This window comes from Marinobacterium sp. LSUCC0821, assembly GCF_012848475.1.
Lineage (GTDB): Bacteria > Pseudomonadota > Gammaproteobacteria > Pseudomonadales > Balneatricaceae > Marinobacterium_E.
Window position 1 is genome coordinate 1,692,245 of the sequence record NZ_CP051666.1, and the last position, 57,671, is coordinate 1,749,915.

The 57,671-nt window shown below is 47.9% G+C and carries 53 protein-coding genes and 1 pseudogene (1 of these 54 cut by a window edge); 30 read left to right on the top strand and 24 right to left on the bottom strand.

The genetic code is table 11. The features are described 5' to 3' along the window. The 5 genes from dalD to HH196_RS08200 form a co-directional block, all read right to left on the bottom strand. Positions 1 to 1,324, bottom strand: partial view of a D-arabinitol 4-dehydrogenase gene (gene dalD / locus HH196_RS08180; RefSeq protein WP_169451641.1) — the 5' portion only. It extends 65 nt beyond the left edge of the window; only the first 1,324 of its 1,389 coding nucleotides appear in the window; the start codon lies at positions 1,322 to 1,324; its stop codon lies off the left edge, out of view. Positions 1,325 to 1,333: 9 nt separating this feature from the next. Then, on the bottom strand, positions 1,334 to 2,347 hold the full coding sequence (locus HH196_RS08185; RefSeq protein ID WP_169451642.1) for an ABC transporter ATP-binding protein: 1,014 nt from the start codon (positions 2,345 to 2,347) through the stop codon (positions 1,334 to 1,336). A gap of 19 nt (positions 2,348 to 2,366) precedes the next feature. Next, a complete protein-coding gene (locus tag HH196_RS08190; RefSeq protein ID WP_169451643.1) occupies positions 2,367 to 3,197 on the bottom strand; it encodes a carbohydrate ABC transporter permease in 831 nt (276 codons plus the stop codon). A gap of 4 nt (positions 3,198 to 3,201) precedes the next feature. Next, on the bottom strand, positions 3,202 to 4,050 hold the full coding sequence (locus HH196_RS08195; RefSeq protein ID WP_211160768.1) for a carbohydrate ABC transporter permease: 849 nt from the start codon (positions 4,048 to 4,050) through the stop codon (positions 3,202 to 3,204). 132 nt (positions 4,051 to 4,182) lie between these two features. After that, positions 4,183 to 5,499: a sugar ABC transporter substrate-binding protein gene (locus HH196_RS08200; protein ID WP_169451645.1), complete on the bottom strand. Its 1,317-nt coding sequence runs from the start codon at positions 5,497 to 5,499 to the stop codon at positions 4,183 to 4,185. 270 nt (positions 5,500 to 5,769) lie between these two features. Between HH196_RS08200 and xylB the strand changes: the two genes are divergently transcribed. The 3 genes from xylB to HH196_RS08215 all read left to right on the top strand — a co-directional run bounded on the left by xylB (position 5,770) and on the right by HH196_RS08215 (position 9,113). Continuing rightward, positions 5,770 to 7,218: a xylulokinase gene (gene xylB / locus HH196_RS08205; protein WP_169451646.1), complete on the top strand. Its 1,449-nt coding sequence runs from the start codon at positions 5,770 to 5,772 to the stop codon at positions 7,216 to 7,218. Positions 7,219 to 7,241: 23 nt separating this feature from the next. After that, positions 7,242 to 7,967: an SDR family oxidoreductase gene (locus HH196_RS08210; RefSeq protein WP_169451647.1), complete on the top strand. Its 726-nt coding sequence runs from the start codon at positions 7,242 to 7,244 to the stop codon at positions 7,965 to 7,967. 93 nt (positions 7,968 to 8,060) lie between these two features. Further along, positions 8,061 to 9,113, top strand: a complete 1,053-nt coding sequence (locus tag HH196_RS08215; RefSeq protein ID WP_169451648.1) for an aldo/keto reductase — start codon at positions 8,061 to 8,063, stop codon at positions 9,111 to 9,113. 81 nt (positions 9,114 to 9,194) lie between these two features. Here HH196_RS08215 and HH196_RS08220 read toward each other — a convergent pair whose 3' ends face one another. The 8 genes from HH196_RS08220 to HH196_RS08255 all read right to left on the bottom strand — a co-directional run bounded on the left by HH196_RS08220 (position 9,195) and on the right by HH196_RS08255 (position 21,187). After that, positions 9,195 to 12,275 carry an efflux RND transporter permease subunit gene (locus HH196_RS08220; RefSeq protein WP_169451649.1) on the bottom strand — a complete coding sequence of 1,027 codons (3,081 nt, stop codon included), beginning with the start codon at positions 12,273 to 12,275 and terminating at the stop codon, positions 9,195 to 9,197. A 1-nt stretch (position 12,276) separates the two neighbouring features. Beyond that, entirely contained in the window at positions 12,277 to 13,272 is a 996-nt protein-coding gene (locus HH196_RS08225; RefSeq protein WP_169451650.1) for an efflux RND transporter periplasmic adaptor subunit, read from the bottom strand. 121 nt (positions 13,273 to 13,393) lie between these two features. Continuing rightward, on the bottom strand, positions 13,394 to 15,022 hold the full coding sequence (locus HH196_RS08230) for an electron transfer flavoprotein-ubiquinone oxidoreductase (protein WP_169451651.1): 1,629 nt from the start codon (positions 15,020 to 15,022) through the stop codon (positions 13,394 to 13,396). Positions 15,023 to 15,043: 21 nt separating this feature from the next. Continuing rightward, positions 15,044 to 16,813, bottom strand: a complete 1,770-nt coding sequence (locus tag HH196_RS08235) for an acyl-CoA dehydrogenase (RefSeq protein ID WP_169451652.1) — start codon at positions 16,811 to 16,813, stop codon at positions 15,044 to 15,046. Between the two features lie 73 nt (positions 16,814 to 16,886). After that, positions 16,887 to 17,813, bottom strand: a complete 927-nt coding sequence (locus HH196_RS08240) for an electron transfer flavoprotein subunit alpha/FixB family protein (protein WP_169452356.1) — start codon at positions 17,811 to 17,813, stop codon at positions 16,887 to 16,889. 13 nt (positions 17,814 to 17,826) lie between these two features. After that, positions 17,827 to 18,576 carry an electron transfer flavoprotein subunit beta/FixA family protein gene (locus HH196_RS08245; protein ID WP_169451653.1) on the bottom strand — a complete coding sequence of 250 codons (750 nt, stop codon included), beginning with the start codon at positions 18,574 to 18,576 and terminating at the stop codon, positions 17,827 to 17,829. Positions 18,577 to 18,627: 51 nt separating this feature from the next. Continuing rightward, a complete protein-coding gene (locus HH196_RS08250) occupies positions 18,628 to 20,256 on the bottom strand; it encodes an acyl-CoA synthetase (RefSeq protein ID WP_169451654.1) in 1,629 nt (542 codons plus the stop codon). An 88-nt stretch (positions 20,257 to 20,344) separates the two neighbouring features. Beyond that, positions 20,345 to 21,187, bottom strand: a complete 843-nt coding sequence (locus tag HH196_RS08255) for a 3-hydroxyacyl-CoA dehydrogenase family protein (protein WP_169451655.1) — start codon at positions 21,185 to 21,187, stop codon at positions 20,345 to 20,347. Between the two features lie 166 nt (positions 21,188 to 21,353). Here HH196_RS08255 and HH196_RS08260 point away from each other — a divergent pair, with 166 nt between their 5' ends. From HH196_RS08260 to HH196_RS08270, 3 genes are all read left to right on the top strand, one after another. Beyond that, the gene (locus tag HH196_RS08260; protein ID WP_169451656.1) at positions 21,354 to 22,364 is read left to right on the top strand and encodes an AraC family transcriptional regulator; all 1,011 of its coding nucleotides are present in this window, start codon (positions 21,354 to 21,356) and stop codon (positions 22,362 to 22,364) included. A gap of 102 nt (positions 22,365 to 22,466) precedes the next feature. Further along, positions 22,467 to 23,474, top strand: coding sequence for an MBL fold metallo-hydrolase (locus HH196_RS08265; RefSeq protein WP_169451657.1), 1,008 nt, complete (start codon positions 22,467 to 22,469; stop codon positions 23,472 to 23,474). Positions 23,475 to 23,496: 22 nt separating this feature from the next. Beyond that, entirely contained in the window at positions 23,497 to 23,964 is a 468-nt protein-coding gene (locus HH196_RS08270; protein ID WP_211160769.1) for a MaoC family dehydratase, read from the top strand. Here HH196_RS08270 and HH196_RS08275 read toward each other — a convergent pair. From HH196_RS08275 to HH196_RS08290, 4 genes are all read right to left on the bottom strand, one after another. Continuing rightward, positions 23,957 to 24,352, bottom strand: a complete 396-nt coding sequence (locus HH196_RS08275; RefSeq protein ID WP_169451658.1) for a DUF3429 domain-containing protein — start codon at positions 24,350 to 24,352, stop codon at positions 23,957 to 23,959. The two genes, HH196_RS08270 and HH196_RS08275, sit on opposite strands and share 8 nt — an antisense overlap. A 167-nt stretch (positions 24,353 to 24,519) precedes the next feature. After that, positions 24,520 to 25,176 carry a peroxiredoxin gene (locus tag HH196_RS08280; protein ID WP_169451659.1) on the bottom strand — a complete coding sequence of 219 codons (657 nt, stop codon included), beginning with the start codon at positions 25,174 to 25,176 and terminating at the stop codon, positions 24,520 to 24,522. Between the two features lie 135 nt (positions 25,177 to 25,311). Continuing rightward, positions 25,312 to 25,431: a heme-binding protein gene (locus tag HH196_RS08285; RefSeq protein WP_248276839.1), complete on the bottom strand. Its 120-nt coding sequence runs from the start codon at positions 25,429 to 25,431 to the stop codon at positions 25,312 to 25,314. A 179-nt stretch (positions 25,432 to 25,610) separates the two neighbouring features. Further along, positions 25,611 to 26,474, bottom strand: a complete 864-nt coding sequence (locus tag HH196_RS08290) for a YicC/YloC family endoribonuclease (RefSeq protein ID WP_169451660.1) — start codon at positions 26,472 to 26,474, stop codon at positions 25,611 to 25,613. 98 nt (positions 26,475 to 26,572) lie between these two features. Between HH196_RS08290 and rph the strand changes: the two genes are divergently transcribed. After that, the gene (gene rph, locus HH196_RS08295; protein WP_305791996.1) at positions 26,573 to 27,343 is read left to right on the top strand and encodes a ribonuclease PH; all 771 of its coding nucleotides are present in this window, start codon (positions 26,573 to 26,575) and stop codon (positions 27,341 to 27,343) included. A 53-nt stretch (positions 27,344 to 27,396) separates the two neighbouring features. Here the strand turns inward: rph and HH196_RS08300 are convergent, their stop codons facing one another. Continuing rightward, positions 27,397 to 28,170 (bottom strand): exodeoxyribonuclease III, encoded by a 774-nt coding sequence (locus HH196_RS08300; protein WP_169451661.1) that lies wholly within the window; start codon positions 28,168 to 28,170, stop codon positions 27,397 to 27,399. A gap of 183 nt (positions 28,171 to 28,353) precedes the next feature. Here HH196_RS08300 and pyrE point away from each other — a divergent pair, with 183 nt between their 5' ends. The 12 genes from pyrE to HH196_RS08360 all read left to right on the top strand — a co-directional run bounded on the left by pyrE (position 28,354) and on the right by HH196_RS08360 (position 41,467). After that, entirely contained in the window at positions 28,354 to 29,001 is a 648-nt protein-coding gene (gene pyrE, locus HH196_RS08305) for an orotate phosphoribosyltransferase (RefSeq protein ID WP_169451662.1), read from the top strand. A 10-nt stretch (positions 29,002 to 29,011) separates the two neighbouring features. Next, complete coding sequence (gene modA, locus HH196_RS08310) at positions 29,012 to 29,782, top strand: molybdate ABC transporter substrate-binding protein (protein ID WP_211160770.1); 771 nt, start codon at positions 29,012 to 29,014, stop codon at positions 29,780 to 29,782. Then, positions 29,779 to 30,471 carry a molybdate ABC transporter permease subunit gene (gene modB, locus HH196_RS08315; RefSeq protein ID WP_169451664.1) on the top strand — a complete coding sequence of 231 codons (693 nt, stop codon included), beginning with the start codon at positions 29,779 to 29,781 and terminating at the stop codon, positions 30,469 to 30,471. Before modA ends, modB begins: the two co-directional genes overlap by 4 nt. Continuing rightward, positions 30,468 to 31,550, top strand: a complete 1,083-nt coding sequence (gene modC, locus HH196_RS08320; RefSeq protein WP_211160771.1) for a molybdenum ABC transporter ATP-binding protein — start codon at positions 30,468 to 30,470, stop codon at positions 31,548 to 31,550. The genes modB and modC overlap by 4 nt, the downstream gene beginning before the upstream one ends. Before the next feature lie 153 nt (positions 31,551 to 31,703). Next, positions 31,704 to 33,272 carry a cytochrome ubiquinol oxidase subunit I gene (locus tag HH196_RS08325; RefSeq protein WP_169451665.1) on the top strand — a complete coding sequence of 523 codons (1,569 nt, stop codon included), beginning with the start codon at positions 31,704 to 31,706 and terminating at the stop codon, positions 33,270 to 33,272. A gap of 2 nt (positions 33,273 to 33,274) precedes the next feature. Further along, positions 33,275 to 34,411: a cytochrome d ubiquinol oxidase subunit II gene (cydB, locus tag HH196_RS08330; RefSeq protein ID WP_169451666.1), complete on the top strand. Its 1,137-nt coding sequence runs from the start codon at positions 33,275 to 33,277 to the stop codon at positions 34,409 to 34,411. Positions 34,412 to 34,423: 12 nt separating this feature from the next. Beyond that, on the top strand, positions 34,424 to 34,528 hold the full coding sequence (gene cydX / locus HH196_RS08335; protein WP_169451667.1) for a cytochrome bd-I oxidase subunit CydX: 105 nt from the start codon (positions 34,424 to 34,426) through the stop codon (positions 34,526 to 34,528). A 74-nt stretch (positions 34,529 to 34,602) separates the two neighbouring features. Further along, positions 34,603 to 36,288 carry a thiol reductant ABC exporter subunit CydD gene (cydD, locus tag HH196_RS08340; protein WP_169451668.1) on the top strand — a complete coding sequence of 562 codons (1,686 nt, stop codon included), beginning with the start codon at positions 34,603 to 34,605 and terminating at the stop codon, positions 36,286 to 36,288. After that, positions 36,281 to 37,870, top strand: coding sequence for an amino acid ABC transporter ATP-binding/permease protein (locus HH196_RS08345; protein WP_169451669.1), 1,590 nt, complete (start codon positions 36,281 to 36,283; stop codon positions 37,868 to 37,870). Before cydD ends, HH196_RS08345 begins: the two co-directional genes overlap by 8 nt. Positions 37,871 to 38,077: 207 nt before the next feature. Further along, positions 38,078 to 39,067 (top strand): DctP family TRAP transporter solute-binding subunit, encoded by a 990-nt coding sequence (locus HH196_RS08350; protein ID WP_169451670.1) that lies wholly within the window; start codon positions 38,078 to 38,080, stop codon positions 39,065 to 39,067. A gap of 93 nt (positions 39,068 to 39,160) precedes the next feature. Continuing rightward, positions 39,161 to 39,835, top strand: coding sequence for a TRAP transporter small permease (locus HH196_RS08355; protein WP_248276840.1), 675 nt, complete (start codon positions 39,161 to 39,163; stop codon positions 39,833 to 39,835). Between the two features lie 12 nt (positions 39,836 to 39,847). Continuing rightward, the gene (locus HH196_RS08360; RefSeq protein ID WP_169451671.1) at positions 39,848 to 41,467 is read left to right on the top strand and encodes a TRAP transporter large permease; all 1,620 of its coding nucleotides are present in this window, start codon (positions 39,848 to 39,850) and stop codon (positions 41,465 to 41,467) included. A gap of 64 nt (positions 41,468 to 41,531) precedes the next feature. Here HH196_RS08360 and HH196_RS08365 read toward each other — a convergent pair whose 3' ends face one another. Beyond that, positions 41,532 to 42,740: a hypothetical protein gene (locus HH196_RS08365; protein WP_169451672.1), complete on the bottom strand. Its 1,209-nt coding sequence runs from the start codon at positions 42,738 to 42,740 to the stop codon at positions 41,532 to 41,534. Between the two features lie 464 nt (positions 42,741 to 43,204). Here HH196_RS08365 and HH196_RS08370 point away from each other — a divergent pair, with 464 nt between their 5' ends. From HH196_RS08370 to HH196_RS08395, 6 genes are read left to right on the top strand one after another with little or no spacing between them, the layout of a single operon-like run. Further along, positions 43,205 to 44,602, top strand: coding sequence for a cytochrome ubiquinol oxidase subunit I (locus tag HH196_RS08370; RefSeq protein ID WP_169451673.1), 1,398 nt, complete (start codon positions 43,205 to 43,207; stop codon positions 44,600 to 44,602). Positions 44,603 to 44,613: 11 nt separating this feature from the next. Further along, positions 44,614 to 45,837 carry a hypothetical protein gene (locus tag HH196_RS08375; protein ID WP_169451674.1) on the top strand — a complete coding sequence of 408 codons (1,224 nt, stop codon included), beginning with the start codon at positions 44,614 to 44,616 and terminating at the stop codon, positions 45,835 to 45,837. 10 nt (positions 45,838 to 45,847) lie between these two features. After that, a complete protein-coding gene (locus tag HH196_RS08380; RefSeq protein WP_211160772.1) occupies positions 45,848 to 46,150 on the top strand; it encodes a hypothetical protein in 303 nt (100 codons plus the stop codon). Beyond that, positions 46,147 to 47,472, top strand: a complete 1,326-nt coding sequence (locus HH196_RS08385) for an FAD/NAD(P)-binding oxidoreductase (protein WP_211160773.1) — start codon at positions 46,147 to 46,149, stop codon at positions 47,470 to 47,472. Before HH196_RS08380 ends, HH196_RS08385 begins: the two co-directional genes overlap by 4 nt. Continuing rightward, positions 47,469 to 48,131, top strand: a complete 663-nt coding sequence (locus HH196_RS08390) for a cytochrome c (RefSeq protein ID WP_169451676.1) — start codon at positions 47,469 to 47,471, stop codon at positions 48,129 to 48,131. The genes HH196_RS08385 and HH196_RS08390 overlap by 4 nt, the downstream gene beginning before the upstream one ends. 21 nt (positions 48,132 to 48,152) lie before the next feature. After that, entirely contained in the window at positions 48,153 to 48,848 is a 696-nt protein-coding gene (locus HH196_RS08395; RefSeq protein WP_169451677.1) for a Crp/Fnr family transcriptional regulator, read from the top strand. On the opposite strand, the gene HH196_RS08400 is transcribed toward HH196_RS08395, so the two are convergent. The 4 genes and pseudogenes from HH196_RS08400 to HH196_RS11585 form a co-directional block, all read right to left on the bottom strand. After that, positions 48,835 to 49,461, bottom strand: coding sequence for an SAM-dependent methyltransferase (locus tag HH196_RS08400; RefSeq protein WP_169451678.1), 627 nt, complete (start codon positions 49,459 to 49,461; stop codon positions 48,835 to 48,837). The two genes, HH196_RS08395 and HH196_RS08400, sit on opposite strands and share 14 nt — an antisense overlap. Then, a complete protein-coding gene (locus HH196_RS08405; protein ID WP_169451679.1) occupies positions 49,462 to 49,884 on the bottom strand; it encodes a rhodanese-like domain-containing protein in 423 nt (140 codons plus the stop codon). 173 nt (positions 49,885 to 50,057) lie between these two features. Next, a complete protein-coding gene (gene rimK / locus HH196_RS08410; protein ID WP_371807853.1) occupies positions 50,058 to 51,050 on the bottom strand; it encodes a 30S ribosomal protein S6--L-glutamate ligase in 993 nt (330 codons plus the stop codon). 33 nt (positions 51,051 to 51,083) lie between these two features. Next, positions 51,084 to 51,437 (bottom strand): annotated as a pseudogene (locus tag HH196_RS11585) (ATP-dependent zinc protease); the annotation flags it as partial. 194 nt (positions 51,438 to 51,631) lie between these two features. Here HH196_RS11585 and HH196_RS08415 point away from each other — a divergent pair. The 4 genes from HH196_RS08415 (at position 51,632) to HH196_RS08430 (ending at position 55,993) form a co-directional block, all read left to right on the top strand. Then, on the top strand, positions 51,632 to 52,891 hold the full coding sequence (locus HH196_RS08415) for a PotD/PotF family extracellular solute-binding protein (RefSeq protein WP_169451681.1): 1,260 nt from the start codon (positions 51,632 to 51,634) through the stop codon (positions 52,889 to 52,891). A gap of 9 nt (positions 52,892 to 52,900) precedes the next feature. Beyond that, positions 52,901 to 54,622 carry a GGDEF domain-containing protein gene (locus HH196_RS08420; RefSeq protein ID WP_169451682.1) on the top strand — a complete coding sequence of 574 codons (1,722 nt, stop codon included), beginning with the start codon at positions 52,901 to 52,903 and terminating at the stop codon, positions 54,620 to 54,622. Positions 54,623 to 54,710: 88 nt separating this feature from the next. Then, positions 54,711 to 55,085, top strand: a complete 375-nt coding sequence (locus tag HH196_RS08425; protein ID WP_169451683.1) for a nucleoside-diphosphate sugar epimerase/dehydratase — start codon at positions 54,711 to 54,713, stop codon at positions 55,083 to 55,085. Further along, the gene (locus tag HH196_RS08430; RefSeq protein ID WP_169451684.1) at positions 55,085 to 55,993 is read left to right on the top strand and encodes a DMT family transporter; all 909 of its coding nucleotides are present in this window, start codon (positions 55,085 to 55,087) and stop codon (positions 55,991 to 55,993) included. Before HH196_RS08425 ends, HH196_RS08430 begins: the two co-directional genes overlap by 1 nt. 62 nt (positions 55,994 to 56,055) lie before the next feature. Here the strand turns inward: HH196_RS08430 and HH196_RS08435 are convergent, their stop codons facing one another. Continuing rightward, positions 56,056 to 56,271: a DUF2892 domain-containing protein gene (locus tag HH196_RS08435; protein ID WP_169451685.1), complete on the bottom strand. Its 216-nt coding sequence runs from the start codon at positions 56,269 to 56,271 to the stop codon at positions 56,056 to 56,058. 170 nt (positions 56,272 to 56,441) lie between these two features. On the opposite strand from HH196_RS08435, the gene pyrC reads away from it, so the two are divergent. Next, the gene (gene pyrC / locus HH196_RS08440) at positions 56,442 to 57,485 is read left to right on the top strand and encodes a dihydroorotase (protein WP_169451686.1); all 1,044 of its coding nucleotides are present in this window, start codon (positions 56,442 to 56,444) and stop codon (positions 57,483 to 57,485) included. Positions 57,486 to 57,671: the final 186 nt, after the last annotated feature.

Sequence of the window (57,671 nt, forward strand, 5' to 3'; positions counted from 1 at the left end):
GCTGATCATTACCGGCCAACTCATTAAAGAGCAAACGTTCTGCAACAAACGCTGCCACAGGGTCAGCTGCAGAAACAATCGCTTTTGCAGAGGCGGGATCCATCAACTGATCTTCATATGGGAATGGAATCTCACCACGCTGTTCACGCTGTAAAAAAGCGAGAAACAGAGCAGGCAGCATAGCCACTGAATCAAGCGACAATCCACGGGCTATACCATCACGAATGGTTGGCAGTATGAAGCCCGGAATTTTAGAGTAGCCATCCATCGCCACACGGCCATTGGTGTCTTGAATGTTAGGGTTCGAAAAACGATCCAACACCACGTCACGGTATTTCGCCAAATCAAGAGGACAGTCTGGCAGCGCCGGTATCACATTGTCTGTGACATAGTCGTAGCCCAACTTGCAGATCTCAGTATCCTGAGTACCCTCATGAATGTAGCTCATGCCTGCAAGTGTTCCAGCCCAAGCAATACAGCTATGAGTTGCATTGAGACAGCGAATTTTCGCCTCTTCATATGCGCTAACGTCTTGAACCATTTCAGCACCGACCTTCTCCCATGCAGGACGCCCAGCAATAAAATGATCTTCAATTACCCACTGTATGAACGACTCGCCCATCAATGCTGCAGGATCGTCTACTCCGGTTGCCGCTTTCACACGTGTCGCAACTTCTGCTGTCGGACGCGGCGTAATGCGATCAACCATCGCATTCGGTGCAGAGGTATTCTCTTTCACCCAATCGAGAAGGTCAGATTGATTACGTAACTCAAGGAACTGAACAAAACCTTTGAAGAAACGCTCACCGTTTGATCTAAGATTGTCACAGTTCATAAGGGTAAGAGGGCCTGCACCCGCCAGTCGACGTGCATCAAGCAATTTAGCTAGCGCACCGTACAAGGTTGCAACCGTCTTCCCTTTAAGATCGGTAACGAGGTCTGCATAGCTCTGATCCAATTGATCATGAGCATCAAGGTAATAACCTGCCTCAGTTACTGTAAACGAAATAATACGAGTATTAGGGTTTACAGCTACCGCAGTTAAACCGGCAAGATCAGCATCCCATGAGATAACGTTCTTGATCGCTTCAATTCGCTTGTATTCACGCTCTCCTTGAGGAGTGACAGTTTCCAAAGTGTAGGCGCCACCCTGGGCTTGAAGCGCAGCGATGAGCTCCAACATGTCTGGTCGGATATTACCGCCAGCCAGCTCCCAGCTAGTATCACCTTCATCGTGCAACCACTGCATATAGAGCGCTTGGTGGGCACGATGAAACGAGCCCAAACCAAGATGCAGATTAACCAACGCGCTATTCTGACTCATACACTTTCCTTAGCGAATAGCTTCGCCCTTCACATCAAATTGATGCAGAAGAGAGGCGTCATAATTAATAGAAACTGTTTCACGAACTTTGATAGTCGGCTGCTGATACTGACGAACAATCACCTTCTCTCCAGTACCAGTTAGGCACACGTGAATAAGTGTTTCGTTACCTAAAGCTTCGATCAATTCAACCTGTCCATTAATAGAACCTGTACCTGACTCGACAATAGAGAGGTGCTCTGGACGCACACCTATATCAACGGCATCAGCTGAGATACCGCTAAAGTAACTTGCTGGCAGAAGGTTCATCTGTGGCTGACCAATAAACTGAGCAACAAATTTGTTGGCAGGTGCTTCATATAACTCCATTGGAGTTCCAACCTGTTCAATTACACCAGCTTGAAGCACGACAACTCGATCTGCTAGCGTCATCGCCTCAACCTGATCGTGAGTTACGTAGATACTTGTCGCATTCAAGTCACGGTGCAATTCAGCAATTTCCACACGCGTTTGGCCACGTAGCGCCGCATCTAGGTTTGAGAGCGGCTCATCGAATAGGAATACCTTAGGTGAGCGAACAATCGCACGACCTATAGCAACACGCTGGCGTTGACCACCCGACAACTCCTTAGGGGTGCGCTTGAGGTAAGGGGTTAGGTTCAATGTCTCTGCTGCCTTAGCCACTTTTTGATCAATCACGGACTGTTCTTCGCCTTTGATTCGAAGTGCGAAAGACATGTTCTCCTCCACGGTCATGTGTGGGTAGAGCGCGTAAGACTGGAAAACCATCGCCAAATCACGTTTTGAAGGAGCAAGATCTGTGATCTCATTTCCATCTAAAACTAGGTCGCCATCATTGATCTCTTCAAGACCAGCAATCATGCGAAGCAGCGTTGACTTACCACAGCCAGATGGTCCCACGAAGACAATGAACTCGCCTTTATTGATCGTCAGGTTTACACCCTTAATTGCGTGAACGTCGCCGTAGTACTTATCGACGTTTTTTAATTCTAAATATGACATGTTTAAAAACTCCAAATACTTACTTAACGGCGCCGAATGTGAGGCCTTGAACGAGCTGTTTCTGAGAGAACCAACCAATCACAACAATTGGTGCAATAGCCATTAGCGATGCAGCAGAAAGCTTCGCCCAGAACAAGCCTTCAGGGCTTGAGTAACTCACCATCATGGTTGCCAATGTACCTGCATCGGCTGCACCTAAGTTCAGCGCCCAAAAAGCTTCATTCCAAGCAAGTACCAAACAAAGAAGACCTGTAGAGGCAAGACCACCAATACCTAGCGGAAGTAATACATGGCGGAACTCCTGCCAAACCGATGCACCATCCATTCGAGCAGCTTCTAAGATCTCATGTGGAATATCTTTGAAGTAGGTGTAGAGCATCCAAACCATGATCGGCAGGTTCATCATTGTAAAGATGACAACCAAAATGGTTTTTGTGTCCAACAAACCTAAGGTCTGTGCAATGACATAGATTGGAAGTAACGCACCTACCGCCGGCATAAACTTAGTTGAAAGCATCCAAAGCAGTAGACCGTTGGTCCCCTTCGTTGGTGCAAATGCCATGCTGTAAGCTGCCGGTGCTGCAATAAGAAGACCCAATGCCGTTGATAAAACTGAGGTCACGACCGAGTTCCAAGCAAAACTCACATAATCGGAGCGCTCATTAACGATATGAAAGTTCTCAAGCGTTGGCTCGAAAGCCCACAAACTAGGAACGGCTATCGCCTGTAGTTCAGTTTTAAATGCTGTAAAACCCATAAAGATCAGTGGGAAGAACAGAAGTAACGCAATACCCCAAGCCGCTGAAGTTCGGACCATCAAAGCTGGAGTGAATTTAGATTTCTTAGCCATCGTCTTACTTCTCCAGGTTTTTGCCGATAATACGGATCAAGAATATCGCCACAATATTTGCAAGGATGATTGCAAACACCGCACCTGCCGAAGCCACACCAATATCAAAAGATTGCAACGCTTCGTTAAATATCAAATAAGCAAGGTTGGTACTTTGAGTACCTGGGCCACCGTTCGTTGTTGTAAAGATCTCTGCAAAGACTGATAGAAGGAAAATAACTTCAATCATGATGACTACAGAAATTGGACGCGCTAGATGTGGTAGGTACATGTAACGAAACTTCTGCCAGTAGTTGGCACCATCCATTTCAGCAGCTTCAAGCTGCTCGCGGTCCATAGACTGAAGCGACGTCATCAAAATCAGACATGCAAATGGCAACCACTGCCAACTGATCATCAGGATCACAGAGAATAGTGGTAGATCCTGAAGCCAGTTGATTGGCGTTAGTCCAAAGAAGGTCCACACCTGTGCCAAAACACCATAAATTGGGTTCATCATCATGTGTTTCCACAACAGTGCATTCACTGTTGGCATGACAAAGAACGGGGAAATTAGTAGCAGACGCACAACGCCGCGGCCTGGGAATGACTCGTTTATTAGTAGCGCGATCGCAAGTCCACCAATCACCGTGATAGCCACAGTTGAGGCAAGTAGGACTAATGTATTCCAGATAGCATCTGTGAAAGCAGGATTGGTCACCATGAACTCATAGTTCATCCAACCAGCAAAACCACCTACATCGGGCTGCATCAAATTATAGAAAATCGACGAAAAGTATATCGTCAACCCAAGCGGCACGATCATCCAAATAAAGAGTGTGATCACAGCTGGGCTAAGCAACAGGCGTGGCATAAAACGACTGCTTCGGGATTGCGCTGACATAACCAAATACCGAAATTAATTCAGAGGGAGAACACCCCCGCCAAACATAGCTGACGGGGGTGATATTTCTAAGTGAGGCGTACCTCACTCACGTACTACAGATTAGTAGTAACGTGCTTTACGCATTTCGCGATCAGCAGCTTTCTGTGCTGCATCAAGCGCTTCTTCTACGCTCTTATCACCTGCAAGAGCAGCTGCCATCTGCTGGCCAAACGCTGTACCGATAGCCTGGAACTCAGGAATCGCTGCGAACTGTACGCCAGTGTATGGAGTTTTCTCGAAGGTAGAGTCGTATGGGTTAGCACTCTTGATAGCGTCCATCTCAGCGCTTGCGAAGTTAGCAGCTGCCTGGAACTTCTCGTTAGCGTAAGTAGATGAACGAGTACCTGTTGGTACGCGACCCCAACCATTAGTTTCACCAACTAGGTTGATGTAGTCCTTAGAAGTTGACCACTCTAGGAACTTCATCGCAGCTTCTTTCTTCTCAGATGAAGCTGGGATACCTAGTGCCCAAGCCCATAGCCAGTTTGCACCGCGCTTGGTTTTCTGAACTGGAGCCTGTGCGTAAGCGATCTTGTCAGCAACTTTAGACTGCGCTGGGTCAGATACGAACGATGCAGCGATAGTTGCATCAATCCATGCACCACACTTGCCTTCGTTGATAAGAGCTAAGATTTCGTTGAAGCTGTTTGCAGACGACCCTGGAGGCGCGTACTTAGTCATTAGATCGATGTAGAAGTTCATTGCAGCATTCCACTCAGCAGAGTCTAGCTGAGGCTTCCAGTTTTCATCGAACCAACGAGCACCGAAGGTGTTTGCCATAGTGGTTAGGAAAGCAGCGTTATCACCCCAACCTGGTTTACCACGTAGACATACGCCATAAACACCATTTTCTGGATCATGCATTGCTGCAATCGCTTGTTCCATATCAGCCCAAGTTGGGTTGTATGGAAGAGTAATACCCGCTTTATCAGTTAGGTCTTTACGGTACATAACCATTGAAGACTCACCGTAGAAAGGTGCAGCGTATAGGTTTCCGTTGTGAGATAGACCACCACGCATTGCAGGTAGGATATCGTTCACATCGTAAGAAGCGCTGAAGTTAAGAGGAGCCAACCAGCCCTTCTCACCCCAAATTGGAGCTTCGTACATACCGATAGTCATGATGTCGAACTGACCGCCTTTAGTCGCGATATCAGTAGTAACACGCTGACGTAGAACACCCTCTTCTAGGGTAACCCACTTAACTTTGATGCCAGTCTCTTCTTCAAACTTAGGAGAGAGCTTCTGCATCTCGATCATGTGACCGTTGTTTACTGTTGCGATAACAAGTTCAGTACCGCCGTGTGAACCAGCGAATGCTTGGCTTGATAGCATTACGGCACCAGCAACGGCAGCCGAGAGCATTTTAACTTTCATGTTGGACTCCTGTCGGATTTATTTTTATCTGACACCACCGGTACTTTAATTCATAGATGAATCGATACTGGTGAGCATCTGTGCAACAGAGTAGCATTAGATTTTCTATACATCTTATACAGAAAAATTCATTGATGGTACTTTCTTGCATATTTATTACGCACATGCAGTAATAATTGCATTAAAGTGTTAACTTGATCGTAATATTAGAAACAAATCATCAATATTCTGTTTCACTTAAGAAAAACAATAAGATAGCGGAGACTCACCGTGTTCCTAGGACTCGATCTTGGCACCTCAGGTGTTAAAGCACTTCTAATTAATCGCCAACAGGGCATTATCGACAGCAAAAATTCAGCAATTACTGTTTCTCGCCCTCACCCAGGCTGGTCTGAACAGGACCCTGCAGATTGGATAAGTGCCTGTGAGTCAGCCATGGACCAACTCAAGGCGGCACAACCCGAAGCCTTCTCTCAGATAAAAGCGATCTCATTTTCTGGTCAGATGCACGGTGCTACGCTGCTTGATGAGAATGGCCAGCCACTTAGACCTGCAATCCTTTGGAATGACACCCGCAGCTACCAAGAGGCTGCTGAACTCGATGCAATGCCAGCGTTTCGCGAGCTGTCTGGCAATATTGTTTTTCCTGGTTTTACTGCACCTAAACTGGTGTGGGTCGCACGACATGAACCTGAGGTCTTTGCTAAAACAGCGAAGGTAGTACTGCCTAAGGACTACATCGCGTTTTGGCTAAGCGGTGAATATATATCTGAAATGTCTGATGCAGCTGGCACAAGCTGGCTCAATGTCGCTGATCGCTGCTGGTCTGAAGAGCTTCTTGCACTCTCTGGTATGCGGTTAGATCAAATGCCTCGTCTAGTTGAAGGATCAGATGCTGCTGGCACTATTAGGGCTGAACTAGCCAATCGCTGGGGGCTCAGCAAGGATGTCATTATTGGTGGCGGCGCAGGTGATAATGCAGCATCTGCAATCGGCATGGGGGTTGTATCTGAAGGTCAAGCCTTCCTGTCACTGGGAACATCGGGGGTTATATTCGCTGCAACCGATGGATTCAAACCACTGCCAGCCAGTGCAGTACATGCATTTTGCCACGCCATTCCAAATACCTGGCACCAGATGGGAGTCATACTATCGGCCACCGACGCACTCAACTGGTATGCCAATCTCACAGGGTGTTCTGCAGCTGAGTTAGATGCTGAGTTGCCAACCGCTGCAAATGAACCGGCATCGGTGCGTTTTCTCCCCTATCTATCTGGGGAAAGAACACCCCATAACGATGCGCAAATACGCGGCGTTTTTGTAGGACTAGAACATGAGTCTGATAGAGCAACGCTTACCCAAGCCATTATGGAAGGTGTTGCTTTCGCTATTCGTGACAATCTAGAAGCGCTCAATCAAGCGGGCGCACAAGTGGATGAAATTATCGCCGTGGGCGGTGGTTCACGTTCCAACTTTTGGATTCAAACCCTCTCTAACGTCCTGAACAAGAGTATCTTAATTCCCGCCGATGGTGATTTTGGTGCTGCATTTGGTGCAGCACGACTAGCTCTTTTAGCTGCTGAAGATGTTGATCCTATCTCTGTACTTACAACACCACATATTGAAAGACGAATAGAGCCTAATCAGGCTACAGTATCGCTCTACGAACAGGCGTATCAGCACTACCGCAAAATCTACCCTGCGCTTAAAGATCTCTAATAACTCATAAAAAGGAGCCATCTATGGGACAACTCGATGGAAAGTTTGCTGCAGTAACAGGCTCAGCGTCTGGCATTGGTTATGCCAGCGCAAGTGCCATGCATGATGAGGGTGCGACCGTCATCTTTATAGATCGGGACGAAGCTCGACTGACTGAGATCTGTCATGAGTTTGGCGAACGCGCCATTCCATTGGTCACTGATCTTTTAGATCGTGCTACCTGTGCTCAGCTAATGCATAGAATCCTGGATCTCGTACCTAACCTAGATATCTTCCACGCAAATGCGGGCCTTTATGTCGGTGGCGACCTTGTTGATGCAGAGCTTGATGCAATCGATCGCGTGATGGAGTTGAACGTCAACGTGGTGATGAAAAACGTGCGCTCTATTCTCCCACATATGATTGAGCGCGGTACTGGCGACATCATCGTGACGAGCTCACTTGCCGCGCACTACCCTACACCTTGGGAGCCCGTCTACGCCTCGTCTAAATGGGCGATCGACTGTTTTGTGCAAACCACCCGACGTCAGGTGTTTAAGCACGGACTACGAGTAGGTTCAATCTCACCCGGTCCAGTCATCACTGGACTGCTGAAAGACTGGCCGCAGGATAAGCTGGAAGAGGCGAAAGCTAATGGCAGCTTGGTTGAAGCGGAAGAGATCGCAAATGTGATCATATTCATGCTAACTCGTCCAAGGCACATGACTATTCGTGATGTTGTGATGATGCCAACCAACTTTGATCTTTAACCAAATGAATATTGCCCGCCCTAAACTAGAGCGCTTGTGTTAACGTAAGTCACTGATTAGAAGCATGACATTAGGTTGAATTGAGAAGTTAATATGCAATACACGACGTTAGGAACAAACGGGTTATCTGTCTCAAGAATCTGTCTAGGCACCATGACTTGGGGCAAGCAGAATTCTCAAGCTGAGGCTGATGAACAGATAGAACATGCGCTATCGGTTGGCATCAATTTTTTTGATACAGCAGAGATGTATGCGGTACCGCCAACGGCAGAGACCTACGGCAAAACTGAAGAGATTATTGGCAACTGGCTTGCGCGCAATCCATCACGCCGCGGCGAGATGATTATCGCTACCAAAATCGCGGGCGTTGGCCTCCCTTGGGTACGAGACGGTGGACCTATTACAGGTCAGGCAGTTATTGATGCAGTCGATAACTCATTGAAGCGACTTCAGACGGACTACATAGATTTGTACCAGTTACACTGGCCGAACCGCACCTCACCTCACTTCGGAAAGCACACTCCCAACTTCTATAAGTTCAGTGATATTAACGCGGCTGAGCATGAAGCACAGATGCTGGATATCTTGCAGGGTATAGATAGCTGCATTAAAGCTGGCAAGATTCGCCACTTTGGTTTGTCAGACGATACTCCATGGGGCATTAACACCTACCTAAAATTGAGTCGCCAACACAATCTTCCAAGGCCCGTCTCTATTCAAAATGAGTTCAGCCTTTTGCATGCAAAAGATTGGCCCTACCTGATAGAGAACTGCCTACATGAGGATATCGCCTACCTGCCTTGGTCGCCATTGGCATCAGGTATGCTGTCGGGTAAATATGCGAACGGTGAAATGCCGGAAGGTAGCCGCTGGAGTATTTCAAATCTAGCAACCCTTCATCGCAATACGCCTCAAGCGCATGAAGCAGTAGCAGAGTATGTAAAGCTTGCTGAGCGCTTTGGCTATACGCCATCGCAACTAGCACTTGCATGGTGTGATCAGGTGGATGGTGTCACTTCCACCATTATTGGTGCGACCTCTATGGCGCAGCTTCTTGAGAACATCGCTGCGTTTGATATGCCTCTATCTGAGGAGTTACAAACAGAGGTTGCTGCATTATTCAAACGCTACCCGCAGCCGTTTTAATTTAATGATCACTTCGCCTTTCAGGCTAGCTCTACAAAACCACTGCGTAGATCTAGCCAAAAAGGCGAAGCGATTCATATCCTAGCTTTCAGCCAATCGTTTAGCCGCTCGACGCATCGATAGACGATAAATCAGCGGTATTACAAACAACGTCAGCACTGAAGAGAAGCCTAAGCCCCAAACAATCGAGGTCGCCACTGGTCCCCAGATCAGCGACTTACCGCCAAGACCCGCCGCTAGCGAGAAGAGACCCGCCATCGTAGTTAACGTAGTGATAAGAACTGGGATCACTCGACGACGTGACGCATAGAGTGTCGCGTGCATCAGACTCATACCATTACCGATGCGGTCATTCGCGGCTGAGATAAGGACTATTGCAGCGTTAACAGCAATGCCCGCGAGGGCTACAACACCATACATGGTGTATAGGCTCAATGGGTTCTGCGTCACAATTAAGCCCAATACAACACCCGTAAAGGCTAGAGGAACTGTCGCTAGAATCATCAATGGCTGCCAGTAGCTGCGGAATTGCGTTCCCAGAATCAGGTACATCAAACCAACACCCACTAGGAACAGGATTGCAATTGAATCCATACTCTCTTTGATATCATCCAGTTCGCCTGAGAAGTCGAGATCAATTGCCGGATACTGCTCTTCATACTCTTTCCAACGTTCCAGCAAGAAAGCATTCGCCTGCACTGTATCCATACCGCCAGAGCGAAGATCAGCTTCAAGCGTGATAGCTCGGCGGAAGTTGTAGTGGCGTATATTACCCAGCGACTGCTTACGCTCTTCGATCACCAGCTCAGACAGCGGAATCGCACCACCAGCAGGGACTGGGATACGGTAACTCAGCAGCCGTTCCAGTGAAGGTAGCGAGTCTGGATTAGCCCTGACACGAACATCCAAACGCTCACCAGAATCACGCATGCTAGCAACAACTTCACCATCAACCAGGAGTCGAAGAGTTCGACGAACATCCGCTGGATTCAGCCCACTTCGATTGATGGCATCACTGTCGAGTTCGAGACTCAATTCATAGCGGCCACGAGCGGCATCATCTTCGACATCAACAAAGTCTTCATGGCTGTTGAGGATCTCAATCAGAATGTTAGTGGCGTCACGGATCTCTTGGTAATCATCGCCACGCACTTTCACCGATATAGGCTTAGAGGCAGGCGGGCCACCCGATAGGCGAAGGAAAGAGATACGTATTGGACCTGCAACATCACCTATATCCTCGCGAACTGCATCCGTCATCTCTTCGACGGTTCTTAGGTCCGGAGTTTTAGGATTTAACCCAACCAGTATTTGACCATACTGCTCACCAATACGTGGTTCGGTTTCAGTAAACATTTGACCGGCATAGCTGGCAATTGCTCGCACCTCGCCCTCGCGTACATTCTGACGTACACGTGCTTCAACCCGCGAGACCGCCTCCATCGTTTTCTCAACAGGGGTCGCTGCCGGCATTTCAACGTTTACATAAAAGAGGCGCACAGGATCCGCTGCGAAGAAGTCCATCTTGATGTAGCCATTACCCAGAGCACCAATGGCGCCAATTAAAGGCAATACAGCAATAATTAGAGACAATACTGGGCGGCGAAAAGCTTTGATTAGTAACCGAACGTAGGTAATTTGCATTCGATGCGTTAGAGATTCCCTAATGCGCTGAATACGACTGGGCTTTTCAAAACCTACCTTCGCCGCCAAGATGTGTGCTGGCAGCATCCAAAAAGCTTCAATCAAGCTGATCGCCAATGCGATCGATACGACCATTGGAATCACTTTCATAAACTTGCCCAAGATTCCCGGCAAAAGCATCAAGGGTAAGAAAGCAGCAATGGTGGTTAATACTGCCGCCGTAACCGGAGCGGCCACCTCTTTAATCGATCCCTGTACGGCAGCGATGCCTGAAAAGCCCCGCTGCAGTCGATAGTAGATCGATTCAACGACAACAACAGCATCATCCACCAGCATCCCCAACACAATCACGACACCAAGAAGTACGGTCACATTGAGTGTTTCGCCCAGGCCTGCCAATACCCAAAAGGTCGCCGCCAAAATAAATGGAATACCGATAGCCGTAAGCATTGAGATGCGTGTACCGAGGAAAAACCAAGCAACGACCAACACGAGAATAAGACCGATCAGAGCATTATTCTCCATGATCTCAATCGATTTACGCGTCGCAATTGTTTGGTCATCAATTAGGACCATCTCGACACCGGTCTCTTGAGAGAGGGCATTGCGATCATCCATATAGCCTTGCACTCGCTCGACTAGCTCAAGCGTGTTGGCACCCTCTTTTTTCATAACAGCAAGCAGTACCGAGGGTTTATCGCCAACCCTCACTAGGAAGCTTGAGTCCTCACGCGCGCGTTCCACACTGGCAACACGTGATAGTGAAACCTCACCCGCTGCGCCAAGAATAGGACGATTCGCAAGATAGGTTGGATCTGATGCAGTACCCACGACACGCACTAGCCAGTTACGATCACCCTGAACTAAGTTACCTGCGGCTTCATCTTGGAAAAATGCTGCGACGGTATTAGCAACCTGCTGGGGCGATATGCCTAGGGCCTCAAGCTCTGCAACATCGATATTTACCTGCAGTTCAGGATCAGGCAAGGCAACCGAATCAATGCGAGCTACCCCTTTAAGTTGTGACAGATCTTTATCGATTCGAGACGCTTGTAAGCGGAGGTTTTCATCATCTGCAAGGCTGGTCACTGCAACAGTCGCGGCAGGAAATGCATTTGAGCTGGTAATCTCAAGAATCAGAGAGTCCAGAGCCGCATCTGGCAGTTCAGATTCAGTATTTTGTATTTCACGACGAAGATCTGCTAAACGCTTATCAAAGGTTCGCTCATCGATATCATCAAATCGCACTAGAATGCTGGAGATGCCTTCACGAGAGTTACTCGACACAAACTTCACATCAGCCAGCGAACGAAGTGCATCCTCCAGTGGATCAGTGACTTTACTTTCAACATCCAGCGCTGTTGCTCCAGGGAGAGGCGTGGTAACAATAATCCAGTTGAAATTGATGGTTGGATCCTGCTGACGAGGGAGACCCTGGTAACTAAGCAGACCCACTGCTAGAACTAGCAAAAAGGTTAGATTTGCTAGTACATGGTTTGTGATAAACCGTTGCCACATCTTAACGTACCTCTACCGCTTCGCCTTCAACGGTAAGTAGGCGTCCCTCAGTAATGACCTTGGTATTCTCGGGTAGCGCAACTGCGGCTGGCTGTCCCTCAATGGCATTTTCAATAGGTATGAACTTTGCTATTCCCTGATCTTCAACTAGCAGACCAAGCTGCCACTCATTCCCAACTTTACGGCGGACGAGCAGCTCAGATGAGACGTGGGGTTGAGAGGCGGTCCAGGTTAAACGTCCTGTAGCACCAATTTCCGGTGAAGTTTCAGGAAAGCCAAAACGGTAAACTTGGGTACGCTCACGACGATCAATGATCGGCAGCGCAGCACGAAACTCCAGCGCATACTTCTGACCGTTCGCTTCAAACCAGGCTGCGCTATCCGCAAGACTTAAGCCTGGGGCAACCTTCGCTTCTAACTCCGCGCCAGCAATTTGAACCAACTGTAGAAGCGGCATTCCAGGCGCTGCTAGGGCACCCAACTGAGCCATGCGCGCCGAAATAACTCCATCAAATGGAGCAACTAGGGAGCAGTTATCGGTAGCAATTTTAGCAAGCTCAATTTGACGATTTTGCACATCAATTCGGGCGTCCAAAGAGATTAATGCCGTCTCACGCTGCTGCAGCGCATCGTCACCCAAATTGCCTTTTTGGTGAAGCGTCTTTGCGCGTGAGTATTGATCCTTAATCAACGGACGCTGGGATTTAAGCTCAGATAACACAGCCTGCTGCGTCGCTAATTGACTGTCATAGGTCCGACAATCCAGCTCAACCAGAGACTCTCCCTGTTTCACGGCATCACCCACTTCAACATTAATTTTGATAATACGTGCAGAGAGCTCCGCACTGAGCGCTGCATCGTTGGCACTAATCACTTCTGCAGGAGCAGAAAAAGTAGGAGAGTAGGCCAAGGACTCCAGTGACTGAGTGGATACAACTGGAGCAGCGCTAGCAACGCTTACAAAAACAAGCGCAAACAGTGGGTAAATAGAACGCATTTTTAACCTCTAAACCTATTGGCGAGCAATGAAGGATGATTATCTACGCAATCTAACATGTAATGGTGCACCGCAAAACGAAAGAGCAAATAAAAAGGAGCCGTCGGGCTCCTTGTTGTTTTTACATATTCGGGTAGTTTGGACCACCGCCGCCTTCTGGCGCTACCCAACGAATATTCTGCGTTGGGTCTTTGATATCACAGGTCTTACAGTGCAGACAGTTGGCTGCGTTAATCTGTAAGCGTGGCTCTGCTTCATCTTCCAACACTTCATAAACACCTGCTGGGCAGTAGCGCTGTGCTGGTTCTGCATACTGTGCGAAGTTGACACTAATCGGTACGCTCGCATCCTTCAACTGAAGGTGACAAGGCTGATCCTCTTCATGAACTGTGTTCGAGATGAATACAGAAGAGAGCTTATCGAAAGAGAGCTTGCCATCAGGTTTAGGGTATTCGATCTTCGTGCACTTGCTCGCTGGACGCAGCATCTCATTATCAACATGGGTGTCATGCAGAGTAACTGGGATACGACCACCAAAGAAGTTCTGGTCGAGGGTATTAAACGCACCACCCAAGATTGGACCAAACTTGTGCAGTGCAGGGCCAAAGTTACGTGAGGTGTATAGCTCTTTGTACAACCATGACGCTTTGTACAGATCATTGAATGTAGAGGCAGTGTTCGATTCAGAAGCAATCGCAGCAACGACAGCTTCGGCTGCCAACATGCCCGATTTCATCGCGGTGTGAACGCCTTTGATGCGAGAGAAGTTCAAGGTACCTGCATCACAACCAATCAATACACCACCTGGGAAGGTCATCTCAGGAAGACAGTTGTAACCACCTTTCGCGATTGCACGGGCACCGTAAGAGACGCGTTTACCGCCCTCTAGGTACTGCGCCAATTTTGGATGGTGCTTCAAACGCTGGAATTCATCGAATGGACTAACCCAAGGGTTTGAGTAGTTGAGGTCAACAATAAGACCTGCAACCACTTGGTTATTCTCTGCATGGTAGAGGAAGAAACCACCGCTAGTACCATCGCTTAGAGGCCAACCAGAACCGTGGATAACGAGACCTTCCTGATGTTTAGTAGGGTCGATATCCCAAAGCTCTTTAATACCGATGCCGTAGTGCTGCGGATCTTTGCCTTCATCTAGATTGAAGCGCTCAATAAGCTCTTTACCTAGGTGACCACGACAACCTTCACCGAATAGCGTGAATTTAGCTTCAAGCGCCATGCTTGGTACGTAGCTATCTTTCTCTTCGCCATTGGCGCCAATACCCATAGCACCAGTGAGTACACCTTTTACGCTGCCATCGTCGTTGTAAAGCACTTCAGCTGCTGGGAAGCCTGGGAATACTTCAACTCCAAGCTCTTCAGCACGCTCTGCTAACCAGCGAGCAAGGTTACCAACGGATGCAATGTAGCAACCGTGGTTGTGCATGGTTTTTGGTGCAGCAAAGTTAGGAACTGTGATCGATTTGCTCTCGTTTTTCAGGAGCACAATCTCATCAACCTTCGCTGCAGTATTGAGTGGCGCACCCTGCTCTTTCCAATCAGGGAAGAGTTCAGTCAGCGCCTTAGGGTCAACGACTGCACCGGAAAGGATGTGACCACCCACCTCGGCTGCTTTCTCAACAACACATACCTGTAAATCAGCATTTAGCTGTTTAATCTTACAGGCTGCGGCTAAGCCTGATGGTCCTGCACCAATGATGAGGACATCAAACTCCATTACTTCATAATCCATTACGCTCTCCAAAACTGGCGTTTAGAACTGGTCGTCAGTCAGCACAAAGGCTGCATCAAGGCCGGTCATAATAGTTTGGGCGTGCGCTTCAGCTCGTGGCAGGTAGTGCTCTGCGTAGAAGCGAACGGTTGCTACTTTTGCAGCAAGGAACTCGTCAGAGTATACAGACCCAGCACCCTCAAGTCCCTTCGCTTTAACAGCCTCTTTAGCCATTAGGAAAGCACCCGTTAGGTAACCCATCTGCATTAAGAAATCGAACGCCACTGCACCCATCAAATTACGATCGGTTGCAGCTCGCTCTAGAATAAATTCACGTATTTCGCGAGCACGCTCTACAGAAGCTGCAAAACGGTTAGCCATCTTATCTAGGCCCGCATTGCGAAGTTCGATTGTTGTCTCTGCCATCTCATCTAACAGCACAGCAAGTGCGGCGCCATTATCAACGATGGTTTTACGGCCGATCAGATCAAGTGCCTGAATACCGTTGGTACCCTCATAGATCGCTAGGATACGAGCATCGCGATAGTGCTGAGCTGCGCCAGCCTCTTCGATAAAGCCCATACCACCATGTACCTGAATGTTGAGCGATGTCAGCTCATTGGCCATCTCCGTCATCCAACCTTTAACAATTGGTGTCAGAAGCTCTACACGAGCTTTAGCTGCAGCTTGAGATCCCTCTGCGTGAGCGCGATCAATCTCTGCTGCCGCAACAAGCGCCAGTGCACGCATCGCCTCACAGCCCGAGCGCATCGACATCAACATACGGCGGACATCTGCATGCTCGATGATTGGCATTTTAGTGCCATCTTTACGACTGCCTTGGGTGCGATCTTTAGCATAAGCCACAGCCTGCTGATATGCGCGCTCAGAGATCGATAGACCTTGCAGGCCAACAGATTGGCGAGCATGGTTCATCATGGTGAACATGTAAGCAAGGCCTTTATTCTCTTCACCTACGAGGTAACCAACAGCACCGCCATTGTCACCAAAACTCATCGTACAAGTCGGCGAGCCGTGGATACCAAGCTTGTGCTCCAGTGAAATACATTTCGCATCGTTTAGCTCTGCCGGTTCGCCATTGGCATCCAGTAGGAACTTCGGCACGATAAATAGAGAGATACCCTTCACGCCAGCAGGTGCGTCTGGAAGGCGCGCCAATACTAGGTGAACGATATTCGGGGTCATCTGGTGATCACCCCAGGTGATGAAAATCTTCTGACCTGAAATAAGGTAGTGATCGCCATTACGAACTGCTTTGGTTGATACCGCAGCAAGGTCAGAACCTGCATTAGGCTCTGTTAGGTTCATGGTACCCGTCCACTCACCACTCACCAGACGCGCAAGGTATTGATCTTTAAGCTCATCACTACCATGTGCGATAAGCGCTTCAATCGAGCCTTGGGTCAACATTGGGCAAAGTGCGAACGCCATATTGGCAGAGTGCCACAACTCATTGACTGCCGTACCTACAACATTTGGCAGGCCCTGGCCGCCAAATGCCTCGGGAGCGGTCAGTGTTGCCCAACCGTTTTCCATATACTGCTGATAAGCATCAGAGAATCCCGGAGTCTCAATAACCTTGTCACCCTCAAGACGTGCACCCTGATGGTCACCCTGCGAGTTAAGTGGCGCCAGGACTTCTGAAGCCAACTTGCCCGCCTCTTCAACGATAACGTTAGCAAGCTCAAGGTTAACCTCTTCAAGGCCAAGCGATTCACAAAGCTGGTCAAACTCTACCAACTGATCAAGGACAAAAGCGGTGTCCTGTGCAGGCGCGTTATAGATACTCATAGAATAGATTCCCGATTTGGAAAGCGTTGGAAAGCTCTTAAAAACAGAGGGCAGCTAGGCTGCCCTTGTTGGTTTAAATTTTTGAAACTAGCTCTGGAAGGATCTCGTGAAGATCACCCACTAGACCGTAGTCAGCGATACCGAAGATCGGCGCTTCTTCATCTTTGTTGATAGCAACGATGGTGCCCGACTCTTTCATACCTGCAAGGTGCTGAATCGCGCCCGAGATACCAACAGCGATGTATAGCTTAGGCGCTACCATCTTACCTGTCTGGCCAACCTGCATATCGTTAGGTACAAAACCGCTATCAACCGCAGCACGTGATGCACCCACTGCAGCACCCAGTTTATCTGCAAGTTCGAACACCTTAGCGAAGTCCTCTTTAGAACCCACACCACGGCCACCTGATACAACGATATCCGCTGATTCAAGCTCTGGACGATCTGACTCGCTCACCTCTGCACCCACGAAACGCACTTTCGCAGAAGGGACAGTGACTGATGCAGCCTCAACAGATGCGCTACCGCCATTACCTGCAGCAGCAAAAGCAGTACCACGAACGGTCATCACCTTGATTGCATCGCTACTCTTAACAGTAGCAATCGCGTTACCTGCGTAGATAGGACGCTTGAAGGTTTCAGCATCGATCACTTCGATAACTTCAGATAGCTGGTTTACACCGCAAAGCGCCGCAACGCGTGGTGCCAAATCTTTACCAAAGGTGCTCGCACCCAAAATAATGTGTGTGTAATCACCTGCTAGTTGCTTAGCGATAGGCGCTAGGAATTCAGCAAGTGTGTGCTCAAGAGCCGCATCTTCGACTGTAAGGACACGATCAACACCCGCAACAGAAGCCGCCTGAGAAGCCGCTGCCGATACAGAAGAACCTACCACTAGCACATCAACTGGCGCGCCTAGTTTAGTTGCAGCAGTCACTGCAGAAAGAGTTGCACCCTTAAGTGACTGACCGTCGTGTTCAGCAATAATCAACGTTTTCATCATCAACTCTCCCTTAGATAACCTGTGCTTCGTTACGTAGTTTGTCGAGCAGCGCATCGACAGAATCCACTTTAATACCGCCACTACGCTCTGCTGGAGTCTCAACCGAGATCAACTGCACGCTGTTCGTGAGTTCAACGCCAAGGTCAGCTAGAGTCTTAACCTCTAGTGGCTTACGTTTAGCCTGCATGATTTTCGGTAGTGCCGCGAAGCGTGGCTCGTTTAGACGCAGGTCAGTTGTAATAACTGCAGGAAGATCCATCTCGACAGTTACAAGACCGCCATCCACTTCACGTGTTACCTGGGCTTTACCGTCAGCGATTTTTACTTCAGAAGCGAAAGTCGCCTGTGGCACATCAAGAAGGGCCGCTAGCATCTGACCTGTCTGGTTGTTATCAGAGTCGATCGCCTGTTTACCTAGAAGAAGAATCTCGGCGTTCTCAGACTCGTTCACTTTTGCAAGGATACGAGCAACATCAAGAGAGTTAAGTTTGCCTTCCGCTTCAACCTGGATACCACGATCTGCACCTAGCGCCATTGCGTAACGCATCTGCTCTTGGCAAGACTTGTCGCCAATAGATACAACAACGATCTCAGAAACAATTCCCGCCTCTTTAAGGCGCACAGCCTCTTCAACGGCAATCTCACAAAATGGGTTGATCGACATTTTAGTGTTGGCCAAATCCACATCGCTATTATCAGCTTTAACGCGCACCTTAACGTTGTAGTCAATAACGCGTTTTACTGCGACTAATGCTTTCATGTTAGCTCCTTCAATCCTGGCTACTTGAGCCACCTAATCTAATAATCTGTTTTACAACGCGTTTGCTTGATCACGTAGTACAAACTTCTGAATCTTACCGGTTGACGTTTTTGGTAGTGGACCGAAAACGACATTTTTCGGTACTTTAAAACGTGCCATGTGTTCGCGACAAAACGCGATTACGTCCGCTTCACTCACCTCTGGAGCACCCTCTTTAAGGGTCACAAACGCACAGGGCGTCTCACCCCATTTCTCGTCATTTTTCGCTACAACAGCAGCCTCCTGAATGTGAGGATGCGCATAAAGAACGCCTTCAACTTCGATACTTGAGATGTTCTCACCACCCGAGATAATCACATCTTTAGAGCGGTCTTTAATTTGTACATATCCATCTTCATGCCATACCGCCAAATCACCTGATGCGAACCAGCCGCCTTTGAATGACTTTTCAGTTGTTGATGGATTTTTTAGGTAGCCCTTCATTACGAGGTTACCTCGCATGAATATCTCACCCATAGTCTCGCCATCTTTTGGCACCAGCTCCATGGTTTCAGGATCCATAACAACCATGCCTTCAAGCATTGGAGCACGTACACCCTGACGCGCTTTAAGCACGGCTTTTTCAGCAGCTGTCTTATCATCCCACTCATCATTCCAGGCACAGATTGCACAAGGACCGTAGGTCTCAGTCAATCCATAAACGTGGGTCACATCGAAGCCCATTGCTTCCATGCCGGCTATAACCGCGGCTGGAGGAGCTGCTCCAGCGGTCATAACTTTCACTTTATGATTAATACCCGCTTTCATTGAATCTGGCGCTGAATTGAGCATATTCAACACGATTGGTGCACCACAGAAATAGCCCACATTTTCAGCTTTAATCAGCTCATAAATCTTGTCAGCACGCACGTGACGCAAGCTCACACTAACACCTGCCTGCGCAGCTATAGTCCAAGGGAAACACCAACCGTTACAATGGAACATCGGCAGCGTCCAAAGATAAACGGGGTGCATCTCCATGCTCCATGACAGAGCATTACTAGCCGCATTCAAATAGGCCCCACGATGATGATACACAACACCTTTGGGGTCTCCGGTTGTACCTGAGGTGTAGTTAAGCGTAATCGCGTTCCACTCATCGGTCACAGGCTCACCTGTAAACTCAGCATCACCCGTTGCGATAAATGCTTCGTACTCCATCTCACCGATCATTAAGCCTTCATGGAAACTAGCATCATCAATACCAATGACAAGAGGCTTGTTATCAAGCATACCGAGTGCTGCTGTAGCTAGCTCACCGAACTCTTTATCTACAAGAAATACTTTTGCTTCTGCGTGCTGCAGGATGAAGGCAACTGCTGAAGCGTCCAGACGGGTGTTGATTGAGTTAAGAATTGCACCAGTCATAGGCACACCAAAATGCGCCTCAAAATGTTCCGGAAGGTTAGACGCGATAATCGAAACAGATTCACCCTTCTTGATACCCGCTTTAATGAGTGCACTAGCAAGGCGTCGGCAACGCGTCAAAGTCTCTTTCCACGTACGGCGCACATCACCGTTAACTGTCGCAATTTTATTTGGGTATACAAACGCAGAGCGCTCAAGATAGCTGATCGGGGATAATGCAGTGAAGTTTGCAGCGCATTGATCCAAGTTAGTTTCAAAGGGTGAGGTATGCATTTTATTATTTCCCTTGTTTAGGTCTCATAGAGACTTGGTTAACTTTTTGCTGTTGAGCTTAACTCTGTTTAAGCCTTTCATCACGTGATTAGTCGTAATTATAAAAACCTTCGCCCGTTTTCTTTCCTAGACGACCATCAACGACATATTCACGAAGCAGGGGCGCAGGCAAGTAACGAGCATCTTTCATCTCAACAAACATTAAATCTAGGATACTTAAGCAGGTATCTAAGCCAATCATATCAGCCAGGGCCAGCGGTCCCATTGGAAAGCCAGCACCCAAGGTCATAATTTGATCGACCTGCTCGGGGGTTGCCGTACCCTCTTCGACAACACGAATCGCCTCATTAATAGTTGGCAGTAAAATTCGATTAAGGACGAAAGCTGGACGGTCTTTAACAACAACCGCTGTTTTACCCAACTTCTCAGCCAGTTCGACAACAGCAACTCGTGTAGCCTCCGAAGTGTGCTTGGTTGTAATGACCTCAATTAGCGCCATTAAAGGCACCGGATTCATAAAGTGCACACCCAGCATCCGCTCTGGCTGATCAACCAAAGCTGACAAACGACCAATAGAGATCGATGATGTATTACTCGCCAAGATAGCGGAAGATTTGCAGATACCGTTTAGCGCTTGGAAGATCTTGCGTTTGGTCATCTCATCTTCAGTGGCGGCCTCAACCACCAGATCACAATGAGCTAGAGCATCTAAAGAGACCGAGGATTCAATAAAAGGTAGTGGATTACACTCTACTGGCAGTTTGTTACGCTCTTTTAACTTAGCAACACTCGACGCAGTGCGACTAAGCGCCAACTCCAACTGCTCCGCGGAGATATCGACCAGAACAACTTGGATGCCTGCACACGCCAAAACCTGAGCAATTCCCTGCCCCATCTGGCCCGCACCAATAACTCCAACCTGTTCGATCATGCACCGCTCCTAAGGCTCTAATTGCATACTATCCATTATCTGCTATCACCAACAATCACAAAATGATAAGGCGAGACTATTTATTGATATTTTCGGACATGGATTTGCGATATATTTCATAGTTAATACCTAAGTAGAAGTCTTAAAATAGATTTTCGGCCAGACTATGCAACATTTTGATAACAACAGCATTTCAACGCACTTCGCACTAGGCACGCTTAAATCTGCCGCCAGAATGGGGGTCGATATCGGTCCGCTCCTCAAAGAGGCCAACCTAGACGAGAGGCTTCTTGGAAATCAGAAGTTTCGCTTAACCCCTGCTCAATTCGGTGCGCTAGCTCGCCTCTCATGGGAGCGAGGCGACGATGAATTCATGGCTTGTGCAGAGCGACCTGCGCGATACGGAACATTTAGTCTTTTCGCAAGAGAAGCAGTGCGCGCAGCAAACCTTTTAGAGGTCTACAAACACCTATGCCGTTTCTACCGCTTGGTCAATGAATCACTGACACTGAACCTGAGTATCGAAAGTAATAAGGCGATACTTGAAATGTCACTCTCCAAACCCGAATTGGATCCAGATTTCCTTCTAAGAGATTTTTTACTTTTACTTTGGCACCGCTTCCCAAGCTGGCTTATTGGCCGCAGGATTCATCTATTTGAAGCGCAAATGACAGGCCCTAAACCAGATCATGCAGATGAGTACCGTCTTATTTTCCCCTGCCCGGTTTCTTATGATGCACCCGCTAACCGACTCATATTTGAGTTAGAGGCTTTAAAAGCTCCGATCATTCAAAATCTCGACACACTCCGAGATCATCTGCGCAGTGCACCCCTTCAATGGTTCACCCGACAAGAGTATCTACCGATATTTACGCGACGCGTTCGAGATATCATGGGACAGATGGAGTTTGTCGAAATAGATATGGAGAGTGTCGCACATCAACTCAACATGACAGTTCGCACACTGCGCAGAAAACTTGATGATGAGGGTACTGGCTTTCAGGATATAAAGGATGAGCTCAGACGCGATACAGCTCTACATCTGCTTAACCAATCATCCCTATCTATTCAGAGCATCTCACAACAGCTCGGGTTTTCTGAAACGGCTGCGTTTACTCGCTCGTTTAAAAAGTGGACAGGCCAAACGCCTAGAGCCTTTCGCACAGGCCAGATTTAAGATTTATAGTTAACTTAAAGGAGAGGTCGCACCGGTTGTATTCTCTGGGTAAGATGAGTCAACTTAAACCTACCATCTCGATAAGTGACGACGTTAACAATCATGACAACAGAACAATATGATACCCATACAACTGAGGTAGCTCCTGGAATCATTCAGATTCGCCTACCGCTGCCTTTTGCATTGGACCATATCAATGTCTACCTTATCGAAGATAGCGACGGATGGATTCTTGTTGATACAGGCCTCAAAAGTGAACAATCACAATCAATACTAAAAACCATTTTTGATTCACTCCCTATGGAGATACCATTAAAAGCCGTGATAGCGACACATGCACATGTTGACCATATTGGCGCGGCCGGCTGGATTTGTGAGACTTGGAAAGTGCCCTTATGGGTTACCAAAGCTGAATATGAAGGCATCCAAAACTTTCTTGGGATGGATCCCAAGAATGATTCAGTCTTGGCTGATGAGTTAAACGATTTCTATCACCGTGGAGGTATACCTGAGACAGAGTATGAGTTGATTATTCGTAGTTTGCTCGGTTTTCAACGGGCCTTTCACCCACTCCCTGAAAAGTATCGTTGTCTTGAGGAAGGCACTTTTAGCATCAATGGTGAAACCTGGCACATCCTAATCAATGATGGCCATACTGTTGCGCACGCCAGTCTCTTTAATCAGGACAAAAACATACTGATATCTGGAGACCAAGTGCTAGCTAGAATTAGTTCGAACGTCAGTGTTCGTTTCGGCGAATATAGTGGCAACCCAATTAAATCCTGGATAAAGGGATTGCAAAGACTCAAAGACTTGCCAGCGAATACATTGGTGCTTCCCGCCCATGAAAAGTCGATGACTAATCTTCATGAGCGTGCAGACCAGCTTATTGAGGGGTACCTCGAAAATGCGCATAAAATAATCCACTTCTGCCTAACGCCGAGTACAGCAGAGGAGATTCTGAGGGCTTTATTTCCCAGAGAACTATCACCTTTTGAACACCATTTAGCCTATGGTGAGACAATGGCTTACATAAACTATCAGATAGCAGAATCCAATATTAAAAAGCTGGGTAGTGAGAGTGATATTCCGCTTTATGTGGCGGCCTAAAATAATATTTAAGAGACTTGCGATGCTCTATTTGGATGATTTAAAGATTGGCGATCGATTTATTAGTGAGACGTATGCCATCACCGATGAAAACATTATTGCGTTCGCAGAACACTATGACCCTCAACCCTTTCACTTAAGTGATACTGCCGCGAAAGAGAGTTTTTTTGGTGGGTTAGCCGCAAGTGGCTGGCAGGTTGGCTCAATTACCATGCGTCTCATAGCGCACTCTTTCCCCGTAGCAAGCGGCATTATTGGTGGGGGCGTTGATTTGCGCTGGTTAACCCCTACTAGGCCTGGCGATATATTACATGTTGAGACTGAGATTTTAGAGGTTATTCCATCTAAATCTAAACCAGATCGTGGCGTGGTAAAAATTCATGCGAAAACCATCAATCAGCATGGAGAGACTCGCCAAACATTTGATAGTTCATTATTAGTATTCCGCGCCAGCGCCGGGATAAAAGGTGGCATTTTCGCACCTAGTTAAGATGCGCAATCAACCAAAGATGGCAAAGCGAAACCACTGCAGTTAAGTGGAGTCTAAGTCTACGATAGTCTGGATCTTCAATGGCCGTTCTATCCCAAGCCCACCAAACTAAAAATGCCACCAGACTAACAATCAATCCTAAGTTGATAGGCAGCATTAGGGATAACCACGCAATTAGAGAGGGCAGCATACAGACAGCCAGACGAGCATCAGAAACAAACGCTCGATCCCGCATTGCGACACCCCAATGTATTCCTCCTAAAAATGAAAGAATGACAGCGGAATAGCTCATAAAAGAAGACACGGAACTCACATCCTTAAACTGAAAGGCCAAGCCGACGAAGGGTATCAGCCCAGCATATCCTAGGCGGTGTGCTAATTTAATCACGACAGGTACTCGTTACTTTTAAGTAACATACGCTTTAATGTGATTTCAGGATCCTTTTAGGTTATCTCAATAGGTAAGCAACACAGGTTAAATCTTGCTCTAGAGCGAATGGACAAGTGCTAACAAAAAAGGGAGGCATAGGCCTCCCTTAAATGAACAAGCTAAATCTACTTGCTTGGCTGTTTAGTAGTTCGTAAATAAGGCAGTTTGATGTCAATCTCGCCAAATTTCTCTTTCGCCTGCTCATCGTTTAGGGACAATGCGACGATAACATCCTGACCGCTCACCCAGTTTGCAGGAGTCGCGATTGGTGTCCCATAGGTCGCCTGCAGCGCATCCAGCGCGCGAAGTACTTCAGCAAAGTTTCGACCCACCGACATTGGGTATGTCATTGCAAGCTGGAGCTTCTTATCCGGACTAAAGATAAACACGACCCGCACACTCGCAGAATTAGCAGCGGTACGGCCATCTGGCAGATAAGCATCTGCAGGAAGCATGTCCAAGGCTTTGGATACTCTAAGGTCATCATCTGCGATAATTGGGAAAGTTGCCTTAGCTCCCGCAAATTTTTCGATATCGCATTTCCACTCTATGTGCTCTTCAACACCATCAACAGAGAGCCCAATCACTTTAGTGCCGCGTTTTTCCCACTCTGCGGCAAGTTGAGCTACAGCCCCGAACTCAGTAGTACACACTGGTGTGAAGTCTTTTGGATGACTGAATAAAATTGCCCAACTATCACCAATAAAGTCATGAAGTTTAAAGTCGCCCTGATCAGTTACTAGATCAAGATTTGGTACAACATCATTAATACGCAAAGCCATGGTTATTTCCTCATTCAGTTACAACACTTGTTGTCTTTCAGTGATCTTATATTGGCCTAGAAATTAAATTAGTTGAAATTAATTAAATAAATAATTTTGATAGTTAAAATATAAAATCAAGGATAAGGTTTACCTTTACTGAATTTTAGATCGCCAAAAATCAATACCCGCCTGCGCGCACTCCATGTCCTGCATAGGGGTACCAGAACTCAAGCCAATGCCACCAACCACTTGGCCATCATATTCGATTGGCAAACCAACACCTGTAATCCCCCCATTTTTAACGGGGGGATTACAACACTATTTAGTGATCACTCAGGTCAAATTCGTATAACTATGAGCATACCTTTACAGAAAATACTCATTCACAGCTTAAAGTTCATTACCATCTGATTGAATATGAGACCTAATGGTACTGCGAGGTTTCCATTAAATTATTCGATATTTTGGATCTGCTCCCTCATCTGCTCGATTAAAACCTTAAGCTCCACTGCACCTTGAGTCGTTGAGGTAACGATGGATTTTGAGCCTAGGGTGTTCGCTTCGCGGTTGAGCTCCTGCATCAGGAAATCGAGCCGTCTGCCGATAGGGCCTTTGGCTTTGAGATTGCGGCGCACTTCGGCGATGTGGGTATCTAAACGATCCAGCTCTTCCGCTACATCAGCGCGCTGAGCAAGCAAGACAATCTCCTGCTCTAGACGTTCGGGATCAAGATCTACGCCAAGTTGGGCCACTTTGGTGATCAAGTTTTCACGTTGCTGTTCGATTATCTTGGGCATCTGTTCTCGAACTTGCGCAACAATCTCTGAGATAGAATCCAATCGAGCATTGATCAGAGCAGCAAGCTCCACGCCCTCGCGAGCGCGCCCTTCAATTAGCTGATCTAAAGCCTTATCAAAGAGTTCAAGAGCAACCTGACCAACCATTGCAGGATCAGCGCTAACACTTTGAGTTACGCCTGGATACTGCAGCAGCGCTAGCGGATCGATCTCTTTTACCGATGCGCCAGCCTCTTTAAGTTGGGTGATGGCATTGAGCAACTGACTCAAACGCTCACTATCAACTTGCAGACTCTGCTGCCCAACCTCTTCGTGAAAACGTAATGCACACTCAACCTTACCGCGAGCTAGTTTTTGACGAAGCTTTTCGCGAATGACGCCCTCATGCATACGCATGAAATCGGGAATCTTAAAGTTAGGCTCTAAGAAGCGCTGATTAACGGATTTAAGCTCCCAAACCAATGATCCCCAAGGGTGCTCCGCCTCAACCCGGGCAAAAGCGGTCATACTTTGTGTCATAAACAACTAAACTCGATTAAAATAGATGAAGCTCCCTGAACTATATCAGCCGCGGCACTTTACCTCTATTCGCGGCTCTCTTTATTTAAGGAAAACCTATGTCATCGCCACTCTCTGATCAACTAAAAAACCTTGGCCTCGATGCTATGCGCCCTAGTGGTCGTAAAAACGATCAGATGCGTGAAGTGCGTGTTACACGTAATTTCACTAAACATGCTGAAGGCTCTGTGTTGATTGAGTTTGGTGACACAAAAGTGTTGTGTAATGCCTCCATTACACGTGGCGTACCTCGCTGGCTCCGTGGTTCGGGCTCAGGTTGGGTGACTGCTGAATATGGCATGTTGCCACGCGCCACCAATACACGTACCGATCGTGAAGCCGCACGTGGCAAACAGTCTGGTCGTACCCTAGAGATCCAGCGTCTGATTGGCCGTTCACTTCGTGCTGCTATCAATCTAGACCGTCTAGGTGAGAACACTATCACCGTTGATTGTGATGTCCTGCAAGCGGATGGTGGCACTCGCACAGCGTCGATCACTGGTGCATACATTGCGATGATCGATGCAATCAATGAGCTGAAGAAGGATAAGAATGGCGCGCTTAAGGGTAACCCTATCGTGCGCCAGGTCGCGGCTATCTCGGTTGGCATCTACAAAGGCAATGCCGTGCTAGACCTAGATTACGCAGAAGACTCAACAGCCGAAACAGATATGAATGTCGTGATGACTGAAACCGGTGGATTTGTTGAAGTACAGGGCACTGCTGAGGGCGCTCCCTACTCTCAGGAAGAGCTCAACGCGATGCTTGAGCTTGCTCGCAAAGGGATCAAAGAGCTGACAGCTATCCAAAAAGAGGCGTTAGCAAGCTAAGCGACATCAGATACAAAAAGAGCGCCATTTGGCGCTCTTATTCGTTGGGTCGCTTAAAAGTCGAGATCGTAATCGACAATCAGCGGCGCATGGTCTGAGAATCGCTCGGCCTTGTAAACACCGGCATTTTGAATCGTCTTACGCAGACCTGCAGTTGTAATCTGGTAGTCTAGTCGCGCACCTTCATTAAGCTCACGAGCGCGATTGTAATCGGGCCACCAAGTGTATTGGCGTTCAGATTTATTGCACTCACGCATCGCGTCAACAAAACCCTTCTCAACAAAGAGCTCTTCTGCCCACTCACGCTCTTCAGGTAGGAAACCAGAAACGGTTTGGTTGATGTACCAGTTGCTAAGGTCGACTGGCTTGTGTGCAATATTAAGCGTACCCGCGAAGATGAATTCACGACGCTTACGAAGAGTCTTGTCGAAATGGCCTGCGAAGTTCTCTAGGTACTGCTCTTTAGCCAACTGCGCGTCTTCACCACTCAAACCAGAAGGTACGGAGAAGCTGGCAACACTGAAACGGTCAAAATCGGCCTGAATAAAACGACCCTGTGTATCACACTGCTCAAATCCAAGACCTGTCATGACAGCCTTAGGCAGATGGCGTGTGTAGATAGCGACACCACTGTAGTCATCATCAAAAGCTTCAAAAAAGTAAGCTTCGTAACCTTCAGGATGGTAAATTTCAGCGTCAAGCTGATACTCGCGCGCTTTGATATTCTGGAGACAAACAACATCCGCGTCCTGCTTGGCCATCCACTCGAAGAAGCCATTTTCAGCCGCGTTTTTAATGCCTTGGCAGTTAAAGGTGATCACTCGCATGCGCGGGAGATACTCCGTTTTAATCAGTTATTTTTAGACGAAAGAAGCATTGTAGCTCCAGAGTTATAAAAACGGAATTTTTAACGTCGACTTTCACGCTATTTGGGAGTTCGGCCCGCTTCGGGTATCCTTAGCACCCAATAAACTATTACCGATATATTTCAACTAGAGGTTCCACTCCAGATGCAAAACTACCAGCGCGAATTTATTGAGTTTGCTATTGAAAAAGGCGTACTGAAGTTTGGTCAATTCACTTTGAAGTCCGGCCGTAAAAGCCCTTACTTCTTTAATGCTGGTCTCTTCAATACGGGTGGCGCGCTTGCAAAACTAGGTCGCTTTTATGCCGCAGCCATTGAAGATGCGGGCATTGAGTTTGACGTCATGCTTGGCCCTGCTTATAAAGGCATCCCACTAGCGGCTACCACCGTTGTCGCGATGGCGAACGATTTCGGTAAGGATGTCCCTTACGTATTCAACCGCAAAGAGGCTAAAGACCACGGCGAAGGCGGCAACCTCGTCGGCGCACCTTTGGCTGGCCGTGTCCTAATTATCGATGACGTTATTACAGCTGGCACAGCTATCCGTGAAGTAATGACACTGATCAACGACAACGGCGCGACACCTGCAGCGACCATTATTGCTCTAAACCGTATGGAGCGCGGAACTGGTGAACTCTCTGCAATCCAGGAAGTTGAGCGCGACTACAATATGCAAGTTGCCAGCATCATCTCACTGGATAATCTTGTTGAATATTTGGAAGAACTTGGCGATAAATCAAGCGAACTTGCAGCTATTCGCGCATATCGTGAAGAGTATGGCATCAGCGCTTAAGACATTAAGAGTGTTTAAGATAGCAGGGCTCACCGCCCTGCTTTTTGCGTTTCTATTACCACTGAAATCCTCTGCTGAAACTTTAACAATCTTCGCAGCATCCAGCTTAAAAAACGCGTTAGATGAGATTATTAACGTCTACCAAGCGAACTCTGAAGATCAATTAATCGTCTCCTATGCGGGCTCTTCAGCACTGGCTCGGCAGATTGAGATGGGCGCGCCTGCAGATATATTTATCTCTGCGAACGAAGCTTGGATGGACTATCTGCTAGAGCGCAACATGATCCTTCCTGAAAGTCGTTTCGACCTTGCACACAACACGCTAGTTTTGATTGGTGGACAGGATCAAACGTCTATCGAACTGGAAAATCCGGCGCTTAAACTCTCAGATTATCTTTCCGGAAACTACCTTGCTATGGCACTTACCAACTCTGTCCCTGCAGGTATTTACGGTAAGCAAGCGCTCACTTCCCTAGGCCTGTGGCAGGATGTTGAAACACAGGTCGCGCAGGCTGACAACGTTCGTGCAGCTTTGGCTCTGGTTGCAACAGGTGAAGCACCATTAGGCATTGTTTACAACTCTGATGCAGTGGCAGAGCCAAGAGTAAAAATATTGGCTACATTCCCAGCAGACTCACATGCAACTATCAGATACCCAGCTGCTATCACTGACTTAGGTAACAAGAGCCCAGCAGAAAGGTTTCTGAAATTTTTGCGCTCATCTGCGACTAAAGCGATACTAGAGCGCAACGGTTTTAGTGAAGCAACGGACACTCAGTGAGCGAATGGCTTGGTGCAGCAGAATGGGCTGCGGTAACACTCTCAATCAAGGTGGCACTTTGGGCAACGCTCATTAGCCTCCCCTTTGCTATTGGTGTCGCTTGGCTTCTGGCTCGCCGAGATTTTTTTGGTAAGCAGTTTTTGAATGGCTTAGTTCACCTCCCTCTTATTCTGCCACCTGTTGTAACCGGCTATCTTCTTCTCATCACCTTTGGGACACGTACACCGCTGGGAAGCTTTCTTGCTGAGTGGGGAATCCAGTTCGCTTTTCGCTGGAGTGGTGCTGCTCTCGCCGCCGGAATCATGGCATTCCCACTCATGGTCAGAGCGATCCGTCTCTCTATTGAGGCTATAGATCCGAAACTAGAGCAGGCTGCATCCACTCTTGGCGCTGCAAAACATAGAGTCTTTTTGACCATCTCTCTGCCACTGATGCTCCCGGGTATCATCGCTGGTGCTGTTCTAGCGTTTGCAAAAGCGATGGGTGAGTTTGGTGCCACCATCACCTTTGTCTCGAATATCCCGGGGCAAACGCAAACGCTACCCTCAGCGATCTACGCCTTTTTACAGGTACCAGGGGGTGAGAGCTCTGCGGTGAAACTGGTAATCATTTCAATCTGTATCGCGATGGGTGCCCTTATCGCCTCTGAGATTCTCTCTCGCAGAGTAAGCCGGAGGCTAGGCCAGTGAGTTTGGTTATCAATATTCAGAAGCAGTTTTCTAGCTTTCAGCTCGACGCTCAATTCGAAGTACCCAAGGGTATTACCGCACTATTTGGTAAATCTGGCTCTGGCAAAACATCTATCATTAACACCATTGCGGGTCTTGAAAGGCCTGATCAGGGCGAGATCATCGTTAATGGCCAGACTCTCTTTAACAGTAAAGAGAAGATTTGGGTGCCAGCGCATCAACGCCAGATAGGTTATATCTTTCAAGAGGGCAGACTCTTCCCGCACCTCAGTGTTAAGGAGAATCTTCTCTACGCTAGCAAGGTGACCAGCAAGCCGATGAAGCATCAGCAGTTTGATTACATCATTCAACTGCTTGGTATAGACCACCTGCTTGATCGTCAGCCAGCCCGCCTATCCGGCGGTGAGAAACAGCGCGTGGCAATTGGCCGAGCGCTGCTGAGCAACCCGCAGCTTATTCTTGCTGATGAACCTCTCTCTGCCCTAGATGAGTCACGTAAAGCGGAACTTCTCCCCTACTTTGAACGGTTGCGCGATGAACTAGAGATACCCATTCTCTATGTCACACACTCGGCTCAAGAGGTGCTGCGTTTAGCAGACTATGTTGTGGCTATCGATGATGGACGGGTGACCACGCCAGGGCCAGCGAGGGAAGTGCTTTCCGATAGTCGCATCAACAAGCAGGCTCATCGCGCTATGAGCTCACAATTCAAAGCGTCGGTGGTTGCACACCATCAAGATGGTTTAACAGAATTGGCTGCTAATGGTGTGACCCTATTTACACCTACAGTGAAGGCAGAGGTCGGTAGCCCACTATGTTTGGAGATATTCGGCCACGATATGCTTATTACGAGATTGCGGATTGCAGAGAGTTCAGCTCTAAATCAATTAGCAGGAAAGATTACTTCTGTAACAACGCCCGCACCGAATAGCATCTTCCTAACCCTGGAAACGGCCATTGGTGAATTAACGGCACGCCTCTCTGCACGTGCATTCCAGAAACTTGGTCTGGTAGCAGGTGATAACTGCCACCTGTGTATTCAGGCAATACATCAGTCCAACCGGAACAGTTGCGCTTAAACGACATCAACTGTCGAAATTAATCAAAGCTTATCTAAATTAGATATATATCAATTACCTTTCGCTAATAAACGAGGTAATATCCCTCTGTATTTTTGTGCACTACACACAAACGATCATAGAGATTAATTAACGTCATTGGAGGCATCCTCGATGATTTCAGAATCGGTAGTGGAACTATCACGTTGGCAATTTGCCATCACGGCGATGTACCACTTTCTATTTGTCCCTCTTACCCTAGGTCTCTCATTTCTATTGGCGATCATGGAGTCGGTTTATGTAATGACCGGTAAACAGATCTACCGTGATATGACCAAATTCTGGGGTAAATTGTTCGGTATCAACTTCGCACTGGGTGTAACCACCGGTCTGACAATGGAGTTTCAGTTCGGCACGAACTGGGCCTACTACTCACACTACGTGGGTGATGTCTTTGGTGCGCCTTTGGCTATCGAGGGTCTTGTTGCCTTCTTCCTAGAATCTACCATGATCGGTCTATTCTTCTTCGGCTGGGATCGACTCACCAAGGTTCAACACCTTGCAGTGACTTGGCTGGTTGCAATTGGCTCTAACTTCTCAGCGTTGTGGATTTTGATCGCAAACGGCTGGATGCAGAATCCAGTTGGAGCCTACTTCAACTTCGAAACCATGCGCATGGAGATGGACAGCTTTGCCGAGGTCCTATTCAACCCAGTTGCACAGGTGAAGTTTGTTCACACTGTCTCTGCGGGTTATGTAACGGGCGCTATTTTCGTACTGGCTGTCAGCAGCTACTTCATGCTTCGTAACCGCGACATTCCATTTGCACGCCGCTCATTTGCGATCGCGTCTGCATTCGGTCTTGCATCAGCAATCTCTGTTATCGTGCTAGGTGACGAGTCTGGCTATGAAGTGGGTGAGGTTCAAAAGGTTAAATTGGCGGCAATCGAAGCGGAGTGGGAAACACATCCAGCGCCAGCAGCCTTTACTCTTGTTGGCCTTCCTAACGAAGAGACCATGCATACCGATTACGCAGTTAAGATTCCAGGAGCTCTGGGTCTTATTGCAACGCGTTCTCTGGACGAAGAGGTTATGGGTATTAAGGATCTAGTGGCTCACGCTGAAGATCGCATCCGTAACGGTATTGTGGCTTACGGCCTGCTTGAGAAACTTCGTAACGGTGAAGATACGCCTGAAAACCGTGCTGCATTCTCTGAAGTTAGCGCGGATCTAGGTTACGGCTTGCTGCTTAAGCGCTACACCCAAGCAGTGGTAGATGCGACTGACGAGCAGATCCAGCTCGCTGCACGCGATACTATTCCGCAGGTTGCGCCGATGTTCTGGACCTTCCGTATCATGGTAGGTGCAGGCTTCACGATGCTGCTGCTATTCGTTCTATCTTTCTACTACACCACTAAGCGTAAGGCATACAAAACTCGGTGGTTGCAGTGGTTTGCACTGCTTAGCTTGCCGCTACCTTGGGTAGCGAGTGAAATGGGTTGGTTTGTCGCTGAGTTTGGTCGTCAGCCATGGGCGATTGGTGAAATTCTACCGACCTATGTCGCAACGTCTCACCTCACTGAACTGGATCTGTGGATGAGTATTGGTGGCTTTGTCGGTCTCTACTCACTCTTCCTCGTGATCGAAGTTTATTTGATGGTTAAGTACATCCGCAAAGGCCCTAGCGCGCTTCAAACTGGCCGCTACCACTTTGAACAGAACAGTGCAGAACAAGGAGCTTAATGATGTTTGATTACGAAACTCTCCGACTTGTTTGGTGGCTTCTTGTAGGCGTGCTGCTGATTGGCTTTGCTATCGCTGATGGCATGGACCTAGGCACTGCAATGATGATCCCAGTATTGGGTAAAACTGATACTGAGCGTCGTGTCATTATCAACACCATCGGCCCTCACTGGGACGGCAACCAGGTGTGGCTAATTACAGCCGGCGGAGCCATCTTTGCTGCTTGGCCACTTGTTTACGCAACTGCATTCTCCGGTTTCTACTGGGCAATGTTGTTGGTGCTATTCGCGCTATTCTTCCGTCCAGTTGGATTTGAATACCGCTCGAAGAAGGACAGCGTCGCTTGGCGTCGTAACTGGGACTACGCATTGGCTGTAGGCTCATTTGTACCATCATTGGTATTTGGTGTAGCGTTTGGCAACCTGTTCCTAGGTGTACCTTTCTACTTTGATGAGTTCACGCGTCCAATCTACACAGGCTCTTTCTGGGCTCTGCTTAACCCATTCGCGATTCTATGTGGTTTAGCAAGTGTAGTGATGCTTGCGCTACAAGGTGCTACCTGGTTGCAGATGCGCGCTGGCGGCGAAGTTGAAGGCCGTGCTCAGCGCATGGCGTCACTACTAGGTCCGGTACTTGCAGTGCTTCTAGCTGTAGCGGGTGCTTGGTTGTACTACGGCATTTCAGGTTACGAGATCACCTCTACTGTAGTAGGTGATGCTCCATCTAACCCGCTGAGCAAAACTGTAGCGACAACGGATAACTGGTTTGGCAACTACGCAACCTACCCTATGCTTTGGGCACTGGTTGCAGCGTCAGTTGTACTTCCCCTGCTTACTAGCCTCATGGCAAAAGCTGGCAAGAGCGGTTTTGCATTTACCCTAAGCTCGCTGTCGATCGCATCAATTATTCTGATGACTGGTTTTACGCTCTTCCCGTTTGTGATGCCTTCATCGACAAACTTGGCAAGTGCGCTAACACTTTGGGATGCAACCTCGAGTGAACTGACACTGACAATCATGTTCTGGGTCGCTCTATTCTTCGTGCCAATCATTTTGGGCTACACCTTCTGGGGTTACTACAAAATGTGGCGTCGAATTGAACCTGAGTTCATTGAACAGAACAGCGTTTCAAACTACTAGGAGATTAAGAAGATGTGGTATTTTGCTTGGATCCTTGGCGTACTCCTAGCCTGCAGCTTCGGCATCATCAACGCGATGTGGCTGGATGCTGAGGAAGAACAGCACGCAGAAGATTAATCTGCACGCGCTTTATACGCGTAAACAAGGGGCTTTCGGGCCCCTTCTTTTTCGATACTTGGCAGCGAATACAATTGGCTAGAAAACGTAAATCCAATCCAACCGATATTCTCGACCAGCACAATGCCGGTTTGGAGGGTGCTACACGCCTATCACTCCTGCTTGGACTGGTACAAACCCTCAGCACCCTGGGCTTTGCATACTCAGTCTCACTGCTTATTGGCATGGCTCTAGCAAATGAGCCACTGCCGATGAGCACAATGGCAGTGGTGGCGCTTATAACGGGCCTACTCGCCATCAAAGCCTTTGCCCAAACCTGGCAAAACACTCTAAATCTTAGCCTAAGCGTGACCATCAGAGATCGACTTCGCCAATCAGCGTTGAGCCACTGCTTTACGACCGGCATTGCACTTTACCCTCGCTTCAAGGCTTCAGAGCTAGCCAATCTTCTCGCCAGTGAAATCGATAAACTGAAGGATTACTTTGCAGAGTTTAAGGTCCAGAAACAGATGGCAGTCTGGACACCTGTTCTGATTCTTTTAGCAGCCAGCACCGTTAACTGGTTGGTGCCACTGATTCTGCTTTTAACCACTCCGTTAATACCGGTGTTCATGATCTTGCTTGGCAACAGAGCAGCCGAAGCCTCTAGAGCAAACCTAAAGGATATGAATCGATTAGGTCACCTGCTAGAGGACCGGCTTCGCAATTTGGACCTGTTGCAGCAGCAAAATGCCATTGAGCGGGAGACAGCTGCCCTTTATAGCCAGTCAGAAAATTTTCGTAAAAGTACGATGCGTGTTCTAAGACTCGCATTTCTTTCAGGAACCCTATTAGAGTTCTTCGCGGCTATCAGCGTAGCGCTTGTTGCTGTATACCTCGGGCTGCTCTTTTTAGATAAGTATGATGTGGGTGGCTGGAGTCTCGACTTCACCTTTGCAGATGGCGCCTTTCTTTTGATGCTAGCGCCTGAATACTACCTCCCGCTTCGCAAACTCGGCGCACTCTACCACGCCAAATCCAATGCTAAAGCGGTGGCCGAAGTGCTTAACGAGCTGGCCGACAGCGCCTCTCTCTCCACATCGAATATTCCTTCTATAGTGCCGAAAAACATCACTTCTCTTGAGGTTGAGTCCCTTGTTAGCGGAACAGACTCTGCTATTCACAGGCCAATCTCGTTTACCGTTATGACTGGGCAGACGCTTTTAATCGACGCACCCTCTGGCAGCGGCAAAACTACGTTACTTGATAGCCTAGCCGGATTAAGGACTTTTCACTCAGGGACTGTTCGCATCAATGGCGAACCCCTAAATCCCTTCCACAATCCTAAGTGGTTCTCTAGAGTTGGCTATATTAGCCAGCATCCAGAGCTGATCTATGGCTCCATTAAAGAGAACCTCATGCTAGGACGTAGCTTTAGCGAGGCCGAACTCTGGGATGCACTTCGCAGAGCGCAGCTTGAGGATGTTGTGGCGGCACTGCCAAATCAACTCGACTACTTCATTACTGATGCAGGAGACCTCCTCTCTGGTGGACAGATTCAGCGTTTGGCCATAGCACGTGTTTTCCTTCACCAGCCTGCGCTACTGCTACTAGATGAGCCTGTAGCCAACCTCGATCAGGAGACTGCAGAGGCCTTTTTGGTAGGTCTCAAGTTCCATACCGAACAGGGTGGTATTTTGATTATGGCGAGTCACCGTGTCAGCGAACGTTTCCAGTTCGATCAGCGTGTCGCTCTCATTAAGGAGACGGCAAATGGTTAAGCACTACTTGTACCTTCTAAAACAAGAGCGCGCTATTTTTCTGCTTGGCTTGGTGTTATCAATTGTCACGGCATTTGCAGGGATTGCGCTTCTCGCGGTATCAGGCTGGTTTATCAGCGCTGCAGCTATCGCAGGTTTGAGTGCAGTGGCTGCACACGCTTTTAACTTTTTTACACCGGGCGCGATTGTCCGTGGGCTTTCAATCACTCGAACAGCTGGACGCTACGGCGAACGACTCGCCAATCACGAAGTGACGTTTCGAATGATCAGCGCCCTTCGCCGTGATCTATTCAACGAACTTGGTAACAACCAGGGTGTCAGCGCGCTGATGAATCGTCACGACAGTGCCAGTCAGTTATTGAAGGATATTCAGAACGTAGAGGGTATCCACCTTCACTCATTGGTTCCTGCAGTCACTGCGATCTTATCCGCAGTTGGGTTCGTGCTTGTTACAGCCATTTTCCAACCTCAGCTAGCTATGGTTTCAATACCCATTTTAGGGGTGGCGCTTGTGCTGTTACCGCTACTCTATAGCCGCGCTGTTTTAGAGCCTGAATCTAGCCTTCATCAACAACGAAACAAGCTATGGTCTCAAGCGAGCTCGCTGTTTAGCAGCTTACGCCTGCTAACTCTTAACAATCAGTTAGAAGCGCAAGGGGAATCTCTGCGTAACAGCTCAACCGAGGCAAACAGAGTTGAACTGCGTGCACTGAAGAAACAGCAGTGGATTGCGCTTATCTCTCAGTTGGTCTATCTGCTTCTTATCGGTTGCTCACTCGGCTTCTCAATAACGGCTTACCAAAATAGTGAGTTGCAAGGGGCACTGATTTTCATGCAGTTACTGTTAGCGATGGGCGTGACGGAAATTCTCGCTGCTGCTAACAGCGCTATCGCCAGCTTGTTACTGGGCCATAGAGCTCTGCAACGACTGGATGGGCTAAAGCAAAATAGACCAGCCCAGGATGAACGAGGCATGCGAGTTGATGTTGATAAGGGCATTGAGGTTCGCCATTTAAGCTTTGCCTACAATGCAGGCCAACCTGTACTTAGCAACCTATCAATATCTTTCGGTTCTGGCTTTCACTGGCTACTCGGTAGCAGTGGTCGTGGCAAAACAACGCTACTCAAGATTCTTGCTGGCGAGATCGAGCAATACACAGGAGAAATCGCCGTTAATAAAGAGCAGCTCTCCTACATGCCACAGCGCATACAGATTATTCGCGCATCGTTAAGAGAGAACTTAGATCTACGCTCAGAGCACGATGACACAGAAATTTCAGAAGCGCTTGAGATGGCACAATTAAGTGAATGGGTAGCGAGCCTGCCAGACGGTTTGGATACCTGGATAGGTGCTGGTGAGTGGCAACCCTCGGGCGGGGAGCTGAAACGCCTGGGTATTGCACGCCTCATTCTCGAAAACCGTCAAATCATTATGCTCGACGAGCCTTTTGCTGGAATGGATAGTGCGCTTCAAACAGAACTACTGCAAAACCTCAGAGACCAATGGCAGGGTCGTACAGTGCTGATCATCTCTCATGATCTAGACCTAATCGGTAGTTCCGACACTAAGATCCAGTTATAAAATTGGCGGTTTTCCGCCAATTCACCCCAAAAAAGACGGGTCAAATACCGCCAAACCGCACACCAGCCTGGTTATATTTCGAACAGAGAAAAACCATAAGCTACTGATTTAAAGTGATTTTTAAAAACATGGCACGATAACTGCTAAGTAAAAGGGCTTTTTAAAAAAGGTCGCCACGACCATAAAACCAACTGGAGAGCATTAATAATGAAAAAATTGACTCTAGGTCTTTCTGCACTAGCCCTATCTGTTTCAGCTGCAACTGCACAGGCTAACTGTGACGCAGGTGAAGTTGTTGCAAAACTTAGCCACGTAACTGGCGGTACTACACACCCTAAAGTTGTTGCTGCTAACAACTTCGCTGAGCGTGTAAACAAAGAGATGAACGGTTACATGTGTGTTGAGGTTTACCCTAACTCAACTCTATTCGGTGACTCAAAAGAGCTTGAAGCTCTTCTACTAGGCGATGTTCAGATCCTAGCGCCTTCACTTTCTAAGTTCGGTTCATACACTCCAAAATACGGTGTATTCGACCTTCCATTCATCTTCAAAGACATGGATGCTGCAATCAACTTCACTAACTCTAAAGATGGCAAAAAGCTACTTAACGAGATGGAAGATGTTGGCTTCGTAGGTCTTGGCTACTGGATGTCTGGCATGAAGTACTTCTCTGCTAACAAAGCACTTCTAGAACCAACTGATGCTGCTGGCCTTAAGTTCCGCGTACAGTCTTCTGACGTTGCTAAAGCGATGATCGCTGCAATGGGCGGTACTCCACAGGCGATGGCTTTCTCTGAAGTATACGGCGGCCTACAGACTGGCGTTGTAGACGGTCAGGAGAACACTTGGTCGAACATCTACACTAAGAAGTTCTTCGAAGTTCAGGATTCAACAACTGAAACTAGCCACCAGCTTCTTGCATACCTATTCATGACCTCTAAAGAGTTCTTGGACAGCATGCCAGCAGACAAACGCGCTCAGTTCCTGAAAATTGCTGACGAAGTGACTAACGAAGCTAACCTAGCAGTTAAAGCGGCTGAAAACACTAACCGTGAAAACATCCTAAAAGCTGGCGGTAAGATCAATACGCTAGACGCAGCAGCTCGTAAGAAGTGGGTTGATGCTATGAAACCAGTTTGGAAACAGTTCGAAGATCAGATCGGTGCTGATCTAATCGATTCTGCTGCAAACTCTTAATCAACTAACCTAATTAGTTGATCTGGGTGGGCTCACTGAGCCCACCCTCTTTCCTTAACGGCTCGTTGAGCCCACCAAATTTGGAGTACAGACGTGGATTGGCCGCATCTTTACCTCTTGATCCTTATTCTTGTTATCTGGGGCTTGGAGAAACTCTTCCCTCGCTTTATGAACAAGCTTGAGGAGAACTTCCTTGTCCTCATCATCGCATCCATCATGGCCGTCTCTTTTGGCCAGGTAATTGCGCGTTATGCGTTCAATACCGGATGGACTGGATCCCTCGAATTCAACACCACAATGTTCTCTTGGTTGATTCTGATGGGCATGAGCTACGGCATCAAAAACGGCACACACCTCGGTGTTGATATCGTTCTTAATGCAGTACCTTCCAAGATCGGTAAAGCGCTATCCCTGTTTGGTGCTCTGGCCACGCTTGTGTACGCACTCCTCCTACTCGACTCTGCATGGCTTGCAGCGATGGGCGTTGATGTGCGCGGCGGGGCTATCGAATACTGGGCAAAAATGTACAAGATCAACATTGGCGTCGAAGAGATGCGCTGGCCTGACTTCATCATGGAGTGGTTTGGCGTTAAAGAGCGCGTACAACGTTGGTTAGTACTGGTGATTCTGCCTATCAGTTTGGCACTGCTTGCATACCGCTCACTTCAAGCATTTGCAGCAATCCTTACCGATAAACGCCATATGCTTATTGCTGGTCACGAGGCGCAAGACCTTGTCGAAGAGCATAAAGACGCACTTAAAGATTAAGAGGCCTATCAAATGGAAGCTTTGATTCTGTTTTTCATGGTACTAGGCCTACTCTTTGTGGGTCTACCAGTCGGCGTTGCCTTGGGTCTATCGTCGATTCTATTTATTACGTTCTTCTCGAACGACTCGCTATCATCAATCGCGATTTCGCTGTTTGGTGCGGGTAACCACTACACCCTACTGGCGATTCCGTTCTTCATCATCGCATCTGCGTTTATGTCGACCGGTGGTGTAGCGAAACGTTTGATTAACTTTGCTATCGCCTCTGTAGGCCACTTCCGTGGTGGTCTTGCGATGGCGTCTGTATTGGCATGTATGATGTTCGCAGCGCTGTCTGGTTCATCGCCTGCTACCGTTGTTGCGATCGGTACCATTGCTATCGCAGGTATGCGCCAAGTGGGTTACTCAAAAGAGTTTGCGTCAGGCATTATCGCGAACGCGGGTACTCTAGGCATTCTTATTCCACCATCAATCGTAATGGTGGTTTACGCAGCTTCAACTGATGTCTCAGTTGGCCGCATGTTCCTTGCGGGTGTTATTCCTGGCCTAGTTGCCGGTCTAATGCTGATGCTGGCGATTTATGTGGTTGCTCGTATTAAAAACCTTCCATCTGAAGAGTGGAAAGGATTCGGGGCTATCGTTCGTGGCGGTAAAGAAGCTGGCTGGGGTCTATTCCTAATCGTTATCATCATGGGGGGTATCTACGGTGGTGCATTCACGCCAACTGAAGCCGCCGTTGTTGCTGCTGTCTACTCAATTATTGTTGCACTGTTCGTCTACCGCGACATGGGGCCACTAAAAGGTATTCCATGGGTTACAGAGAGTGATTCAGCGCACGCTAAAGTGGGTTTCAACGGCAGTGTTTACGGCGTATCCATCTTTATGGTGTTTATGATTCTGTCGTTCTTTGCCACATCAGATCCTGAAAACACATCAACTGCTGGCGATCGTGCGATTTGGGGCTTAGCACTTAGTGCTGTTGTCACCATCTTCTACATCATCAAGCGCAGTGGACACCTAAGCGAATCTTTCGCGCAGTGTTTTGTCGCTGGCCTTGCGATATGGAAACGCAACTTCGTACTACTCGTTAAGGGCTTCTTCCCTGCGCTGTTTGGTGAAGAGACGCGTAAAACAATGCTAGAGGGAACTAAGACAACCGTGATGCTGATGTTCATCATCGCAAACGCCCTACTCTTTGCGCATACGCTATCTGCAGAACGTATTCCACAGATGGTCACAGAGTGGATGTTAGACGTTGGCTTTACTTGGTGGTCGTTCCTGATCGCAGTCAACATTCTGCTATTGATTGGTGGTCAGTTCATGGAGCCATCGGGTCTTCTTGTAATCGTAGCACCAGTCGTATTCCCAATCGCGATGGAGCTTGGAATAGACCCTATTCACCTAGGTATCATCATGGTTGTGAACATGGAGATCGGTATGATTACCCCTCCAATCGGTTTGAACCTGTTTGTAACTTCCGGCATAACCGGCATGAGTTTATCAAACGTAGTAAAAGCAGCTGCGCCATTTGTTGCGGTTCTGTTTGTCTTCCTAATTCTAGTGACTTACATACCTGCACTATCAACTTGGCTGCCATACAGCATCATGGGACCAGAGATTATTACCAAGTAATCAGGTACCGACAAAAAAGGCTCCGCCTCGAAAGAGACGGAGCCTTTTTTATATCTCTAAATTTTTAAACTGAAGGCTCCAGTACCAACTCGCGGTGTGTTAGCAGGTTACGGGTCAAACGGTAGAGTGCATAGACTGTAACCGTCTGCACCACAAAGAATAGCGAGATACCGATCCAGTAGATGACACCAAACTTAGCCACGATGCCTGTCGATACAAAGCCGATGTGCCACCAAAACATATTGAGCACAAAGAACGCTACACCAGGGCACACCAGACCGAAAGCAACTGGGCTGCGCTCATCACCGTGCAGGTAGTTATCTAGGTAGCCGTTCAGTTTCATGACACGGTAACCTACCGAAAGCACGACTGCCTGTAACATCACCATCAACGTCAGCATCTGGAAGTTATCTGCAGGATTCATCTTGGTATTAAACAGATGTGCCAACCCATGCTCCATTCGAATCCACTCTATACCCAATAGCGTGATAATCGGCACAAGCATCCACAAACTTGGTGTCGCCTGCTCCTGCAGACCGTGTTTCATCATTGCAGTGATGCCTGAAACCAACACGAATAGAACAACCAAAACAGCAGCCACTAAGAAGAGGTAAGAGAGCACCGATGCCGTAGCGATCACGGCTGGGATATGTGACATCGCAGCCGGTGCTGCAAAGCCTACCGAGATCATCGAGAAGGTGAACGCGGCCATCAATGGTGATAGGTGATTGTGCTCTTCTGAGCGGTAGCCACCTTGAGTCAGCATACGTCCAAGGTAACGACCGTACATTTTCAGCGCAAAGTAGCCAATCACGACAAAGGCAGCGATCGCACCTGGGAACATCCATTCAACAACACTCCAAAGTCCCGGTACAAATAGTGCACCAAAGATAAACATCACGTTCACGGTCATAGCAAGTGTAAGAGGAATCGCCAACATCTGAACTTCAGCAGGTGAATTCACCAGCTTATTAAAGGCCTCTGTACCCTTATGAGCGTTGTACTCTTTGATGTTCCAAACCAACAGCGCTATATGCAACAGACCTAAAGCCAAAATTGCAGCGACAGACAAGAGAACAATCACCTGCATAACTGGGGATGTAGTATCTGCCATCAATGCCTGAGTCCAGTGAGCAAAGGTTGGCATAGGTGTATCTTGGTGAGGCACCATCCAAAATAGGTACATAAAGAATGAGATTGAGAGTCCACCAGCACCAAGGGATGCAAGCCAGTAACTTGGGTGCCAGGGTTGAGAAGTATCGCGATTAAACATCTTGTTCACCTCTGAGGTTTCGTCTGATTCGTATCAGACATTAAATTAGATTCCACTAATATATTGGCAAGCCCTTATATTAGAAACTACTAATTTAATAAATCTTTTGAGCTGTTTGATAAATCTCAATGCAGTACGACTCGATAATTCAGATACTTCTCTCACCCTAATATGGTTATTTAACCATTGCTTCTTGTGGGGGCCTGCAGTGCCCCCCTTTTTTTTTGCCTCAACATCCCCACATCTTAATTTTAGCCAAGCAGTTCAACCGTCGCTTTTCATTTTGCCAAAATTTCTAATTGCGATTTTTCAATCTGCTAAGGCCCTTTCTCTAACATCTTGAGAAAACTCAATGCTTCCTGACTGCACAAAAAACGATACTGGTTTGGATTGGCGGTCGGCTGGCGATCGTCGCATGAAACAGAAGCTCTAAGCTTCGCTATTCGTCTTCAAAGGAGTTTTCTATGGAGATGTTGGGACTCTATCCAATCTGGTTCGAACCGACCCTGGGTTCAGGCTGGATTATTGGGATAATCGCAACCATTCACGTTCTGTTTTCGCACACATCAGTTGGTGCGGCACTTGTATTTGCCTACCTCGCTGTTGTTGCTTACCGCAAGAACCGTCCTGAACTACTAGAATATATCCGTCGTTACGGCTTGTTCCTTCTAGTGTTCTCATATGTCTTAGGCTCAATTACCGGCCCAGGCATCTGGTTCTCAACCACTGTTGGAAGCCCACGTGGTATTTCGGCACTTATTCATAGTTTCGTATGGAAGTGGGCAACAGAATGGGTGTTCTTCGTAATAGAGGTCATCGGCGTCTACATGATCGTCTATCTAGTTAATAAGGTAGATCAGAAGACTCATCTTCGTATCAGCATTATCTTTGCCCTTGCCTCATACACCACTATGCTGATCATCATCGGCATTCTGTCGTTCATGCTCGTTCCGGGCAAAGAGGCTTGGTATGTCGAAGGTGGCTACCTCAATGGTTTCTATGGTGCCAACACCTTTGCGCAATTAGCGATGCGTACAGCCTTCATGTTCACAATGACAGCTGTAGTAGGTGGTATTGTCGCCTCATCGATTAAAGATATGGCATTCCGCAAAGAGATGGTTCGTCGCTTAGCGTTACTAGGCCTAGTATCAACTGCGGCCGGGGTAGGTCTGTTTAAATGGTACCTCAGCACAATTCCAGCAACTGCTGAGTTAGTGATGGAAAATCGTCTACCTGAGTACTTCACTCCAGCTTTGATCGCGGTGATGGGCGGTATCTTCGCCTACTTCTTGGCCACACTACTTGCGCCTAAATTCCTGAAGCCTGCTATCGCCGGCGTGATGACTGTAGTTATCTTAGTGTTTGGTCTGTGGCCAGAAGAGGTTGCTCGCGAGTCGATTCGTAAGCCATACGTTGCAGGCGGCTACATCTACTCAAACCAGGTGGTAGCTCGCGATGTGCCAGGCTTAGGCATTAAAAGTGAAGTACCTAATATTGAAGAGCATGGTTTCTTGAACTCACTGATCTTCCTTCCAGAAAATCTCCGCACAGTGACTGCTGAAAACAAAACAGAGGTAGGTAAAGCACTTGCTCTGAATACCTGTTCGAACTGTCACTCACTGACTGAAACCGGTATTCGTCCTATCACTAACTACTTTGGTGAGAATGTTTCTGAATCTGAAATCGCACAGTACCTGCGTGCTGCCCTTTCTAGTGGCACAACCTTGTACATGCCAGAGATTCCACTCAAGCAGGATGAAGCAACTGCCCTGGCAGCATTCATTCGTCAGTTAAAAGATCAATCAAACGCTGTCGCAGCCAAGGAGTCTACTCCTGTTACTGTCGCACAGAGTTCTAATTAAGGAGAGGCGAGATGGATGCTCAAGCTTTATACGCACTCCGTGATGTAGCAGGCGTACCTTCGCACCCAGTTCTATTCTTGGTGTTAGGTGTACTTACCTTTGCTATGCACATGTTCGCTGTTCACGTCATGCTTGGCGGTGCGGCACTTACAATCAAAGGCGCTCTAAGCTCAGATGCTAACTGGCGCCGTCTAGCTAATACCATGCTATCAACCGCTAAGGTTGCAGTTTCTGTTGCTGTAGTCATTGGTGTGGCGCCACTTCTATTCGTACAGGTTATCTACGATCCGTTTTGGTACACATCAAACGTGTTATCAGCTTGGTGGGTCATTGGATTTATCCTAATCCTCTGTGTCGCTTACCTTCTGGTTTACGTTTTCTACGGTAAAAACCACGATTTCACGACAGCTAAAACTCGCTGCCCTGGCAGCATGATTCTTTCGCTAGCACTATTCCTAGTGGTTGGTTTGATCATGCACACGCTGACAAACCAGATGCTTTCACCTAATGAGTGGATGACTTGGTATGCACCAAACGGTCAGATTGACGCGAGCGGTACTCAGCTGCACTCAATTAACTGGGCTCGCTTTGCATTCATGATTGTTCTTGCTGCGCCTGTGACAGGTGCATGGCTATACGGCTACCGTCACTACATCAGCGTTCGTGATGATAGCGATAAGGAGTACCTAGACTTTGTAGCAAACTTGGCTAACAAGATGCTTAACATCGGTGGTCTGGTTGCTATCTTACTGGGTGCCGTATGGATGACTACCCTACCTGAAAATCAAGCTGCGTTTGCCACTAACCCACTGGTTTACCTAACAGCCCTAGTTCTTGTTTTGCTAACACTTGTGCCACAAATCTTAGGCACAAAAGTAAACAAAGGTTATGCAGCCTACTGGCTAGTAGCATTTGCGTTCGTAGCTATCGCAGTTGTGGCGGTGGACCGTGAAGTGATTCGCTGGGTAGCGCTGGTGATTGAATCTGGCTACAACCCAATGGACTACCCAATCAATATGGATTGGTACAGCACCATTCTATTCTTCATCACCTTCGCAGTTGTTGGCGGGATGGCGATTGGCTACCTACTCACAGTGGCATGGCAAGCGGGCCAGACTTCTGGCACCTACACACCATCAGCAGCCATCTCTCGCCTAGGTGATTGGACTATATACATCATTATTATCTGGATCATCCACTACTTCGCAGTGGGATTCTGGGTTTGGGCACAGTAAGGAGATGACGATGAAAACAGTAATCACTCTAGCTGTTGCGCTACTCGCAACCACAGCACAAGCGGATGAGCGTGCTGAGATCATGGCTAATCCATGCGCTGTCTGTCATGGCACAAATGGTCAAGTCCAAAACTCAGCATTTATGCCACTGGCTGGTATGAAAGCAGATATTTTTATCAAAACCATGTTGGACTTCCGCACTGGTGAACGTGATTCAACCTTAATGCGTGGTCTAGCACTTGCGTACAGTGATGACGAGATCGCTGCGATGGGCAAATACTTTGAATCACTTGAAGTTGGAGGTGAAAAATGATTTCACGTAGAGACTTCCTTGGCATGGCGCTAGCTGCTGGTGCAGCAAGCCTACTGCCACTTAACGCGCATGCTGCAACAGGTAAGGTTGTAGTCATTGGCGGTGGTGTCGGCGGAGCTACTTTTGCTAAATATATGAAGATGAAAGCACCTCAAATTGAGGTGACGATCATCGAACAGAATCCGATCTACATTCGTCCTTACGGCTCTTCAGAAGTACTCAATGGACACATTGATATGTCTGATTTAGAAGTGAGCTATGACGCACTTCGTAATAAGTATGGCGTAAATGTAATCATTGATAAGGCTGTAGGTCTTGATGCCGATAAACGTATTGTAACGACAGCATCAGGAGCTAAGTTCCCATACGATCGATTGGTTGTATCACCTGGCATTGAGCTTCTGTACGATCGACTTGAGGGTTATTCGCGTGAAGTTGCTGAGACCAAAGCGCCTTCAGGCTGGATCCCTGGCTCACAAACAGCACTGCTTCGCGACCAGATAAAGAACATGCGTCAGGGTGGAACATTTCTAATTGTAGCTCCACCTAATCCATACCGTTGTCCTCCTGGACCATACGAACGAGGAGCGCTAGTTGCTGAGTGGATGCAGAAATACAATCCAACCGGCAAAGTCATTATCACCGACCCTAAAAACGAATTCGTAACTGGTCCTGATATGCGTCTAGGCTGGAATCGTATGTATGGCTACAACGTACCTGAGGATCTCAAATCAGGAATGCCAACGCTAAAGCAGCACAATGAAGCTGGCATGATTGATTGGATACGTGAAGTTGATGGCGGACGTCCGCTTTCAATTGATGCTACTAAGATGCAAGTTGAGACTGAACAGGGCTTTATTAAAGCGGACGTTATCAACGTAGTACCGCCGATGAAAGCTGGCAAAGTTGCCACACTATTCGGTCTAACTGACAAGTCAGGCTGGTGCCCAGTTGATCCTTACACCTTTGAGTCTAAGCTAGTTGCAAATGTTCATGTGCTTGGAGACTCAGCTTCAGCCAGTCCACTTCCTAAATCAGGATTTGCGGCAAACAATGAAGCGAAAGTTGCAGCATACGCAATCATCAATCTCTTTGCAGGCCGCCCAGTTGAAGAGCCTTCATGGGAGAACACCTGTTACGCGCTTGCCGGCAAAGACTACGGTTTCATGGTCATTGGCGTCTATGGTATGCGTGATGGCAAGATTGCAAACCTTCCACGCCCTGGATTCCAAACACTGGATGTAAGCGATGCTAAACATCGTCTTGCCGCTGTTTACCAGCAGGCTTGGATGAAGTCGTTCACGGAGGACTCTTTCGCATGAACAAATTAATTATATCTGCGTTACTGATAGCCAGTTCAGTAAGCTATGCATCTGAAAAAACGGTTCAGTCTCAAGAGTGGAGCGCCAACTCCTTACGAAGCGCTATCGCAGCAAAACCAGTGGGTGATGTTTCGCGCGGGGCAGAGCTAAACACCGCTTTGATGTGTAGCTCTTGCCATGGCAAAGAGGGTGTTCCTCCAACTACTCGCTGGCCAGCGGTTGCAGGGCAGCTGGAAAGTTACACTTACAAAATGCTATTGGATTACAAATCAGGTGCGCGTAGTGAGGATAATCGTGCCAATGTCATGACCGCAATTGCCGACATGATGAGTGAGCAGGATATGTCTGATATGGCTGCTTACTATGCTTCTCTTGAAGCTCCAGCACACTCTGGAAAACAAGCGCCTTCACTTGTGACCAAAGGTGATAAAGAGCGACTTATCACGCCTTGTGCCTCTTGCCATGGTTTAACCGGCCAGGGCGGCATCAAGGGAACTCCAGCTATTTCTGGGCAAAGTGCTGAAACTATCAAGCGTGCTCTGGAGTTTTACAAATCAGGCGAGAGGTCTTCAGATCTTTATAGCGTTATGCGTCAAGCGAGCATGAAACTAACAAGTAGTGAAATTGATGCATTAGCAGACTATTATAGTGGCCAATAATCACTATTAGAGTTTCGCTATATGGGAACCCTCGTTGGACAAGGCAGGTGTTTAACCTGCCCAATTCGACCTCAGAGTCTTTTTGGCTGTTTGGAAGAGAAAGAGCTTAAGCTAATCGAAGACTTTCAAACTCGAATTATCAAGTTTGAAGAGGGCGATACCATCTATACCGAAGGCGAACGTCTCGGACTGATCTATACGCTACGCTCTGGTCACGTAAAGCTGACTAAGTTCAACAGCGAGGGTAATGCCCAGATTGTTCGCCTAGTTAAGCCGGGCGATCTATTCGGCTACGAAAAACTCATCGCTGATGCATCCTACATGCATACTGCTGAAGCACTCGAAGAGATCGAGCTTTGCCAGCTCTCTGTCGATAACCTCAATAAGTTGCGTGGTGAGAGCAGCGCTGTGAACCAAGCGATCACTGAGCGTGCACTAATGCAGGTGATGCGAACAGAAGAGCACCTAACACAAGTTGGTCTTTTGAAATCTAAAGCGCGCTTAGCTTGGTTTTTGCTTGATTGGGTGGGTAACAGTGACGAACCTGTTGCCATGCCATTGAGTCGTCGTGAGCTGGGCCAGTACCTCGGCCTAACCGTTGAGACGATCTCGCGTCACTTTGCTGAGTGGAAAAGACAGAGCATTGTTGCAGAGAAGCAGGGCACGCTTCAGATTCTTGAGCGTGACACCCTAAACGAGGTTGTTACAAGCGAGTAAGCTTCGCGTATTGGAATATCTGCGAGTTACCGCCAGGCGTAAGGTGCTGATGCACCAACTCATCATCCAAGCGCCAATCCCACTGGCTTAAACTGTTAAATGTCTCAAGTAATGCCTGTGCATCGTACTGTTGCACAGGTAAGCCTGAGCATTTTTGCGGCCCTGTTAGATGAAAGGTCGCAATAATGACCGTTCCATTCGCTGCTAGATTTACATCAACAGCAGCAATGTAGGCTTTGCGATCATTAGGTTTTGTTAGGAAGTGGAACACCGCTCTGTCATGCCAAACCTGTACCGGGAGATCTGTGCGCCAGCACTTGGCATCACCCACATACCAATTTACCAAAGCGGACTTTTCACCCAAGGTGGCACGCATATCATTAGATGCAGCTTCGGTCAGCTCAACATGTGTTAGCTGGGTAAAACCAGCATCCAATAGTTGCCCCAACAGCTTTGATCGACCAGCCCCTATATCAACGATATGTTGATCCGGTGAAGTGGAGTTGGTGACCCACTCACGAGAGATGAATGGATCCGACTCCGTCCATGAGAGGGCACTATCGGCATTATCCGAATAGCGACCTTCCCAGTGCGATTTGAGTGAGTCTGTCATTTAGGGTTTGTACGCTGCGTCCGTTTTCCAGCCGTTAAAGCCGGTCTGAAGTACAACGACGTTTTCACGACCAGCAACACGCAGAGCAAAGGTCGCCTGTGCCGATAGAGAACCTGTATTACAGAAAAGGATCACTTTACCCTCTTCAGGAATCTCATCGATGCGGTCCAGAACCTGGCGCCACTCGATATTGATAGCACCGGGAATAGTACCCGCTTCGAACTGGCCAGCATCGCGTGTATCGATAAATGTTGACGCCTCAAATACCGTCTTATCGATCTGCTGTGGCACCATGATGCCTGACTCATACTCTTGAAACGCCATGTAATCATTCATCGCTTCAATCGTCGCTTCATCAGCCTGAGAATAAGACGGTGTAATCGCCAAACAGAGCGAGAGTAGAGGTGCTGCAAATTGCTTCATGGTTATTAGTGCCCTAAAAAGTTAATGGCGCCATTTTACACGCCGGTTTGTATGGAGTGCAGTGACAGACTAGATCGATTAGTAGGAAAAAAGAAACGGAACTAAACCTATCGATATAGTAAAACTAAAAAGGGAGCAGCGCTCCCTTTAAATAATTGACTGAAGATTAAAGATCAGACGCTTTTCAGACGTCGAATGAACTTCTTCTCAATCGCAGTGATCATCGCCCCTGCTACATCTTTACCGGAAGCAGACTCAATGCCCTCGAGACCTGGAGATGAGTTTACTTCAAGTAGTAGCGGCCCTTTACGCGAACGAATGATATCGACACCCGCCACTTTCAAGCCAAGCGTTTTCGCCGCTTTAATCGCCAATCGACGCTCGTCTGGGGTGATCTTCACAGGCGATGCAGACCCACCTTGGTGAATGTTGGCACGGAACTCACCCGGTGCTGCGGTGCGCATGATAGAGGCAACGACTTTGCCATCAATCACGAAACAGCGCAGATCTTTACCATCCGCCTCTTTAACAAACTCTTGCACAAGAAGGTTAGCACGCAGCGCTTTAAATGCGCTGATTACTGACTCTGCCGCTTTGTCTGTCTCTGCGAGAACTACGCCCGTACCCTGAGTTCCCTCGAGAAGCTTGATGATTAGTGGCGCGCCGCCAACCATCTCAATCAGGTCATGGGTATCCATAGGCGAATTGGCAAAACCAGTTGTCGGAATATCTAAGCCGCTCTTCTGCAGTAGTTGCAGTGAGAAGAGCTTATCGCGAGAGCTGGTGATCGCATCCGCAGTATTCTGAACATGCACACCGATACTCTCAAAGTGACGTGCAAGAGCACAGCCATAAAAGGTCATCGACGGACGAATGCGAGGAATAATGGCATCAAAATCTTTAAGGATGGTGCCACCACGGTAGTGCACTTCTGGGTTATCCGCATCCAGCTTCATATAGCACTGTTTGATGTTCAAGAAGATCATCTCATGGCCACGCGCTTCACCTGCTTCGATAAGACGCTTGTTTGAATATAGATCTGGATTACTCGCTAAGACACCAATTTTAAGACGGCGCTTTGCAGCATCTGCAGTGATGCCATAGATCTGATTGATCTCGGTAAGAGAGCGGTCACCTAGTAGGAAGTGAGCGGCAGGATCGACAATCATTCGGCCTACCATCGCTTCACGTCCAAGTAGCATTCGGTAACCCATGCTGTCACGGTTTGTAAGTGTTAACTCACCCTCAAACACCTGACCTGCAATACTTATGTTAGTACGGACAACAAAGCGACGCTCCGCCTGACCACTTGAAGATTTAACCGTACGACGGTCCACCACAGGCGCTTCACAACGGATCACTACATCATCGTTCTTCTGAAGTGGGTGCACTTCAAATGAGACCCAAGCCTCACGATTACGCTTAAATGGACGAATGTTGATGGCATGCAGGGATGAGGTTTTGGCACCAGAATCGACACGCGCTTTAACAGCCGGCAAACCCAGCAATGGCAAGCCGCACCACTCTTCTGATCCAACAATAATTTTGTCCATAAGAACTCCTGAATTTAATGCGCGCACAATAGCCCAAAACTGAGTGCATACGTATAAATTTTACACGGTTTATAGATGATTAAATCTCACCAAACAGGCAAATATTTTACCCCCAATAAATTGGCTTTTTCTTTGATAAGGGTCTATTACTAACTCATAGTCTTATGAACTTCTGGCAAACAAGGGTAGGTTTGATGGATAGGCGTCGCTTTTTAAAGACCGCTGCTCTAATCCCGACTGCGGCAACGCTGGGTGGTTTTCCATCTATTCTCAGTGCATCAAACCGCAAACCGACTATTCGCGTAGTCGGTACCCACGTTACCCTGCAAGAGCCTATTCGCAAACGTGCCGAAGAGGAGCTTGGCATCAACATCGAGTTCTACCCTGGCGGTAGTGCCGAAGTTATTCTCCGTGCATCAACCAATCCCGAAAGTTTCGATCTCTATGAGCAGTGGTCTAACAGCATCAAGATTCTCTGGCAGGCGGGCTCTATCAAGCCGATCAAGGTTGACCGCCTCACCTACTGGGATGAGATTAACAATCTCGCCAAAACCGGACGTATCACCTCTAGAGCCAAAATTGGTAAGGGTGATGCACCCCACACCCTACTCTATGCACAGCCCGATGGTTCGCTCTCTAACACAGCGAGCAAAGAGATCAGTTTCCTACCCTATGTACACAACACCGACTCCTTTGGCTATGACAACAGATTCATACCGCGTGGCATACCCTATGAAACAGAGAGCTGGGGCTGGCTGCTAGATAATAACTACGCCGGAAAGGTTGCAGTTGTTAACGAACCGACTATTGGAATTTTTGATCTTGCTTTGGCTGCACAGGCGCAGGGGCTGATCAACTTCCGCGACATCGGCAACATGTCGATTGCGGAGATAGACCTTCTTTTCGAAATCGCCATCGACTACAAAAAACGGGGCCATTTTCGGGGTGTCTGGTCCTCAGTCCCCCACTCTATTGAACTCATGGAGCGGGGCGAAGTAATCATTGAGAGTATGTTCTCGCCCGGAGCCTCCGCCCTAAACGGCAGAGGGGTGCCCTGCACCTACGCCGCACCTAAAGAGGGTTATCGCGCTTGGCATGGGGTGATGTGCATGTCATCAGCAATCACCTCCGAACGAGAAGATGCTGCCTACCAGTTTATGAACTGGTGGCTCTCAGGTTGGCCAGGCGCATTTATCGCACGACAGGGTTACTACATCTCAAACCCTCGTCGATCTAAAGAGTTTATGACAGAACAGGAGTGGAACTATTGGTACGCAGGTATGCCAGCAGAGATGGCTCTGCATGGCACGGATGGTCGTGTATCGGTTGCGGTGGGTGATGTACGAACAGGTGGCTCATATCAGAGGCGTTTTGAGAATGTCGCGGTATGGAACAGCGTCATGGATAGTTACGACTACACCTTAGGCAAATGGAAAGAGTTTGTACTCACCTAGGAACTAACCATGCCTAAGCAACGCGTCCCCTTAACCACCCGCATATACAGTGGATTTACCGCTGTAGGCTCCATCACGCTTGCGCTGGTGATCATTAGTTTTATCGGTTTAGAGCAGCTCAAGCGTGAGTTCACTCAGATATCCGCATTTAGTGAGAGTCTTGAGGCGGGTATTGCTCTGGGTAAGGTTGCTACAGCAATGCAGGCCTCAGCAGAGTTTTTCGTTGAGACTGGACAGATCGCTGCAGCAGAACAGGTTCGCCAACACTATCAAACAGCCCTTAAAAATATAGACATCCTCGAGAGTAGCTCACTACTGCAAGACAAGACGAACTTAGCTCGAGTGAAGCGCCATCTCACTAGCTTTAGAAACACCTTCGACCAGGTTCAGAACCAGCGTTTCAAGCGCTCATTGGTTGTTGAAGAGACTCTTCCATCAATCACAAATACCTGGGGCGACCTTGTATCTGGCTACCAGACTCAGACGATTACCGCATGGTCTCTAGCGACTAGCAACAGCATCTGGCGTGAGCTTTTAATGGTAGAGAAGAATATGTCGAAGTACTTCGATACCCTCGACTACCGCTACGCTGCGAAGGTTGATGAGCTTTTTAATACAACGTATGAGAGCCTAAATTCTCTGATTGTACTGGAGTCCTACGAGCCCCAAATCAAGCAGTTAAATGCTATCAACAGCTCCATGATTGAGGGAGAAAAGGCCTTCAATGAGGCCGTACAACGCGTCCGTGGCTACCTCTTTCTTGTCAATGTGGTACTCGCTGCCGACAGCTATGAGATGCGCTTTTTATCCGACCAACTGGCGCAACAGATGCAACAGAGTGTGAACCAGAGCCAAGCCAGCTCCTTAGACACCATTGAAGCGCTCAATTTAAAACTCCTGATATTAGGGATGCTTTTTTTAGGCGCAACAATTGTTATCTCATATACAGTTGGGCGAAGCATCGTGCACCCTATCGCATACCTTCGTCATATTTTCGAACGTCTTGCTAAAGGCGAGCGTGATTTAACCGTGGTCGAATACAGAACTAAAGATGAGGTCGCTGCGCTGGCCAGGTCCGCAGAAGCATTCCGCCGTACCAATGTTCACACTCAAGAGCTGCTTGATAAGTACCAAGAGCTTAGTGCAGAGCTAGAAGATAAGGTTGAAGCGCGCACTGCAGAGCTTGAGCAGGCTAACAAGCGTCTTGCCGAACTCTCCATTACCGATGGTTTAACAGGCTTATTTAACCGCCGCCATCTTGATACTACCCTAGCTAAAAACTGGGCCATGGCTCGCAGAAGCAAGCTACCTTTGACGGTCATCATGACCGATATAGACTACTTCAAAAAATATAACGATCTCTACGGGCATCAGCAGGGTGATAGTTGTCTACAAGAGATCGCAAGGGCGATGAAAGGGGTCTTCTCACGCTCTACTGATTTTGTTGCGCGCTATGGCGGAGAGGAGTTCGTTGTCGTTCTCATGGATACCCATTTAAATGAAGCCAAACAACTTGCAGAAGAGCTTCGAGAGCGCATTGAGGCTCATAATATAGAACACAAAGATTCCCCTGAGGGACATGTCACATTGAGTATTGGCCTAGCAAGCTTTGAACCCGATTGTGATATCGACAATGTGGATCGTCTCGTTGGCCTTGCTGATGATGCACTCTATCAATCTAAAGAGAGTGGCCGTAATAGAGTTTCAGTTATCGGGGTTGAGCTGAAATAATTCAGCATCCTGACTTAAAATGATCGCTGCTGATTCGAAACCTAAGATAGAATCAAAGGATCGTTTTTAGACCACACTGAACTACTCGATGCTAAAAATTCTTAAGCACTTTTTTCCTAAGCGAAAGTCACCGCATCCAAGCGCGATTATTATTGGTATCGACTATCTGCAGCATCAGATAGGTGATTGGCTACAGTCACAAGGCTGGGAGTTGAGCTGTTTTATTGATGACGAGCCCTGGAACCACAAAACGAAAATGCTTGGCGCTCCCTTACACTACCCAAGCGAACTATTAGCACTTGTCAAAAAACACCAGGTATCCTTGGTTATCCAGATTAAAAACTCTGGCCCTGAACTTGTACCCCATCTGCTCGAAGAACTCGAACAGACAACAACACTGATAACTTTGGATGCATCTGTGACCGTTAACGATGCGTTAGAACAGCTTATAAGAGCCCTCTGATGTCACAAACCAATATACGCGCAACAATTATAGGCTTCTCCGCTATTGCTCTGTGGGGAACCCTTGCTCTGCTAACGCGCCTCACTGATGCCAATATTCCGCCCTTTCAATTAATGGCAATGACCTTCCTTATCGCCTTCCTGCTGATGCTAACTAAATGGCGAACTGAGGGACACTGGGGCATCAAATTTTTAAAACAACCTAAACGGGTATGGAGTCTAGGGATTGTTGGCTATTTTGGTTATCACTTCTGCTACTTCCTCGCGATGGCAAAAGCGCCAGCCGTTCAAGTAAGTCTGCTCGCTTACCTATGGCCACTGCTCATCGTTATATTTTCAAATCTTCTTCCAGGTCATAAGTTAAAAGCGGCCCATCTATTGGGTGCTATTGCAGCACTCTTTGGCTGTTATCTTTTGATTGGAACCGGTAATGAAGCCTTCTCTGATAACTACTTAGCGGGTTACCTATTAGCCCTAGCCTGCGCTTTTATTTGGTCTAGCTTTTCCGTTGCAAGCCGTCTAGTTGCAAAAGTTCCAACCGATGCTGCTGGCTGGTTCTGTGGAGGGACTGCACTACTAGCGCTGATCTGTCATCTAGCCTGGGAAAGCACAGTTTGGCCTGCAAATATCACTCAATGGGTCGGAGTTATCGGGCTAGGTTTGGGTCCAGTCGGAATCGCTTTCTTCACTTGGGATTACGGTGTAAAGCACGGCAATATCCAACTCTTAGGGGTATTAGCCTACTCAGCACCTATGATATCTGTACTTCTGCTGGTGCTATTTGGGCTGGCAGCACCCACCTGGACGCTCGCGTTAGCCTGCGTGGCAATTGTCGGAGGGTCATTGATTGCTGGACTAAGCGATCGCCCACAAAAGGGAGACCTGACAAATAAAAAAGCCGCTCAGTGAGCGGCTGAAGAAGTGACAAACAAGGGACAGATGCTTAGCCACTTCGAGGAACAAACTGTTTGTTAAAAAGCAGTACCAGCTTTACCGCCAAGCTTTTTAAGGATAATTGCCAATGGGCAGAAGCCTGTAAATGCAGTCTGGAAAAGGTTAGCGCCAACAAAAGCGGTAAACCACAACCAGTATTCACTTACGAAGATAGGGCTTGCAGCCACACCTAGTGCAAGACTTAGAAGAATCATAAAGCCAGCAAAGGCGAAAACCATACGTTCTACAGACATCGAAGAGTCCTCAACAAGAATTAAACTTTGCGCTATAGCGCCATAACTTGTGCTTATATTAGCTACCACTAATTAAATAATCAACTGTTTTAATTTCTATGTAGAGATCTATACCAGCATGGAAAAGGTGTAGAATAAGCGCACTTCAAAACAAAGCTTCAAGGTAGACCATGAACGAAATCACAATCACTCTTCCAGATGATCTTCACCTCCACTTCCGTGATGACGACATGTTGGGTGAAACGGTACCAGCAACAGCCCGCTGTTTTGGCCGTGCAATTGTGATGCCCAATACCGTTCCTCCTGTTCGCAATGCGGCTGAAGCGCAACGCTACAAAGAGCGTATTCTCGCGGCACGACCTGCTGGCTCAAACTTTGAACCACTCATGACGCTATACCTAACTGACCGAACCACGGCTGCAGATATTGCAGAGGCAGCTAAGGCTGGAATCAAAGCTGTTAAGCTATATCCAGCTGGCGCTACGACAAACTCTGATGCAGCAGTGACAAATATTGATGCACTGGGCCCTGTTTTAGAGGCGCTAGAAGCAAACAATATGCTGCTACTTGTGCATGGTGAAGTGACCGACGCTCATATCGACATTTTTGATCGTGAGAAAGAGTTTATCGATCAGCGCCTTGGCCCTATTACCCAGCGCTACCCAAATTTAAAATTGGTGTTTGAACACATCACCACGAAAGATGCGGCAGACTTTGTTCTGTCAGCTGGCGCCAATATTGCGGCAACCATTACACCGCAGCATCTACTTCTAAACCGTAACGATCTATTAGTTGGCGGTGTTCGCCCGCACAACTTCTGTCTGCCTGTATTGAAACGCAATACACATCAACAGGCACTGCGAGAGGTGGTAGCGACGGGATCTAACAAGTTCTTCCTTGGCACAGACTCAGCTCCGCATGAGCAGTCTAAAAAAGAGAACGCCTGTGGTTGTGCAGGTTGCTACAGCGCATGGGCCGCACTCGAACTCTACACGCAGATTTTTGATGATCTAGGCGCGCTAGATAAACTCGAAGGTTTCGCAAGCTTCCATGGTGCAGACTTCTACGGAATACCGCGAAACAAAGGCAGCGTCACCCTAATCAAAGAGAGCTGGACACTCCCAGAGAGCATCACCCTACCAAACGGCCGTCCAATCATTCCGTTTATGGCAGGCAGTGAAGTTGAGTGGAAGATCAAGTCAATCAATAATTGATCCGTTACACTATGAGCAGGTAAGATGCCTGCCCATCAAAGATCATGCGCCCGAAGCTCATCGAAGCGTCGACCGGCCGGATAAAGTAACAGAACCCGACCCTGATAGTCGGGGTTTCAATAAAGTTTAAGCGCCCGTAGCTCACCGGAACGCCGGCCGGCTGGATAAAGCAGCAGACCCCGCCCC

Coding starts and splice junctions, on each gene's coding strand:
- HH196_RS08390 (WP_169451676.1), top strand. CDS start 47,469: ATGAACAAATTAATTATATCTGCGTTACTGATAGCCAGTTCAGTAAGC.
- HH196_RS08420 (WP_169451682.1), top strand. CDS start 52,901: ATGCCTAAGCAACGCGTCCCCTTAACCACCCGCATATACAGTGGATTT.
- HH196_RS08365 (WP_169451672.1), bottom strand. CDS start 42,740: ATGTTTAATCGCGATACTTCTCAACCCTGGCACCCAAGTTACTGGCTT.
- pyrC (WP_169451686.1), top strand. CDS start 56,442: ATGAACGAAATCACAATCACTCTTCCAGATGATCTTCACCTCCACTTC.
- HH196_RS08270 (WP_211160769.1), top strand. CDS start 23,497: ATGCTCTATTTGGATGATTTAAAGATTGGCGATCGATTTATTAGTGAG.
- HH196_RS08230 (WP_169451651.1), bottom strand. CDS start 15,022: ATGGATTATGAAGTAATGGAGTTTGATGTCCTCATCATTGGTGCAGGA.
- HH196_RS08185 (WP_169451642.1), bottom strand. CDS start 2,347: ATGTCATATTTAGAATTAAAAAACGTCGATAAGTACTACGGCGACGTT.
- cydB (WP_169451666.1), top strand. CDS start 33,275: ATGTTTGATTACGAAACTCTCCGACTTGTTTGGTGGCTTCTTGTAGGC.
- HH196_RS08425 (WP_169451683.1), top strand. CDS start 54,711: ATGCTAAAAATTCTTAAGCACTTTTTTCCTAAGCGAAAGTCACCGCAT.
- HH196_RS08255 (WP_169451655.1), bottom strand. CDS start 21,187: ATGATCGAACAGGTTGGAGTTATTGGTGCGGGCCAGATGGGGCAGGGA.
- HH196_RS08385 (WP_211160773.1), top strand. CDS start 46,147: ATGATTTCACGTAGAGACTTCCTTGGCATGGCGCTAGCTGCTGGTGCA.
- HH196_RS08220 (WP_169451649.1), bottom strand. CDS start 12,275: ATGTGGCAACGGTTTATCACAAACCATGTACTAGCAAATCTAACCTTT.
- HH196_RS08380 (WP_211160772.1), top strand. CDS start 45,848: ATGAAAACAGTAATCACTCTAGCTGTTGCGCTACTCGCAACCACAGCA.
- HH196_RS08395 (WP_169451677.1), top strand. CDS start 48,153: ATGGGAACCCTCGTTGGACAAGGCAGGTGTTTAACCTGCCCAATTCGA.
- HH196_RS08215 (WP_169451648.1), top strand. CDS start 8,061: ATGCAATACACGACGTTAGGAACAAACGGGTTATCTGTCTCAAGAATC.
- HH196_RS08430 (WP_169451684.1), top strand. CDS start 55,085: ATGTCACAAACCAATATACGCGCAACAATTATAGGCTTCTCCGCTATT.
- HH196_RS08325 (WP_169451665.1), top strand. CDS start 31,704: ATGATTTCAGAATCGGTAGTGGAACTATCACGTTGGCAATTTGCCATC.
- HH196_RS08405 (WP_169451679.1), bottom strand. CDS start 49,884: ATGAAGCAATTTGCAGCACCTCTACTCTCGCTCTGTTTGGCGATTACA.
- HH196_RS08290 (WP_169451660.1), bottom strand. CDS start 26,474: ATGACACAAAGTATGACCGCTTTTGCCCGGGTTGAGGCGGAGCACCCT.
- HH196_RS08240 (WP_169452356.1), bottom strand. CDS start 17,813: ATGAAAACGTTGATTATTGCTGAACACGACGGTCAGTCACTTAAGGGT.
- HH196_RS08225 (WP_169451650.1), bottom strand. CDS start 13,272: ATGCGTTCTATTTACCCACTGTTTGCGCTTGTTTTTGTAAGCGTTGCT.
- HH196_RS08435 (WP_169451685.1), bottom strand. CDS start 56,271: ATGTCTGTAGAACGTATGGTTTTCGCCTTTGCTGGCTTTATGATTCTT.
- pyrE (WP_169451662.1), top strand. CDS start 28,354: ATGCAAAACTACCAGCGCGAATTTATTGAGTTTGCTATTGAAAAAGGC.
- HH196_RS08360 (WP_169451671.1), top strand. CDS start 39,848: ATGGAAGCTTTGATTCTGTTTTTCATGGTACTAGGCCTACTCTTTGTG.
- HH196_RS08235 (WP_169451652.1), bottom strand. CDS start 16,813: ATGAGTATCTATAACGCGCCTGCACAGGACACCGCTTTTGTCCTTGAT.
- HH196_RS08280 (WP_169451659.1), bottom strand. CDS start 25,176: ATGGCTTTGCGTATTAATGATGTTGTACCAAATCTTGATCTAGTAACT.
- cydX (WP_169451667.1), top strand. CDS start 34,424: ATGTGGTATTTTGCTTGGATCCTTGGCGTACTCCTAGCCTGCAGCTTC.
- HH196_RS08375 (WP_169451674.1), top strand. CDS start 44,614: ATGGATGCTCAAGCTTTATACGCACTCCGTGATGTAGCAGGCGTACCT.
- HH196_RS08190 (WP_169451643.1), bottom strand. CDS start 3,197: ATGGCTAAGAAATCTAAATTCACTCCAGCTTTGATGGTCCGAACTTCA.
- HH196_RS08345 (WP_169451669.1), top strand. CDS start 36,281: ATGGTTAAGCACTACTTGTACCTTCTAAAACAAGAGCGCGCTATTTTT.
- HH196_RS08300 (WP_169451661.1), bottom strand. CDS start 28,170: ATGCGAGTGATCACCTTTAACTGCCAAGGCATTAAAAACGCGGCTGAA.
- HH196_RS08200 (WP_169451645.1), bottom strand. CDS start 5,499: ATGAAAGTTAAAATGCTCTCGGCTGCCGTTGCTGGTGCCGTAATGCTA.
- HH196_RS08400 (WP_169451678.1), bottom strand. CDS start 49,461: ATGACAGACTCACTCAAATCGCACTGGGAAGGTCGCTATTCGGATAAT.
- HH196_RS08260 (WP_169451656.1), top strand. CDS start 21,354: ATGCAACATTTTGATAACAACAGCATTTCAACGCACTTCGCACTAGGC.
- HH196_RS08210 (WP_169451647.1), top strand. CDS start 7,242: ATGGGACAACTCGATGGAAAGTTTGCTGCAGTAACAGGCTCAGCGTCT.
- HH196_RS08370 (WP_169451673.1), top strand. CDS start 43,205: ATGGAGATGTTGGGACTCTATCCAATCTGGTTCGAACCGACCCTGGGT.
- HH196_RS08350 (WP_169451670.1), top strand. CDS start 38,078: ATGAAAAAATTGACTCTAGGTCTTTCTGCACTAGCCCTATCTGTTTCA.
- HH196_RS08265 (WP_169451657.1), top strand. CDS start 22,467: ATGACAACAGAACAATATGATACCCATACAACTGAGGTAGCTCCTGGA.
- rph (WP_305791996.1), top strand. CDS start 26,573: ATGTCATCGCCACTCTCTGATCAACTAAAAAACCTTGGCCTCGATGCT.
- HH196_RS08245 (WP_169451653.1), bottom strand. CDS start 18,576: ATGAAAGCATTAGTCGCAGTAAAACGCGTTATTGACTACAACGTTAAG.
- HH196_RS08415 (WP_169451681.1), top strand. CDS start 51,632: ATGGATAGGCGTCGCTTTTTAAAGACCGCTGCTCTAATCCCGACTGCG.
- HH196_RS08250 (WP_169451654.1), bottom strand. CDS start 20,256: ATGCATACCTCACCCTTTGAAACTAACTTGGATCAATGCGCTGCAAAC.
- HH196_RS08195 (WP_211160768.1), bottom strand. CDS start 4,050: ATGCCACGCCTGTTGCTTAGCCCAGCTGTGATCACACTCTTTATTTGG.